Annotated in this window: 41 protein-coding genes (1 of these 41 running past the window's edge); 27 read left to right on the forward strand and 14 right to left on the reverse strand. The window is 56.1% G+C overall.

Annotated elements, in window-relative coordinates:
- Positions 1-1,873, reverse strand: a 1,873-nt coding sequence (locus QZ170_RS02435; RefSeq protein WP_297176551.1) for a TonB-dependent receptor plug domain-containing protein, incomplete at its 3' end; no start/stop codon positions are given.
- 16 nt (positions 1,874-1,889) lie between these two features.
- Positions 1,890-4,148, reverse strand: coding sequence for a TonB-dependent receptor (locus QZ170_RS02440; protein WP_297176554.1), 2,259 nt, complete (start codon positions 4,146-4,148; stop codon positions 1,890-1,892).
- 891 nt (positions 4,149-5,039) lie between these two features.
- On the opposite strand from QZ170_RS02440, the gene yihA reads away from it, so the two are divergent.
- The 8 genes from yihA to raiA all read left to right on the forward strand — a co-directional run bounded on the left by yihA (position 5,040) and on the right by raiA (position 14,613).
- On the forward strand, positions 5,040-5,636 hold the full coding sequence (yihA, locus tag QZ170_RS02445; RefSeq protein ID WP_297176557.1) for a ribosome biogenesis GTP-binding protein YihA/YsxC: 597 nt from the start codon (positions 5,040-5,042) through the stop codon (positions 5,634-5,636).
- Between the two features lie 10 nt (positions 5,637-5,646).
- The gene (gene galE / locus QZ170_RS02450; RefSeq protein WP_297176560.1) at positions 5,647-6,687 is read left to right on the forward strand and encodes a UDP-glucose 4-epimerase GalE; all 1,041 of its coding nucleotides are present in this window, start codon (positions 5,647-5,649) and stop codon (positions 6,685-6,687) included.
- 57 nt (positions 6,688-6,744) lie between these two features.
- On the forward strand, positions 6,745-8,787 hold the full coding sequence (gene metG / locus QZ170_RS02455) for a methionine--tRNA ligase (RefSeq protein WP_297176566.1): 2,043 nt from the start codon (positions 6,745-6,747) through the stop codon (positions 8,785-8,787).
- 12 nt (positions 8,788-8,799) lie between these two features.
- Positions 8,800-10,578, forward strand: a complete 1,779-nt coding sequence (locus QZ170_RS02460) for a 5'-nucleotidase C-terminal domain-containing protein (protein ID WP_297176568.1) — start codon at positions 8,800-8,802, stop codon at positions 10,576-10,578.
- A 52-nt stretch (positions 10,579-10,630) separates the two neighbouring features.
- The gene (locus QZ170_RS02465) at positions 10,631-11,413 is read left to right on the forward strand and encodes a 3'-5' exonuclease (protein WP_297176571.1); all 783 of its coding nucleotides are present in this window, start codon (positions 10,631-10,633) and stop codon (positions 11,411-11,413) included.
- Between the two features lie 285 nt (positions 11,414-11,698).
- A complete protein-coding gene (locus tag QZ170_RS02470) occupies positions 11,699-12,484 on the forward strand; it encodes a patatin-like phospholipase family protein (RefSeq protein WP_297176574.1) in 786 nt (261 codons plus the stop codon).
- Positions 12,484-14,166 carry an alpha-amylase family glycosyl hydrolase gene (locus QZ170_RS02475; protein ID WP_297176576.1) on the forward strand — a complete coding sequence of 561 codons (1,683 nt, stop codon included), beginning with the start codon at positions 12,484-12,486 and terminating at the stop codon, positions 14,164-14,166. Before QZ170_RS02470 ends, QZ170_RS02475 begins: the two co-directional genes overlap by 1 nt.
- Positions 14,167-14,325: 159 nt before the next feature.
- On the forward strand, positions 14,326-14,613 hold the full coding sequence (gene raiA / locus QZ170_RS02480) for a ribosome-associated translation inhibitor RaiA (RefSeq protein ID WP_297176579.1): 288 nt from the start codon (positions 14,326-14,328) through the stop codon (positions 14,611-14,613).
- Positions 14,614-14,702: 89 nt separating this feature from the next.
- Here the strand turns inward: raiA and QZ170_RS02485 are convergent, their stop codons facing one another.
- Together QZ170_RS02485 and QZ170_RS02490 are read right to left on the reverse strand one after the other, a co-directional pair.
- Positions 14,703-16,202: a glutamine synthetase family protein gene (locus QZ170_RS02485; protein ID WP_297176582.1), complete on the reverse strand. Its 1,500-nt coding sequence runs from the start codon at positions 16,200-16,202 to the stop codon at positions 14,703-14,705.
- Between the two features lie 53 nt (positions 16,203-16,255).
- On the reverse strand, positions 16,256-16,597 hold the full coding sequence (locus tag QZ170_RS02490; protein ID WP_297176585.1) for a DUF4298 domain-containing protein: 342 nt from the start codon (positions 16,595-16,597) through the stop codon (positions 16,256-16,258).
- Positions 16,598-17,178: 581 nt separating this feature from the next.
- Between QZ170_RS02490 and QZ170_RS02495 the strand changes: the two genes are divergently transcribed.
- The 11 genes from QZ170_RS02495 (at position 17,179) to QZ170_RS02545 (ending at position 26,962) form a co-directional block, all read left to right on the forward strand.
- A complete protein-coding gene (locus tag QZ170_RS02495; RefSeq protein WP_297176588.1) occupies positions 17,179-17,706 on the forward strand; it encodes a hypothetical protein in 528 nt (175 codons plus the stop codon).
- Between the two features lie 274 nt (positions 17,707-17,980).
- Positions 17,981-18,484 carry a hypothetical protein gene (locus tag QZ170_RS02500; protein WP_297176591.1) on the forward strand — a complete coding sequence of 168 codons (504 nt, stop codon included), beginning with the start codon at positions 17,981-17,983 and terminating at the stop codon, positions 18,482-18,484.
- Positions 18,485-18,686: 202 nt separating this feature from the next.
- Positions 18,687-19,295, forward strand: a complete 609-nt coding sequence (locus QZ170_RS02505) for a hypothetical protein (RefSeq protein ID WP_297176594.1) — start codon at positions 18,687-18,689, stop codon at positions 19,293-19,295.
- A 292-nt stretch (positions 19,296-19,587) separates the two neighbouring features.
- Positions 19,588-20,196, forward strand: a complete 609-nt coding sequence (locus QZ170_RS02510) for a hypothetical protein (RefSeq protein ID WP_297176597.1) — start codon at positions 19,588-19,590, stop codon at positions 20,194-20,196.
- Positions 20,197-20,210: 14 nt separating this feature from the next.
- Positions 20,211-21,083: a VanW family protein gene (locus tag QZ170_RS02515; RefSeq protein WP_297176600.1), complete on the forward strand. Its 873-nt coding sequence runs from the start codon at positions 20,211-20,213 to the stop codon at positions 21,081-21,083.
- A 106-nt stretch (positions 21,084-21,189) separates the two neighbouring features.
- Positions 21,190-21,735: a DUF177 domain-containing protein gene (locus tag QZ170_RS02520; protein ID WP_297176603.1), complete on the forward strand. Its 546-nt coding sequence runs from the start codon at positions 21,190-21,192 to the stop codon at positions 21,733-21,735.
- Between the two features lie 23 nt (positions 21,736-21,758).
- Positions 21,759-21,938, forward strand: a complete 180-nt coding sequence (rpmF, locus tag QZ170_RS02525; protein ID WP_297176606.1) for a 50S ribosomal protein L32 — start codon at positions 21,759-21,761, stop codon at positions 21,936-21,938.
- A gap of 136 nt (positions 21,939-22,074) precedes the next feature.
- Positions 22,075-23,076, forward strand: a complete 1,002-nt coding sequence (locus QZ170_RS02530; RefSeq protein ID WP_297176609.1) for a beta-ketoacyl-ACP synthase III — start codon at positions 22,075-22,077, stop codon at positions 23,074-23,076.
- An 89-nt stretch (positions 23,077-23,165) separates the two neighbouring features.
- Positions 23,166-24,071 carry a GTPase Era gene (gene era / locus QZ170_RS02535; RefSeq protein WP_297176612.1) on the forward strand — a complete coding sequence of 302 codons (906 nt, stop codon included), beginning with the start codon at positions 23,166-23,168 and terminating at the stop codon, positions 24,069-24,071.
- Positions 24,072-24,109: 38 nt separating this feature from the next.
- A complete protein-coding gene (gene der, locus QZ170_RS02540) occupies positions 24,110-25,420 on the forward strand; it encodes a ribosome biogenesis GTPase Der (RefSeq protein WP_297176615.1) in 1,311 nt (436 codons plus the stop codon).
- A gap of 54 nt (positions 25,421-25,474) precedes the next feature.
- Entirely contained in the window at positions 25,475-26,962 is a 1,488-nt protein-coding gene (locus QZ170_RS02545; protein ID WP_297176618.1) for a DUF1266 domain-containing protein, read from the forward strand.
- A 122-nt stretch (positions 26,963-27,084) separates the two neighbouring features.
- Here the strand turns inward: QZ170_RS02545 and QZ170_RS02550 are convergent, their stop codons facing one another.
- Entirely contained in the window at positions 27,085-28,212 is a 1,128-nt protein-coding gene (locus tag QZ170_RS02550; protein WP_297176621.1) for a hypothetical protein, read from the reverse strand.
- Positions 28,213-28,822: 610 nt separating this feature from the next.
- Between QZ170_RS02550 and QZ170_RS02555 the strand changes: the two genes are divergently transcribed.
- The 7 genes from QZ170_RS02555 to QZ170_RS02585 all read left to right on the forward strand — a co-directional run bounded on the left by QZ170_RS02555 (position 28,823) and on the right by QZ170_RS02585 (position 39,984).
- A complete protein-coding gene (locus tag QZ170_RS02555; RefSeq protein WP_297176624.1) occupies positions 28,823-29,035 on the forward strand; it encodes a hypothetical protein in 213 nt (70 codons plus the stop codon).
- A 153-nt stretch (positions 29,036-29,188) separates the two neighbouring features.
- The gene (locus tag QZ170_RS02560) at positions 29,189-30,085 is read left to right on the forward strand and encodes a GLPGLI family protein (RefSeq protein WP_297176627.1); all 897 of its coding nucleotides are present in this window, start codon (positions 29,189-29,191) and stop codon (positions 30,083-30,085) included.
- Between the two features lie 3 nt (positions 30,086-30,088).
- Positions 30,089-32,512: a hypothetical protein gene (locus QZ170_RS02565; RefSeq protein WP_297176630.1), complete on the forward strand. Its 2,424-nt coding sequence runs from the start codon at positions 30,089-30,091 to the stop codon at positions 32,510-32,512.
- Positions 32,481-32,702: a hypothetical protein gene (locus QZ170_RS02570; RefSeq protein WP_297176633.1), complete on the forward strand. Its 222-nt coding sequence runs from the start codon at positions 32,481-32,483 to the stop codon at positions 32,700-32,702. The genes QZ170_RS02565 and QZ170_RS02570 overlap by 32 nt, the downstream gene beginning before the upstream one ends.
- A 474-nt stretch (positions 32,703-33,176) precedes the next feature.
- Positions 33,177-35,306 (forward strand): glycoside hydrolase family 97 protein, encoded by a 2,130-nt coding sequence (locus QZ170_RS02575; protein ID WP_297176636.1) that lies wholly within the window; start codon positions 33,177-33,179, stop codon positions 35,304-35,306.
- Between the two features lie 93 nt (positions 35,307-35,399).
- Positions 35,400-38,390, forward strand: a complete 2,991-nt coding sequence (locus QZ170_RS02580) for a TonB-dependent receptor (RefSeq protein ID WP_297176639.1) — start codon at positions 35,400-35,402, stop codon at positions 38,388-38,390.
- Between the two features lie 13 nt (positions 38,391-38,403).
- Positions 38,404-39,984 (forward strand): RagB/SusD family nutrient uptake outer membrane protein, encoded by a 1,581-nt coding sequence (locus QZ170_RS02585; RefSeq protein ID WP_297176642.1) that lies wholly within the window; start codon positions 38,404-38,406, stop codon positions 39,982-39,984.
- Positions 39,985-40,120: 136 nt separating this feature from the next.
- Here the strand turns inward: QZ170_RS02585 and fmt are convergent, their stop codons facing one another.
- From fmt to QZ170_RS02625, 8 genes are all read right to left on the reverse strand, one after another.
- Positions 40,121-41,071: a methionyl-tRNA formyltransferase gene (gene fmt / locus QZ170_RS02590; RefSeq protein ID WP_297176645.1), complete on the reverse strand. Its 951-nt coding sequence runs from the start codon at positions 41,069-41,071 to the stop codon at positions 40,121-40,123.
- A 717-nt stretch (positions 41,072-41,788) separates the two neighbouring features.
- Positions 41,789-44,281, reverse strand: a complete 2,493-nt coding sequence (gene priA, locus QZ170_RS02595; RefSeq protein ID WP_297176648.1) for a primosomal protein N' — start codon at positions 44,279-44,281, stop codon at positions 41,789-41,791.
- Positions 44,282-44,609: 328 nt separating this feature from the next.
- On the reverse strand, positions 44,610-46,103 hold the full coding sequence (gene dacB, locus QZ170_RS02600) for a D-alanyl-D-alanine carboxypeptidase/D-alanyl-D-alanine-endopeptidase (protein WP_297176651.1): 1,494 nt from the start codon (positions 46,101-46,103) through the stop codon (positions 44,610-44,612).
- A 350-nt stretch (positions 46,104-46,453) separates the two neighbouring features.
- A complete protein-coding gene (locus QZ170_RS02605; protein ID WP_297176654.1) occupies positions 46,454-47,029 on the reverse strand; it encodes a 50S ribosomal protein L25/general stress protein Ctc in 576 nt (191 codons plus the stop codon).
- 571 nt (positions 47,030-47,600) lie between these two features.
- The gene (locus QZ170_RS02610; protein ID WP_297176656.1) at positions 47,601-50,117 is read right to left on the reverse strand and encodes a glycoside hydrolase N-terminal domain-containing protein; all 2,517 of its coding nucleotides are present in this window, start codon (positions 50,115-50,117) and stop codon (positions 47,601-47,603) included.
- Between the two features lie 47 nt (positions 50,118-50,164).
- Positions 50,165-52,516: a transglycosylase domain-containing protein gene (locus QZ170_RS02615; RefSeq protein ID WP_297176659.1), complete on the reverse strand. Its 2,352-nt coding sequence runs from the start codon at positions 52,514-52,516 to the stop codon at positions 50,165-50,167.
- 241 nt (positions 52,517-52,757) lie between these two features.
- On the reverse strand, positions 52,758-53,795 hold the full coding sequence (locus tag QZ170_RS02620; protein WP_297176662.1) for a proline-rich domain-containing protein: 1,038 nt from the start codon (positions 53,793-53,795) through the stop codon (positions 52,758-52,760).
- A 5-nt stretch (positions 53,796-53,800) separates the two neighbouring features.
- The gene (locus tag QZ170_RS02625; RefSeq protein WP_297176665.1) at positions 53,801-54,058 is read right to left on the reverse strand and encodes a hypothetical protein; all 258 of its coding nucleotides are present in this window, start codon (positions 54,056-54,058) and stop codon (positions 53,801-53,803) included.
- 662 nt (positions 54,059-54,720) lie between these two features.
- On the opposite strand from QZ170_RS02625, the gene rpsA reads away from it, so the two are divergent.
- On the forward strand, positions 54,721-56,514 hold the full coding sequence (rpsA, locus tag QZ170_RS02630; protein ID WP_297176668.1) for a 30S ribosomal protein S1: 1,794 nt from the start codon (positions 54,721-54,723) through the stop codon (positions 56,512-56,514).
- A 382-nt stretch (positions 56,515-56,896) separates the two neighbouring features.
- Here rpsA and QZ170_RS02635 read toward each other — a convergent pair whose 3' ends face one another.
- Positions 56,897-57,671, reverse strand: partial view of a DUF4465 domain-containing protein gene (locus QZ170_RS02635; protein WP_297176671.1) — the 3' portion only. 5,768 nt of this gene lie beyond the right edge of the window; the window shows 775 of its 6,543 coding nt (coding positions 5,769-6,543); its start codon lies beyond the right edge, outside the window; the stop codon is at positions 56,897-56,899.

Here is a 57,671-nt window from a genome sequence, read left to right on the forward strand (position 1 = left end):
ACTGCACACCGTAGCCCGTGAAGGGAGTATGCGAGCGATCGGCATAGCGGATCTCAGTGAAGCCAAAGACCTTGACGTCATGTACCCCTATATGGCGGTCATAGTCCAGAGCCAGACGCATGAGATAGCTCTTCAGACTCGTCTCATCCTTCTTAAGTATCCCCCCATGAGGCAGGGCAACCTCGGGGCGTCGCTCGGGATGCTCGGGGTCACGTAGCAGGTAGATGTTGGCCGCGGCTACCTCGGGAGTCTCCATAGCTCTGTAGGCAAGGACTTGGTTAGACTGCTCCGTGATCTCGTGGGTCATAGAGGTGTAAGCCTGTCGGGTGGAGACGAGGGCACGTGCCTCGAGATAGGGGCGTACCTTGTAGCTGGCTTCGGCTTGAGCCTTGAAGTCAAGTACCCCGATGTCCATGTGGTTGGAGCGGTACTCCTGATGGATGTTGAAGGGTGCCCAGTTGTTGCGGTATCGCTCCGAGGGTAGGAGCGTACGGCTCGTACCCAGAGCATAGCTAAAGGGGTTGATGTCGAAGTCTCGCTCGAAGACCCCGAGCGTAGTATTCTTACGTTGGGGTAGGGTACCAGGCGCCTTTTGCGAGCGGATGTTCCCCTGAGCAGATAGGGTGACCTGTAGGCGATCTCCGAGATAGAAAGTATTCTTGAGGTTGGCGGTGATGCGCTGCACCCGGTCGGCTACTGTCCAGCCTCCGTCATAGAAGAAGCCCAGCGAGGCATAGGTGGCACTGCTCCGTCCCCCGGCACTGAAGCTCACGGTGTGGCTCGTCGTAGGGGTTAGGCGAAAGAGCTCTCTGAACCAGTCGGTATTGGCTCGCTCGTGCTGCTCTAGGAAGGCTCTACGTGCCTCAGGAGTATTCTCCAGCCTATAAGTCCCCGTCTCAGGATTGTATTCGGAGAGTGCTCTATTGAGTAGATAGTATACCCCACCACGACGTCCATAGAGACTGCTAGCGAGGCTGAAGTAGCCCTTCTGTCTCATCTCCTCGTAGACCCCCATTGTCTCCTGTGAGTTCAATAGGTCATACTGGCTATAGCTAGGCCGGAGGCGCATGGTATTCTCCGTAGCATAGCTTACCCTCAGGGGGGTATCCCTACGCCCTGACTTAGTCGTCACGACGATCACCCCGTTCAGCGCTCGTGCTCCGTATATCGAGGTCGCAGAGGCATCCTTCAGTACCTGTATGTCCTGTATGTCGGAGGCATTGAGCCCCGATACGGCAGAGCTGATGAGGGTCGCTGCATCTCCCGAAGCTAGCTGATCGAGGCTAAGGTGTACGAGGTCCTCATAGACCGCTCCGTCGATGACCCAGAGGGGCTGTACATTACCTAGTATGGATGCCCCACCTCGGATATTGATACGAGGTGCAGCACCGAATGTACCCGAGATGCTCTGGATGGATAGACCTGGGACTCGTCCCTCTAGCATACGAGAGATATCCTGTGTCCCCTCTAGGTGTATGTCCTTCATCTTCACGGACGAGGCCGCACCGGTGTAGACTCGGTTACGGATCTTCTGATAGCCCGTCACCACGACCTCCTCCATGAGCTTGTTGTCCTCCTCGAGGGTAATGGTGAGACGTTCGCTAGTGATCTTCACCTTCCTTGCCTGCATACCCACACTGGTGAATAGCAGGATATCTCCCATACGGGCTGTGATACCAAACTTCCCTTCGCTGTCCGTGAGCGTCCCCTGCGTTGTCCCCACGAGTCGTACGGTGACACCGACTAAGGCTTCGCCACGGCTACTACGTACGATACCTGTGATCCGGCTCGCTTGCTGTGCCAGCGCACTGAGGGGAAGGGCAAGGAGGAAGAGGAGGCAGAGGCGTATGATATGTCTGAGTGATTGCTTCATGTCTTGCTAGGAGGCGTTAGAGGTTAATACGTACTCCGCCATAGATGCCGAAGGGGTGACCAGGTCTGAGGCCTGAGGGATGACGGGAGACGAGGTAGACCTTGTTCGTGAGGTTTACCGCATTGAGCGTCAGGGTGAGGTAGCGGTTGATGCGCGCCTTGAGTGATGCGTCTAGGATGGTATGGCTAGGGATGAGATGTGCCTTGGCGATACGTCCCTGCCCTGGGGTAGTACGCATGTCTGAGTTGTAGCGGATACTGAGATTAGCCTCCAGCCACTTGTACTCTAGCCCCAGCTGGGCATTCACTGCATGTCGGAAGATATAGGGTAGTTCATCCCCTGCGAAGACTTCCCCCCAAGCGGAGGAATAGAATTCGTTCTTCATCTGTGTATCTGTCAGGGTATAGCTGACCTGCACTGGTAGGCGTACCTCCCAGCTCTTAGGCAGGGGTTGCCAAGAGGCTAAGAACTCAAACCCCTGGACACGTGCTGCTCCTACCGTGAACTGGTCTAGTGTGCCTTGTCCACCTGCGGCAGCGAGGTCACTGCCGAGCATGTTGGAGTAGTCGTTGTAATAGCCAATAGCCTCTACCTTCAGATCCTCTGTAGTGAGACGTAGACCAGCCTCTAGGTTGATACTTTTCTCGGGCTTCTGCTTGTAGTAGGTCATCACGCTTGGGGGAGCAAAGCCCTGATGAACACCTGCAAATATCGAGAGCGGGCGAAGGATCCTATAATTGATCCCTAGGCTAGGCAGTAGTGCGGTAGCGTGGTTACTTCCCTCGATGCGTAGGTGGCCAGTACGTCTAGGGTCTTGGGTCGTGTAGTCTCGCTTATACAGCTCTACATCCTCCAGACGAAGCCCAGCGGTGATGGTCCATCCTGCCCGTGTCCACTTCCCAAGGAGATAGGAAGCGAAGGCATGGGCTGTCGTGATACGATTGCTCTGTGAGCCGGGGAGCCCTGCTCGGAATAGGCTCATCTTCCCACCCTCGATAGAATAGCTATCGTCGTGCTGGAAGCGGTCTTCTACGTCGGCATGATAGCGGGCACCTGCCTCCAGCTGGAGGTAGCTCGATAGGAAGGGTAGGCGGTACTCCACCTTCGTCTGTATCCCACGTGAATGGTAGGAGCGCTGGTTTGCTCTCACTAGGAGGGCCTCACCGAGTCGGTTGGCGGCACCGGTGAGGAGTTCTAGGTAGCGAGCGTTGGTCTCGGGGTCGGCTAGTACCTCCTCGATGCTACGCTTCTCCCCCTTTTGGTCGCCGACACGTACGTCACTCAGCTTGTACCAGTTGCGCCAGAAGTAATTGTAGTAGGCGCTCGTCGTCACCTTGAGTCCTCCATCGAGGTCGATCAGGTGAGTGAGGGCACTCTGCATGTGTCGTGTACTCATGTGGTCCATCTGGGCGCCCCGATAGCGATAGTAGGGGCGTGAGGCGAAGTCCTGCTCACTCAGCCCCACATAGCTCTCATCGGAGTGCTCGTTGGCGAAGCCCAGCTTCAGCTCTAGGGCTTGGCGGATCGTGGCCTCCTCGTCTGTGTGTAGGCGGAGCTTCCCCACGACATCGTTACGGTAGAAGCCCGTGCGCTCGTTGGGTTCGTCCTTCTTAAAGCCCTTTGACTGATAGCGAAGGTATTCGATGAGGTAGCCGAGATGCTTGTGGTCGTTCCCTACATGGGCATAGCTATTGAAGGTGCCGTAGCTCCCATAGGAGGTCCGCAGGCCGGCCTGGAAGCTCTTGGGGATTGGGGTCGAGACCATATTCACCGCTCCCCCCGTAGTGAAGGGGCCGTACTGCACCTGACTACTCCCCTTCAGTACCTCTATGGCGTACATGCGAGCAGCGTTGGGGAAGTAATAGGCGGCAGGGGCAGCATAGGGAGCTGGAGCAGCTAGGATCCCATCCTCCATCAGTGAGATACGTTCACTACGCTCGGCCTTTGTTCCTCGTAGACTGATATTGGGGCGCAGGCCATACCCGTCCTCTTCGTAGATGTTTACACCTGGTACGGCACGTAGCATGCGGCTAATATCTGTGTAGCCGAACTTCGCTAGTTCCTTGGGCGAAAGGTAATAAGCCGAACCGGTGCGGTTACGTGCCTCGAACTTGCTCCCCAGCATCTGCCGTGCGTAGACCACGACCTCACTGAGGCGCCGGGTGGAGTCCCTCATCTCCCGCAGACTATCTACTGGGAGCTCCTGCGCCCCGGCTCCGAGGCTCAGCGTACCGAGGCTTAGTGTAAATGCTAGTCGCCTAGCTGTATGGTACATATTGGATGAATAAGTATTATCTCCTCCGTCACCCGAGGCACACCCTAGCCTAGACCCCATCAGGGTCAGACCGGACACGATATATATTGTCTACATATGGTGAAGGGGAGCAGTCCGCGAGCAACCTAGGTAATTCGCCCGCAAAGATATATCATATCTAGTCCCTACAAAATACCTATAAATGGGTATTTTATACCTCCTTCCTCCCCTTGCCTTCTCCCCTTTCCTCCCTTACACTTTCTCTTCCCTCCACACCTCTTACTGCGCCAATCTCTAGGTAGCGCATAGGACAGCCCCCGGGGGATCGCTCCCTCGCGCGCGTACCTATTGTATATAGTGTATGGGGGCGGGGGGCGAGTGTGGAGGTTGGTGTGGGCGGTAGGGACGAGCCCCCGAGGAGGGGAGGGAGACGCCACCCTCTAGTGTAATACCCTCTGTATCAGACGCGCCTAGTGGACAAAAACGCTCTTACCGAGAGCCCATCGGCGCTCTCGGTAAGAGCGTCCTCATCACCTTACATAGGTGATGGAAACGTTCATTATAGGAGCGCCGATGCGCTCTCGGTAAGAGCGTCTTCGTCACCTTACATAGGTGATGAAGGTATTCTTTATAGGAGTGCAGACACGCACTAGGCCAGGAGGGATCTGCGTACTTAGGATGCCCGACATTAGCCCCCCAGGAAGCCCTAGGTGCTCGGGGCGAAGAGCGTCCCCGACCTAGTAGACCGAGGTAGCCTACCCCTAGGGCTTGAGTGAGATAGCTCGGGGGAGGGGAGAGGAGGGTGGCCTTTCCCAAGGTAGGGCGCTGATTTCCGTCCCGTCTACGGCTATATGTTGGCAATGCCGTATCTTTGTCTTGTAAAATAGCTTCGTATAACAAAGGATAGTCACGATGGTCATCACCTCTGCAGAGTTCATCATCAGCAATAGTCGGGTAGAGAAGTGCCCGACCACAGGGCTACCCGAATATGCCTTCATCGGCAGATCCAATGTGGGGAAGTCCTCCCTGATCAATATGCTCACCGGGCGTAAAGGCCTAGCGATGACGTCGCAGAAGCCCGGTAAGACACAGCTCATCAACCACTTCCTTATCAATAGAGACTGGTACCTCGTAGACCTTCCCGGCTATGGCTATGCTCGTCTCAGCAGAGATGGTCGAGATGGGCTACGTCGTATGATCGAGGACTATATCCTCGAGCGTACCGAGCTCGTATGCCTCTTCGTGCTCCTAGATAGTCGTCTGGAGCCCCAGAGGATAGACCTCGAGTTCATCGAATGGCTAGGTGAGGAGGGCATTCCCTTTGCTCTCGTCTTCACCAAGGCGGACAAGCTCTCCCGGGGTAAGCTCGCTGCCAATATCGCAGCCTACAAGGAGCGTCTCCTACAGCAGTGGGAGGAGCTTCCACCCCTCTTCATCACCTCCGCCGAGGCACGGCTGGGACGAGACGAACTCCTCTCCTATATAGACGGAATAAATAAATCACTATAAACCACACCACATGTCCACCAAAGGTACAATCCTCGTCACGGGTGGGACGGGCTACATCGGCTCCCACACCACCGTCGAGCTCATCCAGGCCGGCTATCAGGTCGTCAGCCTGGACAACCTCTCCAACTCCAATATCCATGTCCTCGATGGTATCGAGGCTATCACGGGTACACGCCCCACATTCTATCAGGTAGACTGCAATGATGAGTCAGCCATAGAGGAGATCTTCACCCGTCACCCCGACATCCAGGGAGTCATCCACTTTGCCGCTAGCAAGGCGGTCGGAGAATCCGTACAGAAGCCCCTGCTCTACTACCGCAACAACCTCCTATCCCTCATCGTCCTCCTAGAGGCCATGCAGCGCCATGGTACCCGAGGGATCGTATTCTCCTCCTCCTGTACCGTCTATGGTCAGCCCGAGGTACTCCCCGTGACAGAGGATGCCCCCGTACAGGAGGCCCTATCCCCATACGGCAATACCAAGCAGATCAACGAAGAGATCCTACGTGATGTCGTCTATGCTGGAGCCCCCTACAAGGTCATCCGCCTGCGCTACTTCAACCCTATAGGTGCACACCCCTCAGCTCTTATCGGGGAGCTCCCACTAGGTGTCCCTCAGAACCTCATCCCCTACCTTACGCAGACTGCTGCCGGTATTCGTCAGGAGCTAAGCGTATTTGGTGACGACTACAATACCCCTGATGGCTCGTGCATCCGTGACTACATCAACGTCGTCGATCTCGCCCGAGCCCACGTCCTCGCCGTAGACCGTATCCTAGATGAGGCGAAGCAGAGTCCCGCACTCGAGACCTTCAATATCGGTACTGGCCGTGGTGTGAGTGTCCTAGAGCTCATCCGTACCTTCGAGGAGGTAACGGGTGTCCCCGTCCCCCACAAGATCGTCGGGCGTCGTGAGGGCGACATCGTGCAGGTATGGGCTGATCCTTCCCTAGCGAATAACGTCCTAGGCTGGCAGGCCAAAGAGAGCCTCGCTGATACCCTTCGCTCCGCTTGGGCTTGGCAGGTACGGCTGAAAGAGCAACAGAAGTAACCCTATAGGTCGGGGGGCACATCTGTGCCCTCCGACCTATCACCTATTTAGCTATCGATGCAGAAGAACTATAAGAGAACACTCATCACGGCCGCCCTGCCCTATGCCAATGGGCCAGTGCATATCGGCCACCTCGCTGGGGTATACATCCCGGCAGACATCTACGCTCGCTACCTGAGGCTCAAGGGGCAGGAGGTGCTCTTCGTCTGCGGGAGCGATGAGCACGGTGTGCCCATCGCCATCCGTGCGCAGAAGGAGGGAGTCACCCCGCAGGATATAGTAGACCGCTACCACACCATTATCCGGGACTCCTTCGCTCGCTTCGGTATGACCTTCGACATCTATAGCCGTACGACGAGCCCTACCCATCGGGAGCATGCCTCGGCCTTCTTCCGTACCCTCTATGACAAGGGAGCCTTCATCGAGGAGGAGACGGAGCAGTACTACGACCCCGAGGCACGGCAGTTCCTCGCCGACCGCTACATCGTAGGTACGTGCCCTAGATGTCAGAATGAGCATGCCTACGGAGACCAGTGTGAGAGCTGTGGCTCGACCCTCAACCCCACCGACCTCATCCACCCCCACAGCGCCATCTCTGGCGCTACGCCTATCCTCAAGAAGACGAAGCACTGGTACCTACCCCTAGACCAGTACGAACCCTTCCTGCGCGAGTGGATCCTCGAGCAGCACAAGGAGTGGAAGAGCAATGTCTACGGGCAGTGCCGTAGCTGGCTCGACGGGGGGCTCCAGCCTAGAGCTGTGAGCAGAGACCTTGACTGGGGAATACCAGTCCCTGTCGAAGGTGCCGAGGGCAAGGTCCTCTATGTATGGTTCGATGCCCCGATCGGGTATATCTCCAATACCAAGGAGCTCCTACCTGACAGCTGGGAGACCTGGTGGAAGGACGAGGATACCCGTCTGCTGCACTTCATCGGCAAGGACAATATCGTCTTCCACTGCATTGTCTTCCCAGCGATGCTCCGGGCTGAGGGCTCCTACATCCTCCCCGAGAACGTGCCCGCCAACGAGTTCCTGAACCTAGAGGGGAACAAGATCTCCACCAGCAGAAACTGGGCCGTCTGGCTCAATGAGTACCTCGACGAGCTACCTGATAAGCAGGATGTCCTGCGCTATGTCCTCACAGCCAATGCCCCCGAGACGAAGGACAACGACTTCACGTGGAAGGACTATCAAGCACGAAACAACAACGAGCTCGTAGCCGTCTTCGGCAACTTCGTCAATCGTGCCCTCGTGCTGACCTCGAAGTACTTCGACGGTCATGTGCCTGCCCTCGGGTCGCTGACCGACCTAGACCGGGAGACCCTCTCGGAGCTAAGCTCAGTGCGTGGAGCGATCGAGCGAGAGCTTGACTCCTTCCACTTCAGAGAGGCGCTCAAGGAAGCGATGAACCTCGCCCGACTCGGCAACAAGTACCTAGCCGATACCGAGCCGTGGAAGCTGGCCAAGACAGACCTTCCCCGTGTGGCGACGATCCTCAACATCTCCCTACAGATCACTGCCAACCTCACCATCGCCTTCGCCCCCTTCCTCCCGATGAGCAGTGAGCGTCTCTGCCAGATGCTCCTGATCGACCTCCCCAGCTGGGATGACCTAGGACGTGCGGATCTACTCCCTGTGGGGCATACCCTAGGAGAGCCCCATCTGCTCTTCGAGAAGATCGAGGATGAGGTCATCGAGGCTCAGGTGCAGAAGCTCCTAGAGACGAAGGCACAGAATGAGGCCGCCGAGGCTAAGACCCCTCCAGTGGCTGACCCGATCGCCTTCGAGGACTTCCAGAAGCTCGACATCCGTGTCGGCACCGTGCTGGAGTGCACCAAGGTGCCGAAGGCGGACAAGCTCCTGCAGTTCCGCCTCGATGATGGACTCGGGGGACGGACGATCATCTCTGGCCTAGCCGAGCACTATGCTCCCGAGGAGCTCGTCGGCAAGCAGGTCTGCTTCATCGCCAACCTCCCTCCCCGCAAGCTACGTGGCATAGAGAGCGAGGGGATGATCCTCTCGGCGCTAGATGCAGAGACGGGCAGGCTCCGTGTCATCACTCCCGAGCAAGGGGTCACCCCAGGGAGTGAAGTTAAGTAACCCATACTGAATATGAACTGTACCCTCACAGGTAGCATGCTCACCCCACGGCTGTGGGTGAGCATGCTACTCTTCTTTTGTCTCCCCGCACTCCTAGGGGCTCAGTCCCCCAGAGCTCGGCTCACAGAGCACCGCCTGCGTATCATCCACACTACGGATATACACGGCAATATCTACCCCTACGACTTCCTGAATGTACAGGCTGGCTCGGGGAGCATGTCTCGCCTATCCACGGTGATGAAGCAGGTGCGGCGGACAGACCCTCAGACCCTGCTCCTCGATGCCGGTGACCTACTACAGGGAGAGCCTCCTGCCTACTACTACAACTATGTGGATACCCTCACCCCTCACCTCGTAGCCTCGGCGATGAACTACCTACGCTACGATGCCGTAGCGATGGGCAACCACGATATCGAGCCCGGGCATAGCGTCTTCGACCGATGGGGACGACTCTGCAAGTTCCCTCTACTCGGCGCCAATATCATCTCGGATAAGACGGGTAAGCCCTATTTCAAGCCTTACCAGACCTTCCACCGCTCTGGACTGAAGGTCGCCGTCCTCGGCTTCACCACTCCTGCGATCCCACAGTGGGTACCTCGCCATCTATGGGAGGGCTTACACTTCGAGGACATCATCGCCTCGGCCAAGGTCTGGATCCCCCTGATACGGGAGCGAGAGCGTCCCGATCTGCTCGTCGTACTCATGCACTCAGGTCTGGAGAATGACAACCCAGACTATCTGGAGAATGCAGGGCGTGCCCTCGGCGAGGGTGTCCCCGGCATCGACCTCCTACTCATCGGGCATGACCATCGCAAGGAGCTAGAGTGGCTCCACCCACGTGGTACGGCAGACTCGGTGCTCCTGATCAATCCTGCCAACCACCTGGATCGAGTATCCGACATCCAGATCACCGTCAAGAAGCGAGGTGGGGTAGTGGTCTCCAAGGAGCTCCGCCCGACCTTTATCTCCCTAGAGGGTGTCGAGCCCGACCCAGCCTTCCTCGCCCGCTTTGCTCCCGAGAGAAAGGCTGTCGAGGCTTACCTCGGTAGCGAAGTAGGTACGCTGGAGGCTCCCGTAGTAGGTCAGGAGGCTGTCTTCGGCTCTTCGGCCTACATGGACGTGATCCATAGGATGCAGCTGGAGGCTGTAGGGGCAGAGATCTCTTTCGCTGCGCCACTGAAGCTCTCCGCCGTGCTCCCCGCAGGGAAGGTCTATGTACGTGACCTATTCAAGTTCTGTCCCTTCTCCAACTTCATCTACGCCATGTCCCTCACGGGACACGAGATACGTGGTTACCTCGAGCACTCATACGCTGGCTGGACGGGCGGAATGACCTCCCCCGAGGATCAGCTCATACGTCTGCGCCCCGGAGCGAAGGAGGGCGACAAGTACAAGACCGCCGTCCCCCCCTACAACTATAGCTCTGCCCAAGGCATAGACTACCTGGTCGATCTCACCAAGCCCGAGGGGAGTAGGGTGACGATCCTCCGCCTAACGGGGCACTCTGAGCCCTTTGACCTCGACCGCACCTACCGGGTAGCCGTGAACTCCTATCGTGCCGGAGGGGCTGGTGGGATGCTGACCAAGGGGGCAGGCATAGCTAAGGAGGATTTACCCAAGAGAATTGTCGGAGCGACCTCCCACGATCAGGTCTACTATCTAGCGGACTTCTTCCGTAAGCGGGGCTCGGTGCGTCCCACTGACCCTAGGAACTGGCAGTTTGTCCCCGACAGCCTCGCCCGTCCTGGAGCTGAACACTCCCGCTCGTTCCTCTTCCCTCGGCAGAGGTAATCCCTCTGGCCCCCCTGCCCCGATCCCTCACCTCCGTCTCCCTCGCTGACCTATGCCGCTCTCACTCCTTGGGTGTATCCTCCTCGCCCTTATGCTGGGCTGGGCGCTCTACCTCCTCTATGAGATGCGTCGGCGTAGGGAGCTCCTGAGGGAGACGGAGGTGTCGTGTCCGCCGAGTCCTCGGCACTCGGGGAAGATCGACGTAGATCGCTCCCTGCTCTTTCGCCCTACTGCCTCAGAGGGGGGGACTCCCTACTGGCTCGTCTTTGATACGGAGACCTTTGACCTCATCCTCGACGAAGATCCCACGGAGGGATACGATGATCGTCCGATCGCCCTCTCCTGGCAGCTGCTGGACGAGCATGGGGTGATGCTCCTAGAGGAGAGCTATCTACTGACCCGTACGGAGCACTTATCCCCCGAGGCCACTGCCCTGCATGGGGTGACGGACGAAGACCTAAGGATGCGAGCGAGGACACCCCGAGACGTCTACCAGCTCTTCCTCAGGGATCTCTCTCGGGCACAGGTAGTCGTCGCACACCACTTAGCCTTCCACCGGGGAATACTTGCTACGGATATGCAGCGTGAGGGGCTGGGGGCAGAGCCACTGCTCTCTGCGCGTAGCCTCTGCACGATGGAGTGGGGGCGGGGGCTGGGCTTCAAGCGTAGTGCCTCGGGACAGGCACTCTATCCTCGCCTCACGGAGCTCTTCGGACAGCTCTACTTCGCTCGCCCTTCGCTCTCGGTACGCTATACGAGTAAGACACTTCGTGATGTGCGTCTCTGCGCTGCCGTGCTACGCCGTCATCCCCTGCTCGCTGCCCCTGAGCAGTAGGGCGGGGATACTTTTTTCTCTACTTCTCTATCTTTGCTCCTCGGCTAGGGAGGGAAAGAGGGGCATATACTTGATCTCTCCATAGGATGATCCTCGGGAAATACCCATACCGCCAGGAGAAGTCCCCTCTAGGACCTTGGGGTGAGTACCCCCAGATCCTTCGGAGGTCTCTCCCGAGGGCTAGGGTATACGACTACACGGAGCCTCGATAGAGGCATCGTGAACTGCCCTACCCAGAGGCCAAGGCAATACATAAGGAGAAATAACTACAAAACATAAAGGAGTATGACTGCAACATACAAGCTAGGACTAGCGCTCAGCGGCGGTAGTGTCAAGGGCTTTGCCCATCTCGGTGTGCTCAAGTACCTAGAGGAGGTGGGGCTGAAGCCCGAGATCCTCGCCGGTACTAGTGCAGGCGCCCTCGTGGGGGCATTCTATGCCTGTGGCTATAGTATCGAGGAGGTCTTTGAGCTCCTCTCCCGCAATGGCTTCATGAAGATGACGACCTTGACGATACGAGGTGGGGGACTCTTCAGTGCTACGAACTTCCACCGACACCTCAAGCGTAACCTCCGCTACAAGAAGCTCGAGGATCTCCCCCTCCCCATGAGGGTCGTGGCTACCGACCTAGACGCTGGGGGACAGCACGTCTTCACCGAGGGGCGACTAGCGGATATTGTCCTAGCCTCGTGTAGCGTCCCTATCCTCTTCACCCCCGTAGAGATCGATGGTCATACGTATGTAGACGGGGGGATCTTCCGTAACTTCCCCGTGACGATCATCCGTGAGGACTGTGAGCAGATCATCGGGGTGAACCTAGGGCCAGTCTCTAGCGAGGAGGTCGAGCACACGATCACCTCTATCGCTAACCGTGCCTGGGAGCTAGTCTTCCGCCAGAATACTGTCCCCGATAGGGAGGCCTGCGACTACCTGCTGGAGACGATGGAGGTCACACGCTATAGCATGTTTGAGGTGAGCGCAGCCTCCACCCTCATGACGATAGGATACGAGCTGGCTCAGCGAGAGCTCGCCCCACTAGCTGCCCAGCATACCCCCAAAGAAAAAGAATAATGAACCCCAATAAGATCGTTATCTACTCCGTCCTACCCCGTCTGTGGGGAAACAAGACCCAGGACCTCAAGGTCGGTGGGACACTTCGCGAGAATGGCTCGGGGAAGCTCTCCGACTTCACCCCCGAGGCGCTCAGCTATATCCGTAGCCTAGGTGCTACGCACGTCTGGTATATCGGCCTGCTAGAGCACGCCACCAAGACCGACTACAGCGCCTATGGCATCCAGCCCGATCACCCCGATACGGTCAAGGGGCAGGCTGGCTCGCCCTATGCCGTGAAGGACTACTACGATGTCTGCCCAGACCTAGCGGATGACCCACGGCGACGGTTCGAGGAGCTCAAGGCACTCATCGAGCGCACACACGAGGCGGGGCTCAGGGTGCTGATGGACTTCGTGCCGAACCACGTAGCCCGCTCCTACCACTCCGATGCTAGGCCTGATGGTGTCGAGGATCTAGGACAGGGGGATGATCCGAGTCAAGCCTTCTCACCGAGGAATAACTTCTATTATCTCCCCGGGGAGTCCCTTCGTCTCCCCCATATGAGCCCCGATACCCCGCCCTACGAAGAGACGCCAGCCCGGGCGACGGGCAACGACTGCTTCACTGCCACTCCTAGTGTCAACGACTGGTACGAGACGGTCAAGCTCTGCTATGGAGTAGACTATCTCGGTGGGGGAGCCCTATATGCAGACCCTATCCCCGATACGTGGCTGAAGATGCGGGATATCCTCCGCTACTGGGCTGAGTATGGCGTTGATGGCTTCCGCTGTGATATGGCAGAGCTCGTGCCCGAGGCTTTCTGGTGCTGGTGTATCGCCTCACTTCGGAGCGAGTATCCACAGCTGTACTTCCTGGCCGAGGTCTACCAGCCACATCGCTATGAGGCGTACCTAGAGGCAGGCTTCGATGCGCTGTATGACAAGGTCGGGGTCTACGATAGACTCGTGCAGATCGGTCAGGGAAGGATCCCTGCCACCCCTGAGTTCACCTGGATACGGGATGCTACGGGGGCTCGTCAGCGACAGATGTGCTACTTCATGGAGAACCACGATGAGCAGCGTCTGGCCTCCTCGACGGTCTTCGGGGATGCTCATCAGGGCTTCCTCGCCTCGGCGAGCGCTGCCCTTAGTGGGTGTAATCCTTGGCTCCTCTACTTCGGTCAAGAGCTAGGCGAGACGGGGATGCAGTCCGAGGGTTTCAGTGGCTGTGACGGACGGACGACGATCTTTGACTATTGGGCTCTGGATCGCCTACAGCGTCTCCAGCAGGGTGACTATACGGGGCAGTACCTGAGCGAGCAGGAGCAGCTACTCCTAGGGCTCTACCAGAGGCTTGGGGAAATGATGAGTCTCCCTGTGGTGCAGGAGGGGGAATACTTCGGACTTATCCCCACGGATGTGGATAGGGCGGATCAGGTGCTGAGCTATGTGCGCTACTGGGGCGAGGAGCTCCTCCTGGTCGTCGTGAACTTCTCCGATAGGTCGGGGGAAGTAGCCCTTCCCCTACCCGAGGAGCTCTTTGGGGCTCTCGGGGTAGAGCCTGGCGAGGCTGTGTATAGAGCGGTGGATAAGCTCACCGGGGAGCAACAGCTCCTCACGCTCACACCCTGGGCACCGCTTCGCCTAGAGCTAGAGGGGCATGGACTTCGTCTGCTACACCTCGTCGCTCTGGGGGCATAGAGGGCGGGAGAGCTGGGTGGAATGAAGTTGCTGTATTAGATCTTTTTCCCTACCTTTGAGGTGGAGGTCGCCGCGCTTCCTAGCCAGCCTCCTCCATCAGTACATTCTAAGTGTCTCACCGCTCCCCTCACTAGGGGGGAACACAAACAACTAAGAACTATGGACATCAGAATTCAAGCCCTCCACTTTGAAGCTACCACACAGCTCAAGGAGTTCATCCAGAAAAAGCTAGGGAAGCTCAACCGCTTCGCTGATGACATCCAGAGTGCGGAGGTCATCCTGAAGGTAACGAAGCCTGAAGTATCTAATAATAAGGAAGCCTCCATCAAGCTCAAGGTAAGTGGCCCCGACTTCTACGTAGAGAAGATAGGTAACTCCTTCGAGGAGTCCATCGACCTTTGTATAGATGTCCTCAAACGCAAGCTAGAGAAGCATAAGGCTGTCTAGTCCAAGCGTATCCTCCCCACCCCCTAGGGGTAAAACGAAGCCCCCCAAGTGCCATCTGGCACTTGGGGGGCTTCTGTGTATGAGGTAGACTAGCAGTAGAAGAAGCGCTCAACGAGCTCCTTGAGGAAGACAGGGTCTGCCTGCGCCTTGTCTCGTAAGTCTCCGTCCTGGAAGCTACGTAGATGGCGGATCACGCCATCGATGGTCAGCGGATCAAAGACTCCGAGAGCCTCATAGACAGCACGATCCTGCTCCAGACGATCGGCCGAAGCAATACAGGAGGCGGGGAGGCTGTCGAGGTGGGCGAGCTTGTCGGCGAACTCACTCTTGTGGATGTTCATCGAGACGTAAGTCTTCTTGGCGAGCTCTAGGGCATCAGGCAGCTCGAAGCCATGGCGAGCAGCAGTAGTGATACCAGCCAGCAGCAGATAGATATTCGCTGATCCGTCTGGAGCACGGAACTCGATGGTCTGCTTGCCCGTGTAGCGCTTATCCTGTGGCTTCTCTAGGGGATTGACTAGGCTACACATATCGACCTTGGCACTCCAGCCGAGGGGTACACGTACCAGAGCGGAGCGGTTGCGGTCACCCCAGCATACAGTGGTAGGAGCCTCCTGGTGAGGTACTAGGCGGAGGTAGGAGGTTGGGTTCGTGTTGCCAAAGGCTGTGAGGGAGGAGGCGAGGCTCATCATACCCGCTACGGCCTTGCGTGCGATGTCAGTCAGAGAGCCGTCGGCATTGACATAGCAGTTGTTCCCCTCGTGATCGACGATCTTGGTGTGCACGTGCATCCCACTACCAGCCTTCCCTACGATGATCTTAGGAGCAAAGGTTACGTTGAGCCCCATGCGCCAGCCTAGCTCGAAGAGGATCCACTTACCGAGCTGTAGGTCCTGTGCCGCACGCTCTACTGGGATGGGCAGGAATTCGATCTCGTTCTGCTCATAGTTGTACTCCTCGGTACTAAAGTTCCCCACCTCTCCATGAGCATACTTGATGTGTCCACCACACTCGGCGATGAGTCGGATAGCCTGTGTGCGGAATTCGATCTGCTTGCTGAAGGGAGACATCTCATGGTAGCCTCGCTGGTCAACGGCTGCGTAGTGCTCTTCCTTGGGGCTGATGACGTAGTACTCGAGCTCACCCATAGCGTAGAACTCTAGTCCGCCCGTGACCTCACGGAAGGCCTTAGCTGCACGATGCAGGATCTGGTCCGGAGCCGAGGAGAGGGGCTGACCATCCTTGTCCATGTAGGCGCAGAAGAAGCTGATGGTAGGCTCCTGAGTGAAGGGATCCATGAAGGCCGATGAGAACTGAGGTACGACGTACAGGTCAGAGGAGCCGGCCTCCATGACTCCGGGGAAGAGGCTCGAGCCGTCTACACGCTCCCCAGAGGAGAGTACCTCGTCTAGATAGTCCAGATCTTGGATGATGAAGTTAAGCTCCTTGAGGTGTCCATCGCCACCTGTGTAGCGGAAGTTCACAGCATGGATGTCTTGATCCACGATATACTTGATGATGTCCGCCTTGGTGAAGGCCTCAGGCTGCTTCCCTATAGCTCGTGCGATAGGGTTTAGGATGTACTCCATAGTTTGTTGTGAATAGTTTGATTGGTATGTACAGTTTGTCTTTGGGGGCAGGGCTAGTTGGGGATAGGGGGCAGGCTGTTCGATCGGGGGACGTCTCTCATGTGTCGCTCTAGTTCACGAGTCATCTCTAGGAGCCCGTGTAGCTGGGTCAGTAGGTCAAAGACTGCATCCTCGCTGAGTACCCCACAGGGCAGATCCGCGGGGAGCTCATTGCGGTCGCTCCGCTCCTTGTCTACGAACCAATCGGGAGAGCTGTAATAGGTGATGAGCTCCTCTAGCTGAGGGGTGGCCGCCTGCATCGCACTGAGGAGACGCTCGCCCTCATTGCCGAGGGCGATCCACTGCTCAAGCGCTGCTTCCATGAGGCGTATCCGCTCGATGTGTCCTGCTTTCATATTCCTAACTAGTCTAACCTTGTGGCAAATATACAGATTAAATACCAAGTAACCGCTACCTGAGCGGGTATTTCTCGGCATATTGTCGGGAGCCACCTCTCGCCCCCCTCGTCTTCTCTCTGTATATGAGCGGTCTAGCTCCTATCTGGAGATACCTATGAGGGCGTCAAAGAGAGCCTTACCCCCTTGTGTAGGCCTTATCGCTACCTGCGCCATCACCTATCATAGGTGGTAGGTATCACCTATGATAGGTGGAGGTCGTCACCTATGATAGGTGACGGTGACGATGTCACCGAGGCCGTTACGCTCCCCATCCCGTAGCAGGTATAGCTCTATCATGTAGCAGGTATAGTCTGAGTATAAGTAGCTCGCCTCTCTATTAAAGTGTATCAGTGAAAGTTCGCTACCTTTGTAGACACGACCTCGTTTATGAACGCTAAATAATCTATCAGGAAGCAATGAAACGGCTCAGTCTCGTAGGTATCCTATGCTCTATCCTAGCCCTCATGAGGCTCGTCTCTTGTAACGACTCCTCACTCCCCCAGGATATCCTCGGAGAGTGGGTGGCTGATCCTAAGATCTTGAAGAACCTAGAATGGATGGGAGGGGAACAAACGACGGTTTATGCCCTTGACTGGACGTTTGGTAGCGGGAATCGAGGTTGGATCAAGGCGGGGAAAACGCTCACTTTGCGGGAGGAGGGAGATGAAGCGTACCTAAACGTATCTATCGTCACTCCGATTATATACAACGTCCATGATGGTGGCCTTTCCTTCAGGTTAGATAAGGATTCTATCCAGGTCGAGATCCTTGAATGCCTTATCAACGGAGAGAATTATAAAGATGTAGTTGCCCAGAGTGTTAAGGGGGAAGGTAAAGCTACCCTCCAAAGTGCCTGCGATACAGTGACGGAGCAGCTAAAAGAGTTAGTAAAGGAAGATATTCGCAGGCAGATCACCCCTATGGATGATATCCCCTCCGATACCCCTATGGAGGTTATCTATAGTTATGACGCTAGGGTGAAGGACGATATCCTGACACTCAAGCAAGGGGGAAGAATCGCCCTCACCTTCCAGCGCAAGAAGCCCCAGGGGGCTACAGCACCCTAGGGGCACCTACCGGCGAGGGGGCGCACCAGCCAGCCCCTCGCCTAGTGGGAAGCACTCGGCACCCCTCGCCCCCCTTCGCGGGGGCAACACTACCTCCTCACCGGAGAATAACTATACACTCTACGAACAATAAATAAGCTATCTGGAAGCAATGAAGCGACTAAGCCTTGTAAGTATCCTATGTTTTCTCCTAGCCCTTGTGGGGCTCAGCTCTTGTGGTGAATCCACACTTCGCAAGGATATCCTCGGGGAGTGGGTAGGTGATCCTAAGATCTTGAAGAACCTAGAATGGATGGGAGGAGGACAAACGAAGGTTTACTCCTTGGACTGGACATTTGGTGGCGGGAGCCGAGGTTGGATCAAGGTTGGGAAAACGCTCACTTTGCGGGAGGAGGAAGAGGTGGTGTACCTACGTGTAGCTATCGAGGTTCCGATTATCTACAATGTCTATGGTGATGGGCTTTCCTTCAGGTTTGATAAGGATTCTGTCCAAGTCGAGATCCTTGAATGTCTTATCAACGGCAAGAATTATAAAGATGTAGTTGCCCGGGATGTTGAGGGGGAAGGTGAAGCTGCCCTCCAAAGTGCCTACAATACAGTAACGGAGCAGCTAAAAGAGCTAGTAAGGGAAGACGTCCGCAGACAGATCGATACCCCTCTGGAGATCACCTATAACTATGACGCCAGGGTGAAGGACGATATCCTGACGCTCAAGCGAGGGGGAAATACCCCCCTCACCTTCCAGCGCAAGAAGTCCCCGGGGGCTACAGCACCCTAGGGCACCTGCCGACGTGGGAGCCACCCCGGCCAGCCCCTCGCCTCGGGGGGGTACTCGGCGCACCCCGCTCCCCCCAAGCAAGTACAACGCTCTCTCCTCATGGGTATCCTTCGTAGCCCCTTCGCTCCACGGAGCGTCTACACAGGAGATCCCTACGGGAGAATAACTATACGCACTACGAACACTAAACTACTAGAGAACAATGAAACGACTCAGTCTTGCAAGCATCCTATGCTTGCTCCTAGCCCTCGTAGGGCTCAGCTCTTGTAACGACTCCTCACTCCGCAAGGAGATCCTCGGGGAGTGGGTAGGTGACCCTAGCACCCTAAAGGCGCTAGAGAAGATGACAGATGGGGAGGCTAAGTTCCATTCCTTTGACTTCACTTTCAGCGATGAGACAAAGGGCGTCCTCAACTTTGAGTACACCGTCAGCACCAAGGTGGATGGAGAGGAGATGACCCTGCGCCTTGCCTTTGTAGCACCAATCACCTACAAGATACTTGGGGGGAGACTTACCTTCAAGTTCGATCAGGCTGCTACTCGGGCAGAGATTCTCGAATACCTAATCAATGGCAAGGAATGCATCGAGGTGCTCCGTGAAGCAGCCGAGGGCAAAGAAGAGCAGTTCATCCAAGATACCTACGAGAAAATGAAGAGGGAGATGGAAGAGAGTGTCAAGGAGGGTATGCTCGAAGGCTTTGTGGAAGCTGGAGGTGAAGCCTTCGGTAATGACCTCAAGGTGAAGGACGGCATCATGACGATGAAGGATGAGGATCAAGTACTTCTCTCTTTCCACCGCAAAAAGTCCTAGCTGCTACGACTTCATCGAGATACCTACTGATAGCGGATAGACCCTACAGGCTAGCCCCTCATCCTAAGAGGGATGAGGCGACGTCGCAGGTAGGGGTGTCGTAGCCTTAGCCCCTAAGGCTGAGAGGCCCACCTCTGTGCTATGCTTCGTAGGTCTCGTCCCACTATGAGAGAGGCTCTGTCTCCCTCACGGGGTGTCCTTCGTAGACCCTTCGCTCGCTGGAGGATCTATAGATATACCCCTACAGGAGGACAAGGATACACGCTACGAACACTAAAACTACTAGAGCACAATGAAACGACTTAGTCTCGCAGGCATCCTATGCTTGCTCCTAGCCCTTGTGGGGCTAGGCTCGTGCAACGACTCCTCGCTCCGCAAGGATATCCTCGGGGAGTGGGTGGGGGATCCCAGCACCCTAAAGGCGCTAGAGCGGATCACAAATGGGCGGGTAAAGTTCCATTCCTATAACTTCGTATTCAACGATGAGAAACAGGGCGTCCTCAACCTAGAGTACACCATGACCTCAAAGATGGATGGTATGGTGATCGACCTACGCCTTGCCTTTGCCGAACCTCTTACCTACAGCATACTCGGCGGGAGACTTTCCTTCACACTCGATCAGGCTGCTGCCCGAGTCGAGCTCCTCGAATACCTCATCAATGGTAAGGCATGCCTCGATCTCCTCCGAGAGGAGGCCAAGGATAAAGATGAACAGGCTATCCAAGAGGCCTACGAAAAGATCAAGAAGGAGATGGAGGAGAGTGTCAAGGAGGGTATGCGTGAGAGCTTCGGGGCATCTGCTTTCGAAGACCTCGGTAATGACATCAAGGTGAAGGACGGCGTCTTGAGTATGAGGGCTACTGATGGCGCGCTCCTCTCCTTCCATCACAAAAAGTCTTAGAGACACGATCACATATGGACTACATCGACCAACCACTCATCCGGGGAGACCTAAGGCGACGTCTCGGGCGGGAGTACTATATCCTCCGACGCAAGGTGGAGGACCTCGCCTCGGGGGCACGCTGGGCACGTCTGGCACCGCCACAGGAGAAGCTCTACCCCCTCATGGAGCATCATTCGCTGATCCTTCGCCCACTGAAGGATGTGGATATGTACCTGCAGGAGAATAAGCGTACCAATCTTCGTCTAGCGATCGCTCACCTAGACGGGATGCGTATCTGCCCCGGAGAGACTTGCTCGGTATGGCGTAGCGTCGGGCGCACCTCTAAGGCTAAGGGCTATCTGGAGGGCTTGGTGCTGCATCAGGGGCAGATCCGCAAGGGGATCGGAGGGGGGCTTTGTCAGCTAGGTAACTTGCTCTTTTGGCTCGTGGCACATAGCCCGCTTACCATCACGGAGCGTCACCGCCACACCTTCGACGTCTTCCCCGATGTCCACCGCTCGGTACCCTTCGGGGCGGGAGCGACCCTCTCCTATAACTATATAGACTTCCGCTTTCGCAACGACACGGATCAGCCCTTCTACCTCGAGCTCTGGATGGACGATACCTACCTCTGGGGTCGTCTGAGTACCGAGGGGGAGCACCTCTGTCGCTATCGAGTAGAGGAGCGAGACCATCGGGTGGTCCAGCAGATGTGGGGTGGCTACACACGCCACAATAGGATCGTGCGCATCACCACCTATCCCGATGGGATGGAGCGGGAGCAGCTCCTAGTAGAGAACCACGCGATCATGATGTACAGCCCGATCCTCAGCCCGCCCTATGGGGTAGAGGTGCCTACGACCTCAGCGGGGACGGAGACGGGGGAGCCGGAGGGAGTGCATTGAAGAGATCTTAACGACTTTAGCTTAAGACCCTATACTTATCTTGTAGGTATGGGGTCTTTTGTGTATCTTTGCGAAGATTTTTACGCTACCAGCAAGAGTATATCCGATGCATACCGACCAGTATAAGCTCAATCTAAGGACACTCACGGCCGGGGATCACGAGTATTCATGGCTCCTGGACGATAGATACTTCCAGAGTATTGACGCTAATGGTATCACGGGCGGTAGGGTGGAGGTACACCTAGACCTTCGCCGTACGGGAGATGTCTTTAGCCTCGCCTTCAGCTACGATGGGGTGGTAGAGACGACCTGTGACCGGTGCCTAGATCCCCTAGAGATAGAGGTGGCTACGGATAGAGAGCTCGTCGTGAAGTTTGGACAAGAGTATCTGGAGGAGAGCGACGAGATCCTCGTCGTCGCCGAGCAGGATGGCGTACTGGATCTGGAGTGGCTGATGTATGAGGATATCGTCCTGTCGCTCCCCGTGCAGCGTCTGCATGAGGATGGGCAGTGCGATGATGCGATGCTACAGATCATCCACCGAGTAGAGCCCGCAGAGCTCGTAGAGGGGAGCGAGGGTGAGACTATCACCCGAGATGAGGATGGGATAGATGAGCGCTGGGCAGCCCTCAAGGCGTTAAAGAGAGATTAGTAATTCAAAACAAAAATAGATTTATGGCACATCCTAAAAGAAGACAGTCCAAGACACGTACCGCTAAGCGTCGTACCCACGACAAGGCAGCTATGCCTACGCTTGCTAAGTGCGCTAATTGCGGCGCATGGCACATCTACCACACCGTCTGTGGTGAGTGTGGCTACTACCGTGGCAAGCTAGCTCTGGAGCAGGCACAGTAGTACGTAGTCTGACAGACGAAGAGAGCCCCAAAGAGACCTTTGGGGCTTTTTTCGTATCTTCGTACCCGATATTTTTACAGACGCGAAGGGGCTTCAAGCTCTTCGATACAAAAGAAGTATATCAGAAATAAAAACTATGAGTGTCATCAACGCAGCTATTACGGCTGTAGGAGGTTATCTCCCCGAAGATAAGCTGACTAATGCCGACCTCGAGAAGATGGTCGATACGAATGATGAGTGGATCATGACCCGTGTAGGGATACGCGAACGCCGTATCCTGAAGGACCCCACCAAGGGGGCTTCGTATCTGGGTATCCAGGCGGTCAAGGATCTCTTCCAGCGTAATAACATCGATCCAGCGACGATCGATGGTATTATCCTCGCCACTAATACCCCTGACTACCACTTCCCCACGACCTCCTCGATCGTAGCCCATGAGACTGGCTGTGTGAATGCCTTCACCTTCGACCTTCAGTCTGCCTGCCCTAGCTTCATCTACGCCCTAGAGGCTGGAGCGAACTATATCCGCTCGGGCCGCTACAAGCGTGTGCTCGTCGTATCTGCGGAGAAGATGTCGGCCGTCACGGACTATACAGACCGAGCTACTTGCCCTCTCTTCGGTGATGGTGCAGGCTGTGTCCTGCTTGAGCCCACCGAGGAGCACATGGGAGTGCTGGATGCTTACTTCCGTACCGATGGGGTAGGGAAGAGCAACCTCATCATGAAGGCCGGCGGCTCGGCTTGTCCTCCCTCGCACGAGACCGTAGATGCACGGATGCACTACGTCTATCAGGAGGGTGCTGCAGTCTTCAAGCAGGCTGTCAAGGGGATGTCCGCCAGCTGCCACCTCGTGATGGAGCGCAATGGTCTTAGCTACGACGATATCGCCTGGGTAGTACCTCATCAAGCCAACCTTCGTATCATCGATGCCGTAGCACGTGAGATGCAGGTGCCTATGGATCGTGTGATGATCAATATCGAGTACCGAGGCAACACCAGCTCGGCTACTATTCCTATCTGCCTGTGGGAATTTGAGAAGCAGCTCCACAAGGGCGATAATCTCATCCTCACTTCCTTCGGGGCAGGCTTCACTTGGGGTGCTGTCTACGTCAAGTGGGCTTACGATCCTAAGAACTAAGTTACTCTCTAGGAGACCTTGCCTGTCCCCCACTGTGTGCGGGCAGGCAAGGTCTCTCTTTTCTATCCTACCCCTCACTTAGCACTCGGATGAGCGAAGTATCACCAAGTCCCCAGCACCGCTCGGGCTTCGTCAATATCGTAGGCAATCCCAATGTCGGGAAGTCTACCCTGATGAACCTCCTCGTGGGAGAGCGTGTCTCCATCATCACCTCCAAGGCTCAGACCACACGACACCGCATCATGGGGATCGTCAATACCCCTGAGCTACAGATCGTATATAGCGATACGCCCGGTGTGCTACGTCCGAACTACAAGCTCCAGGAGAGTATGCTGGAGTTCTCCGAGTCTGCCCTAGGCGACGCTGATGTCCTGCTCTATGTCACCGACACGGTGGAGACAGCGGACAAGAATGAGTTCTTCCTAGAGCGTGTACGAGGGGTGAAGTGCCCTCTGATCCTCATCATCAACAAGGTCGATCTCACGACTCAGGAGGCTCTGGTCTCCCTCGTTGATCGCTGGCATGAGGAGCTACCTAATGCAGAGATCATCCCTCTATCGGCACTCAATAACTTCAATGTAGAGCCTCTGCGTCGTCGCATTGAGTCGCTTATTCCTCCCTCTCCTCCTTACTTTGATAAGGATGCTTTGACCGATCGTCCTGCACGCTTCTTCGTGACAGAGATCATCCGAGAGAAGGTGCTCCTCTACTACCAGAAGGAGATCCCCTACTCGGTGGAGGTCGTAGTAGAGTCCTTCAAGGAAGAAGACGATCGTATCCACATCCAGGCGCTCATCATCGCCGAGCGTGACAGCCAAAAGGGGATCATCATCGGGCATAAGGGCGCTGCTCTGAAGAAGGTAGGCACGATGGCCCGCCGAGATATGGAGCGTTTCTTTGAGAAGAAGATCTTCCTCGAGATCTTTGTCAAGGTCGAGAAGGACTGGCGCAATAGAGACAACCTCCTACGTGCCTATGGCTACCGCCTAGACTAGAAGTGTAGCTACACCCCAATAATACGAACAACAGCATTATGAGTCATCTAGTAGCAATCGTCGGACGTCCCAATGTGGGCAAGTCCACCCTCTTCAATCGCCTGACCCAGACCCGTGGGGCTATAGTCAGTGAGGAGGCAGGCACGACACGTGACAGGCAGTATGGCAAGGTCTCTTGGCTCGACCGAGAATTCTCTGTAGTGGATACAGGGGGCTGGGTCGTCGGTAGTGAGGATGTCTTCGAGGGCGAGATCAATAAGCAGGTCGAGATCGCTATGGAGGAGGCCGATGTCATCCTCTTCGTCGTAGACGTGGAGAATGGTATCACCGACCTCGATGATGAGGTGGCTGCCAAGCTCCGTAGATCCAAGAAGCCCGTCCTACTCGTCGCCAACAAGGCTGACAACTACGCTCAGCACTACGAGGCTGCCGAGTTCTACGCCTTCGGTCTCGGTGATCCTATGCCCATCTCTGCTATCAGTGGTAGTGGTACGGGTGACCTCCTAGATGCCATCATCAAGGAGCTCCCCGAGGGTACCTTCGTCGATGAACCACTAGATGCTCCACGTATCGCCATTGTGGGACGCCCCAATGCAGGTAAGTCCTCCCTCGTCAATGCCTTCATTGGAGAGGAACGCAACATAGTGACCAACGTCGCTGGTACGACACGTGACTCCATCTACACGCACTACACGAAGTTCGGGATGAACTTCTACCTCGTCGATACCGCAGGTATCCGCAAGCGTGGCAAGGTGAACGAAGACCTAGAGTACTACTCCGTCATTCGCTCTATCCGAGCTATCGAGAGTGCAGATGTCTGTGTCCTCATGCTCGATGCCACACGTGGGATAGAGAGCCAGGACCTCAATATATTCTCCATCATCCAGAAGAATAGCAAGGGGCTCATCGTCTGTGTCAATAAGTGGGATCTCGTAGAGGACAAGAGTACGCAGGTCATCAAGACCTTTGAGCGTGCTATCCGAGAGCGTCTAGCCCCCTTCACCGACTTCCCCATCATCTTCATCTCAGCACTGACGAAGCAGCGTATCTTCAAGGTACTGGAGGAGGTACAGCAGGTCTACGAGCGTCGTAGCAAGCGTATCCCTACGCATCAGCTCAACGAGGTCATGCTGCCCATCATCGAGGCTACTCCGCCCCCTGCTACCAAGGGTAAGTACATCAAGATCAAGTACGTCATGCAGCTCCCCACTGCCGTGCCTAGCTTTGCCTTCTTTGCCAACCTCCCGCAGTGGGTCAAGGAGCCCTACAAACGTTTCCTCGAGAACCAGATACGAGCACACTGGGACTTCTCCGGTACGCCTATCAATATCTTCATCAGAGAGAAGTAGCCCTCGTGGCTATTTCTCTCTTCTCGTTTATCCTCTAACCCTACTTACATCGACATGCAAAGCAAATACACACTCCTAGCTAGTGCCTACTGTGCCCTATCTATCCATCGGGCTAAGGTCTCCAAGGATATCCTTCGCTTCACCCTGCTAGAGACGAACCTCTACTTCTCGGTTAAGAACCGTGAGGAGCTAGCTGCTATCCTGAAGAAGAACTATGATATACGCAATCAGGATACCCTCATGGAGATGCTACAGAGTCTCGAGGAGGATAGCTATATCTATTACCCTGCAGCGCAGATCCTCTTCGCCATGTACCTCCAGTATGGGGATAGCCTGACCGACGAGGCTGTCCAGGCTTGGGCGCTAGAGCACTATGGCTCGTCGGTGGTCATTCGCCAGACGATAGAGCGCTTCCACGAGGGTGTGGTACCCGTCCTCTCCGATCGCCCTGATGCCACACCGCTCGTCGTGAGAGTCGGCAACAAGCTCCGTGAGCTCCTCTCGGATAAAAGTCGCCTAGGCAAGCGTCACCTTGCTTTCTTTGCTAAGCACCGGGCACTACTGGAGGCCACGGATGGGCTCTTTGTCCTGGGCTTCGACTACTCTCGTATGGTCGAGATCATTACCTCCTCGGGGGATCTAGGCTATATCGACGAGGAGCTCCTAGGTGAGCTCCTAGAGCACGTCGGGGGGCATGCAGAGCGGGTCTTTGGCTCTTGGGTTACCTTCTGGGCAAGTGCCGTCGCAGGTAAGCTCTGGTCTGTGGAGGAGCAGGCGGTCAAGGGGGATACTATCATTTCGGGTAATGAATATCTGAGCTCGGTCTATGGGCTCGTGACCTCACCTGCGCATCCCCTGACCTCCTTTGGGCTGTGGGAGGATAGTGATATGGAGGCTCTTCGCACCCTGCTCCTGCCCTATGTGGATCTACAGGCAGAGGCAAAGCTCGATGAGGAGGCGAGAGCTAGTGTGGAGCTTCGTAATCGCTACTTCCGCAAGAATGGCTTTGACCCAGAGATCGAGGGGCGAGCCCTACTCCTAGCTGCCGAGCTGGTCGGTCATCCGCTCGTTCGCTTAGGACTCAACTACTATATCGGCGAGGATCCCGTGGTGCGGGAGATCATCTTCCCTCTGGACGATGGGGGCGATACAGGGATCTTTTGGTATAGGGTGCATAAGTGGGCTCGTAGGGTCGGGCTTACCTTCGAGGCAGACGAGATCCCCTTCATGTATGCAGCCCGTCATATCTTCACCAATAAGCGGATCTACCGCATCCGACGTCGTGCGCTCTTCTTCTCCCGACTAGAGCAGATCGAGTGGCGGGAAGCTACCTTTAGTTTCCGCGCTTCGGGTGCAGGGCTCATCGAGTGTAAGCTCGGGGGGCGCAAGTTTGCTGATCTTACCTTCCAGCCCGAGCATATCGGCACGACTAAGCTCGGGGAGCTTCTCGTCATGTCCCAAGAGGAGATCGATACAGCACTCGCCGACGACCTCGCAGCACTGCGTACCCTCTTTGACGGCCTTATCGCAAAGCTCTCCTAGCGACTTTTATAACTAGACAATAAAGGACTAAGCCCCCTGAGCCTCTCGTAGGCTCAGGGGGCTTAGTCTTTTCTGATGCTTGGGGCTCTATCCCCTGTGGTGTCGGGGGACGATCCCTTAGGTTACTTCAGCTTCGCTACGTGGGGTACTTCGGTGAAGGTGCCTCCGTAGTCGCAGGTGAGGGTGTAGAGACTTGTCGTGTGGGGGAAGATGAGTGTCCCGCTAACTCGATACTTGTCGCCGCCGAGGGCATCGACACGGAGCTTGCTCCCCTCGAGGAGCTTGGGTAGGAGTGGGTTGCCAAAGAACTCCCTCTTCTCCCCTTCCTTGATGAAGCTGATGGCCCATCCTAGTTCCTTGGCCTGCTCCTTTGTGTTCTCTACGGTGAGGGGGATCTCTGTGCCGAGGAGGTTCTCTGGCAGACGTATGTAGAGAGCTTCGGTGAGCTTCTCGTAGTCGGCATCGTTGGGAGCTGCGGGTAGGAGCAGGAGCTCGGTGAGCTTCTTGCTCTTGGCGAGCTTGGAGACGAAGGCGGTCTTGACGTGGGTGGCGTCATAGGCCAGCTTCTGGGGCTCTACCAGCTTGTATTCCCTCAGGTCATCGAAGGGGAGGAAGCCTTGTCCCCCGACAGCGCAGCTACCTAGGTAGTTGAGGTCTATGGTGTGGGTCTTCCCTGTGGCATCGTCATAGACGAGGTGTAGCTTGACCTTGAAGGTGTTGATCCACTCGTTCTCGACCGTGAGTGTGAGGGTACTTCCCTTCTTGGCACGGCTCTCACCATTTTTCCCGAAGGTCTTCTCCTTAGATGAGGCATCCTCACGTAGCTGTATAGTCCAGGGGCTGGTGGTGGGGTCGGCAGGAGCGAGGTCGATCTCTTGCCCCTTGAGGGTCCGAGGGATAGAGATATAGAGGTACTCGGGCTGCTCTTGTAGGTGTCCTGAGCCTACGGTGGGCTCTGCTGGGAGGAAGCCGAGGCTGTAGGGGGGATTGATCCCAAATCGTAGGTTGAAGAAGGCGGCGAGCTTGATCTTCTTCACGACGCCGTCGGTGATGATGCTGTTAGCTCGTAGGGCTTCCTCTTCGCGCTTCTTCCGTGCTTCTTCCTCTTGTTGCTTGCGAAGCTGCTCCTGACGTGCTCGGTCGAGGTCCTCGTTCGTCTTGCTTCGGCAGGAGGTGAATGTGAGGCCTGCGGTGAGGATAAGAGCGAGGACGAGGAGTGCAGGCACTCGGGGAGACAGATGTGATTTCATTCTGTAACTATAGTATTGGGGTAAATGGGGGAGTGTCTCTCCTCCTGGGGCGCAAAGGTACTTAATCCCTAGCAAAGCCCCCCGCCCGTCCTGCCCGTAGCGTCATCAGCTGGAGGCATGTGGAGTGGGTATCCATACACTCCTAACAGTCTCTTTATCAGTCATCCCGAGAGGAACAAAACGCTCTTACCGAGAGCACACTCACGCTCTCGGTATGAACGCCCTAATCACCTTACATAGGTGACGAGACCGCTCTTACCGAGAGCGCAAGAGCGAACATTATATGAACGTCCTCGTCACCTATGTAAGGTGATGAGAGGCTCGCTACTGGGAGCTCTTTTGAGCCAATGCTGAGCCTCCTATACTTCGTTCGAGATGAGGGGCTTACCATAGATATAGAGAGGTGTCTCTGGCTGCTCCATTACTCGTTGTCTATCGATAGCCTTTTATCTCTGGTCTTGTATACCTATACGGTGGAGTGTGCGGAGGTACAACGTGATGTGCCGTATTTGCTTTTCCCGATACTTTCTTTTATGTTTGTGGAAGATGGACGAAGCGAGCCCGTCATCGTAACACTAACAACTACAACTTGAGAGAATAAATTCTCAGCATGACACGCTTCCTACTACTAGGAAGTGTCTCTTGCTTCATAGCAAAAGCAAAGCTCGTCAAGATTACTGCCCCTCATGGCACGGTCACTTGGACTGACACAGACCTGTATGAAGGGTCTAACGAGGACAAGTATTGGGCTCTTATAGAGCTGGCTCTAATGCTGGAGAAGCAGGATTGTCAAAAAGAAGCTGGGGGAATAGAGGTGATGTAGTCTCTACCACACCGATATATACCTAGATTAGGTATCCCCTGCCTTCGGATAGTCAAGGCTACCTACTAACAGTAGATTCTAAAGGGGGAGGATAATTTGCAAGATGGTTGTCCTCCCTCTTCATTTAACCTTACATACGCACTACTAAACTATATGAGACCGACACGAAGTATAAGGAGTCTGGTGTACATACTCACCAGCCTCATCGCTCTACTCCCCCTAGGGGCGCAGAATGGGACGTTGAGCACCTCACAGGATCTACTGCAGCAGATCTACGGGTCGAGGAAGCTCACGGAGTCCGATACGCTCAAGAAGCAAGTCTTGGAGCCCTCGCAGTGCAAGGTCCTCTACGAGCTCCGCTACCACCCTATCTCGGGGTCGGCAGAGCGGGAGATCACGTGGCTCCATGTGCTCCACGTGGGGAGCCACTACCAGAGCTTCGGCACCTATGGGGAGTTCCTCGCTGACTCTATCTGGGATGCCTCGCTCAGGGCGAAGCGTAGTCATACGGAGTTCTACCCAGAGTTCGTCGAAGCGATGCGGCAGAATAAGGGGATGGGAAAGATCATCCTCGATCAGGAGCGAGGGACGCTGGAGCACCACGACAAGGTACTCACAGACTACTACAGCTACATAGAGCCGATCCCACAGATGCAGTGGACACTGCTCGAGGGAGATACCCTCATCGCTGGATACGCCTGTCGTCGGGCTACGACCCACTTCCGTGGACGAGACTACACAGCCTGGTACTGCGACTCTATTCCCCTATCATATGGCCCCTACAAGTTCCATGGGCTACCGGGGCTCATCCTCTGTCTATACGATAGCCTCGGAGACTATAGCTACAGACTCGTAGGCCTCCAGAGGGTATCTGAGCCTATCTACCGACGGACGAGAGGGAATACCTTCACCGTCAAGCGAGAGCAGTTGCTTAAGCTCAAGAAGGATCTCGCCGAGCACCCCGAGAGCTATAGGTCCCCAGTGCTGGGCGATCGTACTGCTCCGCTACAGAGTACCCCAATCCGCTACAATCCGATCGAGCGGGAGTAGGCTATGGCTAGGCAGCGCATCTGGCTCCTCGCCCTCTGGGTGTGTGCCCTCGTCTGGTTCGCTGAGGCGAGGACGCACGCCCAGAGCTCAGGGCGTCAGCTGACCCTACGTGTCCTCAGCGCAGAGGATGGACGAGCCATCACAGGGGTCATCTGCTCCGTGTGGGATAGTGTACACCGACGGACGGGGTTCGCTCAGACAGATCGTGAGGGACGTGCTACCCTGACCCTTCGCCCCAGTGATCATACCCTGACCCTCGTCCTGATGGGCTATCGGAAGCGCGAGCTCCTCCTCTCTAGCCCTGAGCTATCCGTAGCTCAGCCGACCCTGAGGCTGGAGGTCGAGGAGGTCAAGCTCCGGGAGGTCTACGTCCGAGCGGCCCCGATCACCCCTCGGGGCGATACCCTGAGCTATCGGATCAAGACCTTCGCTGGGGCTCAGGATCGGTATATCGAGGATGTACTGAGGAAGCTCCCTGGGATAGAGGTCGGGACGAATGGACAGATTAGGTACCAGGGTAAAGCCATCGATAAGTTCTACATCGAGGGGCAGGACCCGCTGGGGGCGAACTACAACCAAGCCAGTCGTAACCTCCCCGCCGATGCCGTCGATCGGGTCGAGGTCATCGAGCACAACCAGCACAAGCGTATCCTACAGGGCAAGGTCGTCGGGGAGCAAGCTGCACTAAACATACGTCTGAATAAGAAGGCTCTCTTCCGCCCCTTCGGAGAGCTGATGGGGGGCACGGGGCTTGAGCCTCCACTCTGGACTGGCAAGGCCTTCCTCATGCAGGTCGCCCCGAGCAATCAACTCATCACCAACCTCAGAGGGAACAACATCGGGCAGGAGCTCGCCACAGACTTCGTCGAGCATACCTCTCCCTACCCAGAGGAGGACTATCAGCCCCTACCCCACACGATCCTCAGTACCTCGGGGAATACTCCTCCGCTCAGTGAGGGGCGCTATCTCCGCAATCGGGCACTTAGCTGGGGGGTAAATGATCTACAGCGGGTCGGGCAGTACGGGAGTCTTCGCCTCAATGTCCTAGGCTATCATGACCGTACGAGGGGCGAGTCCACGCAGGCCATCCGCTATCTAGGTGCCTCGCCCTACGACCTTCACGAGACCTCGGGCCTCGTAGCCAAGCCCAACTACTACCGGGCAGCACTACACTATGAGCACAATGCACCGGGACTCTTCCTGCTGGCTGATATACTCTACAGCACGCAGGGGAAGACTAGCCGGGAGGAGCTCCTCTCCAATAGCAAGGTTTACCAGCTGACCCTACGCCAGCGTCCTCAGTGGCTACAAGCTAGTCTTCAGGGGAATGTGAGCCTAGGGGGCACGCTCATCAGCCTGAAGTCCTCCACCCGAGGCTATACGGCGGGCGAACGGCTCTCGGGCTGGCAACGAGATCCCGCAGGGATAGAGACAGCCCTCACTACGAGACGAAGGGTGAGCCAGTTCGCTACTACCAATAGTGCCCAGATGGGCTTTGCCCTGGGGCGGGTCAATCTACAGACGGGCCTTCTGGCTCGGGCTACCTATAATAGCTATGGAGTGCATGAGCTCCTCTCCCCGAGCGACAATAGCTATAGCCAGCTCACCGTGGGGCTCAATAGTTCCCTGAGCTACAGCTCGCCTGGGGTCAATGTCTCGCTCTCTTGTCCCCTATACTATCAGGCTGACCGGCTCCGGCTAGGGCGCCAGCTGGATCACCGAGCCTACCTACACCTTGCTCCTAGTCTCTCCCTTCGGCTCCCGCTCTCGCAGTATAGCACGCTACTCCTCTCGGGGGGCTATCAGTCCCAGCCCGATATAGATGACTACTACAGCGCAGGGGTGATCCGTCGTGGTTATCGCTCCTATACCCAGAGCCTACAGCAGCTCTACTATCGTCATGAACTGAATGGAGCTGCCCGCTTGACCTACCGCAATCCCCTCGAGCTGTTCTTTGCCTATGTACGGCTTAGTTACCGGCAGGCGGCTCATAGCTATCTACGTGATATACGTCTCCGCCCCGAGCAGACCCTGAGTATCCCCATAGATACAGCCTATAGACACCAGAGCTATTCGGTGCAGGGGGTACTAGATAAGGCTATCCCACACTGGGCACTTACCCTACGTGCCGAGCTCGGGTATACGCATAATAGGCACCTCACAGCGCTGGCAGAGCGTATATACGCTGTACGCAGTGATAATCTTCTCTCCATGCTCACCCTGCGCTGGAGTAGGATCCCAGCCCTCTCAGCGAGCTACTCTGTAGGCCTTGGTAGCCTCTGGTATCACCGCTCGGGTATGGAGCCCCATCCTAGTCTCCGCCTAGAGCAGGAGCTGAAGCTGGTAGGGACGCTGAGCAAGCTCTTTAGCCTCTCCGCCCTCCTCCAGCATAACTATGGGAGAGGAGGGGACAGGGCGGGGCTATAGGCATACCCTCTTCTGTGATGTCCAGGCTGACTGGGTCGTGAGCAAGCGTGTCAGGCTAGCGGGGAGCCTAACGAACCTCTGGAATGAGAGAGTCTATAGCCTCACGAGTATCTCTACCACACAGATCGAGCACTATACCCTCCCATTACGTCCACGGGAGTTTGTCCTCTCATGTACGATCCGGCTATAGCTCCTAATACCATATTATATACAGACTCGGGATATTAGGCCTAGCCAAGCGATTGTAGGATGGGGGAGGATCTAGGTACCTTCCGCTCCTCTTTTTTTCTGAATTCTATGTAGGTGGGTAGCCTGTCCTCCTCCCATGATATCTCCAGAGAAGGGGAGGGGAGTGCTGCGCTGGGTCTAAGTCGCTCGTTCGGAGATGTTTGCTCTGTGGGTATGTCGTGGCCTTCCTCTGGGAAAGGAGGGGGGGTAGTAATGATTTAATTTATCTTGAGTGGGGTATAATGGTGACTTTTTGATGCAAGCGTAGAAATAAAGTCAGGCTTCCTTAAATTATTTAATAAATGCACTTTATTTCCAGGCGTTTAATTGTTATATTTGCACAGCCTAAGATGGCTCATAAGGTATATTCCTCAAAAGGCAGAGCCCAGGCATTAAGGTAGGTAAAACAATAGTAATCACTAATATTTAGGAATAAATGAAGCTAGCAAAGCATTGGATCGCAGCTGGTGCCCTGCTCTTGGCCTCCAGCTGGAGTGCCTTGGCACAGACGATCAGCTCACCCAAGGGAGGGCTACAGCTCCACTTCGCGCTGACAAACGAGGGGGTACCGACGTACCGCTTGTCCTTCGCTAATGGGGAGGAGATCATCCGACAGAGCCGCCTAGGTCTGGAGATGACTGATGGGAAGAAGTCCTTCGATAAGGATCTGGAGGTCACGGCGACGAAGGAGTCTACCTTCGATGAGACGTGGACACCCGTATGGGGCGAAGTGAAGCAGATCCGCAACCACTATAATGAACTCCTCGTAGAACTCAAGAAGAAGTCCAACGGCGATCCTATCGCTATCCGCTTCCGTCTCTTCGACGACGGGCTGGGCTTCCGCTACGAATTCCCCGGGGGGAAGGATCGTAACTTCTATGTGGTCAAGCGTGAGCTCTCGGAGTTCGCCATGACGGGAGACCACAAGGCACACTGGATCCCTGGCGACTACGACACCGAAGAGTACGACTACCAGCATAGTCGCCTCTCGGAGATCCGTGGACTCTTCGACAAGGCCTTTACGGAGAACTGCTCACAGAAGGCCTTCTCCAAGACGGGGGTGCAGACACCGCTGATGCTCAAGACAGACAAGGGTGTGTACATCAACCTCCACGAGGCTGCCCTCATTGACTTCCCTGCGATTAACCTCGATCTGGATGACAAGAATATGGTCTTCCACGTAGAGCTTACCCCTGACCCTCAGGGCAATCGTGGGCACATCGAGGCTCCCTTCAACACCCCTTGGCGTACAGTTATCGTCAGCCGTGATGCTCGAGATATCCTAGCCTCCAAGCTTACTTATAACCTCAATGAGCCCTGCGCCTACGAGACCACCGACTGGATCAAGCCTATTAAGTATGTAGGGGTCTGGTGGGAGATGATCACGGGCAAGAGCACCTGGGCCTACACCGATGACCTGCCCTATGTGAAGATCGGTAAGACCGACTACTCCAAGGTAAAGCCTAACGGCAAGCACGCAGCTAACACCCAGCACGTCAAGGAGTACATCGACTTTGCCGCCAAGCACGGCTTCGATGCTGTCCTCGTCGAGGGGTGGAACATCGGCTGGGAAGATTGGTTTGATCACAGCAAGGATCGTGTCTTTGACTTTGTCACCCCTTACCCTGACTTCAATGTCGCCGAGCTCCGTGACTATGCCAAGAGCAAGGGCGTGAAGATCATCATGCACCACGAGACCTCCAGCTCGGTCACGAACTATGAGCGTCACATGGAGAAGGCCTACAAGTTCATGGTCGATAACGGCTACTCCGCCGTCAAGAGTGGCTATGTGGGTAATATCATCCCTCGTGGCGAGTACCACTACGGCCAAAGCATGGTCAATCACTACCTCCACGCTGTCAAGGAGGCTGCTAAGCACAAGATCTCGGTCAATGCACACGAGGCTGTCCACATGACCGGTCTTAGCCGTACCTACCCCAACCTCATCGCACAGGAGTCGGCACGTGGACAGGAGTATCAGGCCTTCGGGGGCAACAAGCCCAACCACCTGACTGTCCTGCCCTTCACCCGCCTCATCGGTGGCCCGATGGACTATACCCCTGGTATCTTCCAGATGGACATCAGCAAGTACAACCCCGATAACAATTCCCACGTCAATACGACCATCTGTAACCAGCTCGCCTGCTACGTCACGATGTACAGCCCGCTGCAGATGGCTGCCGACCTCCCCGAGGTGTATGAGAAGCACATGGATGCCTTCCAGTTCATCAAGGATGTCGCAGTAGACTGGGACGACACGAAGATCATCGAGGCTGAACCAGGTGAGTACATCACGATCGCTCGTAAGGCGAAGAACTCCGACAACTGGTTCGTCGGTAACGTCGCTGGCTACGAAGGTCACAAGACGAACCTCACCCTCGACTTCCTCGACGCAGGTAAGACCTACATCGCTACGATCTACGCAGACGGCAAGAACGCTAACTACAAGACCAACCCCGAGGTGTACACCATCCGCAAGGTGAAGGTCAAGAAGGGGAGCAAGCTCAGCCTACAGTCTGCTCCTGGTGGTGGCTTCGCCATCTCCATCCTACCCGCTAGCAAGTAAACTATAGCCTTGGGCTACCCCGATAGGTAGAGCATCTTGCCCGCCTTGGCTGGGTAGCCCAATCCATTATTCACTATAAACAGAGTACGTAAAATGAGTAAGATTTTACGCCTTATCACCCTCTGCTTTGCCCTCGTTGCCTTGGCTCTGCCTGCATGGGCTCAGGAGATCCAGGTCAAGGGTCAGGTCGTCGATGATAAGGGAGAAGAGATCGTGGGTGCTGCTGTCAAGGTCAAGGAGACCTCGCAGGGGATCATCACGGATATTAACGGGAACTTCGTCGTTAAGGCGCCGAAGAATGGCCACCTTATCATCTCCTTCCTAGGTTATAACCCACAGACCATTAGCCTAGCTATCGCACAGCTTCCCCTGAAGGTTGTGCTCACCGAGAACGCTAAGTCACTCAAGGAGGTCGTCGTCGTCGGCTACGGCTCCATGCAGAAGAAGGACCTCACGGGGTCGATCAGCTCGATTAACGAGAAGAACTTCCAGAAGGGTGCTATCTCCACCGCTAGTGACCTCCTCGTCGGGAAGGTCGCTGGGGTACAGATCACCCCTGACGGCTCGCCCGGTGCTGGTGGTCGTATCCGCATCCGTGGGGGGGCTTCGCTCAATGCGAGTAACGACCCACTAATAGTCATCGATGGGGTGCCCATCGAGAATAGTGCTGTCTCGGGTGCTCCTAGCATCCTGAGCTCGCTTAACCCCCAGGACATCGCTTCCATGAACGTCCTGAAGGATGCCTCAGCTACCGCTATCTACGGCTCTCGTGCCTCCAACGGGGTCATCATGATCACTACCAAGCGTGGTAAGGTCGGACAGAAGACTCAGATAGCTGTATCTGTACAGAACTCCCTCTCTCAGGCTGCTCGCTATGTGAACGTCCTCTCGGCTAACGAATACCGTGCCCTCATCCAGCGCATCTCTCCTTCCTCCGTCGGCAATCTAGGCTCTGCCAATACCGACTGGCAGCGTGAGATCTACCAGCTAGCCTATGGTGGGGACTACAACCTCAGCATCAGTGGCGCCACAGGGAAGCTCCCCTATCGTGTCTCTGCGGGCTTCTACCATCAGGAGGGGGTCCTCAAGACGGATAAGATGAACCGCTTCAGTGGGGATATTAGCCTCAACCCTCGTCTCCTAGACAACCACCTCTCCATCGACGCAAGTGTCAAGCTCTCGGCTACACACAACCGCTTCGCTAACAAGGATGCTATCGGTGCAGCTGTACAGTTTGATCCCACCCGTCCTGTCCGTGATAACGATCCTAAGTTTGCCCCCTACGGAGGCTACTGGACACAGCTAGATGGGGGCAACCTGCATAAGCTCGCTCCTAAGAACCCTGTCGCTCTCCTAGAGCAGAAGGATGACGTCAGCGATGTCTTCCGCACCATCAGCAACCTCAAGCTCGACTACAAGGTTCACTTCCTCCCCGATCTTAAGCTGAATATGAACCTTGGCTACGACTATGCTTCGGGTCGAGGGCATGTGATTGTCCCCGAGAACTCCTCCCTCGAGTGGCAACGCTTCACCCTCAAGACCACTGGTCAGCCCGATGTGCTCAAGAGCGGTAAGAACAATACCTACGAGCAGCAGAAGCGCAGCTTGCTCTTCGACTTCTACGCCAACTATGCCAAGGAGCTACAGAGCCTCCGCAGTCGCATAGACGTCATGGCTGGGTACTCCTACCAAGACTGGAAGACGAACGTGCACAACATGCCTGACTACACCTACGACAAGACGATCGTCTCTAAGCCTGTCTTCGAGTACGACTACCCACAGAATACGCTGGTATCCTTCTACGGACGTCTCAACTATAGCCTCCTAGACCGCTACCTCTTCACCGCTACGGTACGTGCCGACGGCTCTTCACGCTTCAGCAAGGAGAACCGCTGGGGGATCTTCCCCGCCCTTGCCTTCGCTTGGCGTATCAAGGAAGAGTCCTTCCTCAAGAATGTCTCTTGGATCGATGACCTCAAGCTACGTCTAGGCTACGGCGTCACGGGGCAGCAGGACGGTATCGGGAACTACAACTACCTCGCCTTCTACTCCCTCAGCACCAACACCAACCGCTATCAGCTAGGCAATACCTTCTACAACATGATGCGTCCTATTGCCTATGATGAGAACATCCACTGGGAGCAGACCGCTACCTACAACGTCGGGCTAGACTATTCCTTCATCAAGGGACGTCTCTCCGGTACTCTGGACTTCTACGAGAAGCATACGACCGACCTGCTCAACGAGATCCCAACGCCTGCAGGGGCCAACTTCTCGAACCGTATCCTCACCAACGTCGGTAACATTACCAGTAAGGGCTTTGAGCTCGCTATCAGTGCTACTCCTGTACAGACAGACCGTCTGACCTGGGATGTAAGCTATAATATTAGCTCCAATAGCACGCGTATCACCAAGCTCAATGCTGTCGATGTCCCCGGCTACCAGGGCGTACCTACCGGTGGTGTCACTGGGGGGACGGGGACCACGGTGCAGATCCACTCCGTAGGCTATGCTCCTGGCACCTTCTTCGTCTACAAGCAGAAGTACGACGCTGCGGGCAAGCCTCTGGAAGGACAGTACGAAGACCTCAACAAGGATGGTGTCATCAACGAACAGGACAAGTATCGTGCGCATAACCCCGAGCCTAAGGTACTCATGGGGCTATCTACCACGCTGACCTTCGACCGCTGGAGCCTATCGACCTCCCTACGTGCTAGCCTAGGTAACTACATCTACGACAATGTATCTTCCCTCATGGCTACCCATCAGGCAGTGCTGAACTCTGGGGGGTACTTCCGTAACACGACCCCTGAGATCAACAAGTCGAACTTCCAGAACAACAACGACAAGCAGTTCATCTCCGACTACTACCTCCACAAGGCTTCCTTCCTGAAGATGGATAACCTTACCCTCGGCTATGACTTCGGTCGTATCCTCGGCAAGGCGTCGCTGAGGGCTTCGGCTACGGTGCAGAATGTCTTCTCCCTCTCCCCCTACAAGGGGCTAGATCCAGAGCGAGCTATTGACTTCAGCCTCTATCCCATCCCTCGCACCTATTCACTCAATCTCTCCCTCACTCTCTAACCCCTAGCTCATCATGAGTATGAATAAGAAGATGCTCCGAGGTACACTTACCCTCGGGCTCCTAGGAGTACTAGGACTTAGCTCCTGCACGAAGGACTTAGACCGCTTCCCCACCAACGGGGATACCGCCCCACGTGTCTACGGCTCTCCAGAGAAGACCCTTCAGGCCTTCGCCAAGGTTTATGGTGCTTTTGCCCTCACTGGGAATGGGGGGGATAATAAGAAAGATAGTAATGGTGCTGATATTGAAGGTATAGATGAGGGGACGAGTGACTTCCTTCGTGGTCTCTTCAACCTCCAGGAGCTACCCACCGAGAGCGGTATATGCGCCTGGGGGGATGGCGGTGTGCCTGACCTGCATGCGATCTCTTGGTCGGCCTCGAACCCTATTATCAGAGGCTTCTACTATCGCTCGATCTATCAGATCAAGCTCGCCTCAGAGTTCCTCAAGAACACTGCCGACAAGTCCAGTGACGCTACGATCAAGACCTACCGTGCCGAGGCTCGCTTCCTGCGTGCCTATCAGTACTGGGTGCTGATGGATCTCTTTGGTAATCCTCCCTTCATCGACGAATCGACTCCTACGGGGAAGGTCTACCCTCGCCAGATCTCACGCTCCGAGCTATTCAGCTACGTAGAGAGCGAGCTGAAGGCGATCGAGAGTGACCTCATGGAGCCTAAGGCTAACGAGTATGGTCGTGCAGACAAGGCTGCGGCCTGGGCACTGCTCTCCCGCCTCTACCTCAATGCCGAGGTCTACACGGGCACTGAGCGGTATGCTGATGCAGCTACCTATGCCGAGCGAGTCATCGCCTCGAACAAGTACTCCCTGCACCCCAAGTACGAGAACCTCTTCCTCGCAGACAACAACCTGAACAACCCCGAGACGCTCCTCTCCATCAACTACGATGGGACGAACTCGCAGAACTGGGGGGGGATGACCTTCCTCGTCAATAGCTCTACCTCGGCAGATGCCAAGGCGGCTACGGGTAAGAATATGGGCGTCGGTGGCGGCTGGGCTGGTAATCGTGCCACCAAGGCCCTCCTGGATCTCTTTGGCTCGAATGCCACCACGGATACTCGCTGTCTGATGAATGCCACTACGCCAGTGATCACGGACGTCAAGACCTTCACCCAGGGGGTCTACGTCTATAAGTTCCGCAATGTCACCAGCGCCGGTGCCAACGGTAGCAATAGTGACCACTGCGACACGGACTTCCCGCTCTTCCGTCTCTCGGAGCTGTATCTCAACTATGCTGAGGCTGCTATCCGTGGCAAGGCAGATGCTACAAAGGGACTCCAGTACCTCAACCTCGTCCGCACCCGTGCCTATGGCAACGCTACGGGCAACTACTCCGCTCTACCTAGCCTAGATGAGCTACTCAATGAGCGTGGCCGTGAGTTCTACTGGGAGGCGCAGCGCCGTACCGATCTGATCCGCTTCGGCAAGTTCACCTCTGCGACCTACCTCTGGCCGTGGAAGGGGGATGTCGCTGCTGGTAAGGGCCTCGAAGCCTATCGCACCCTCTATCCGATCCCCTCGGATGACCTGCAGGCTAACCCAGAGAAGCTCCGTCAGAACCCCGGCTACTAGCCCTCATTCATCCCTCTAAATAGCTTATCGCCCCTACCATCCTCGTGATGGTAGGGGCGATAAGTCTTTTCATGCCCTCGTGTCGTACCGTACGGGCGGGGTAGCCCGCTATCGTGGCAGGTAGGCAGTGTGTGCTTTAGCGCAGTCCGTTGAGGTAGGCTGCGGCGGGCATAGCCTTCTTGCCAGGGGGCTGTAGCGTCTTGATCTCGAGGAGTCCATCGAGGGTCGCCACAGCGAGCCTTCCCTTGGGGAGCAGTACGAGGGTACCAGCGGGTGGTGCTGGTGTCCCCTCGGGATAGGGTAGGGGGGCACTCTCTAGGATCTTGAAGGCGGTGGGGGGATGCCCCTCGAAGGTAAGCGTTGCCCAAGCAGCTGGGTAGGGGCTAAGGCCTCGAATCTGATTGTGCAGGGCATTCGTCGGACGATCCCAGTGAAGCTCGGTATTCTCCTTCGTGAGCTTGGGGGCAGGAGTAGGGGCTTCGTCTACGGAGCTCTGCGAGATGCCCTCGGGCTCTTTGTCCTGTAGGAAGAGGTCCACGGTCTTCACTAGGGTCTCTGCGCCTACGTGCATGAGGGTGTCGTGGATCTTACCCACGTTGTCCTCGGGTGCTATGGGGAGACGAGCCTGCAGTAGGAGGTCACCCGTGTCAAGCTCGTGACGGAGGCGGAAGGTCGTGACTCCCGTCTCCTGATCCCCGTTGATAATCGCCCAGTGGATGGGGGCTGCCCCACGGTAGCGGGGCAGGAGCGAGCCATGTAGGTTGATCGTACCGAAGCGAGGTAGGCTCCAGACGATCTCGGGGAGCATTCGGAAGGCCACCACTACCCCGAGGTCGGGGGCGAGCTCACGTAGGCGTTGGATGAAGGCTTCGTCACGCAGACGCTCGGGCTGTAGTACCTCCAGACCTACCTCTCGAGCGTAGGTCTTGATGCTACTCTCCCGGAGCTTATGTCCCCGTCCTGCGGGCTTGTCGGGCATAGTGACGACGGCCACGACGTTGTAGCCCTGCTCGACGAGGGCTTGGAGGGAGGGCAGGGCGAAGTCTGCCGTAGCAAGGTATAGGATGCGAAGTAGTTCTTTATTCATCTAGTCAATAAAATGTCTATATGGGTCTAGCAAAGGTACTAAGAAGCAGGCAGAGTACCACCTCTACCAGCAGGTGTTGCAGGACCAACACATGGAATGACTATAGTGCGAGGATAGAGTAGTCGAGGAGCATATACCCAGGATAGAAGCATCTGCATACTAAGTATATAAGCCCCCATTGTGTACCTGCTACTTAGGAGGAGCGAGTATACACGTGTGTACACTACCTCGCTCTAAGTATATCCTCGGTAGTGCTCTCGTGCATGTGTCCCTCGGGGGCTAACGCCTAGGTACTCTAGGAATACGGCTAAGGCTCCCGGATATGAACTAATATCCCCAAAGAGCCAGAGACTGGAGTGTACGAAAGAGATCAAGCCTCGCCCCTAGCTAGCGTGGGGAGAGGGACTGAATGGGGATCCCCTTAGCTCTGTACCCCTCCTGCAACATGCTCTGTATCAGTCCTACCGAGAGGACAAAAACGAACATACCTAGAGCCCTCCTGCGCTCTAGGTAAGAACGCCCTCGTCACCTTACATAGGTGACGAGGGCGTTCATTATAGGAGCGTAAGAGGGCTCTCGGTATGTTCGTTTTGGGGATGGTATAATGCGCTCAATAGCCGAGGCCTAATGGCTCGGATAAGGTCTATGTATCCGTGGGGGGGGCGGGAGTGGCGAAGAGCCTTTAGCCCGACACTTCCCCGCTTCTAGAGCCTCCCGCTAAAGAGGATCTACGTCGATCGTAATGCTGACCCGACGGCTCTCCGGCAGGGTCGTGTGGAGCTGTGCCTGTGCCGAGGCGAAGGCTACCCGCTCAGCCTGGTAGGAGGTGGTGAAGGGACGACGAACGAGGATACGCTGTATGTAGAGCCCATCCACACGGCCTACGTGTGGGGTCAGGGCTTCGCTTACCTCCTCTTGGGGTAATAGAGCCCTTAGGTAGAGGGATAGGTGAAGGCCTACCTGAGCTACGAGGCGGGCATCCTTGCCCTTGAGGTAGATATAGGTCATACGCCATAGGGGAGGGTAGTGTAGGGCTTCACGTTCCTCCAGCGTCTGATGGATGAAGCTCTCGTAGTTCCCCTGGGCTAGGATCTGTAGGAAGAGGTTCTCGGGGTCATTCGTCTGGACGAGGCACTCTGGCTGTGCGCCTCCCTGCTCGGCACCTCGTAGGCGGAGCTGGTAGAGCAGCTGGTAGGCTCGCTCATAGGAGCGGAAGTCCGGGTAGCCGAGTAGTGCATCTAGCTGTACGACACCGATGAGGCCGACTTCGCCCCATACGGACTGCCCCTTGATGAGCTGTGTCCCGATGAGGATCTCGGTGCCCTCTGCCTCTAGTCGTGCCTGGAGCTCCGCCTGCTTCCTACGGGAGGAGAGGGAGTCGCTATCGATACGTACCACAGCATGATCGGGGAAGAGACGCTGTACCTCCTCCTCCACACGCTCTATCCCGTAGCCGACCTCACGTAGGGCGGGCTTTACCCCACTCTTGGTCTCCACCTCTGTCGCTCCACAGATTGGGCAAGCAGGGGGGGGAGGCTCGCTGTGCCCGCAGTAGTGACAGATGAGTAGTGAGCGGGACTGATGGTAGGTCAGGCTGACGTCGCAGTGTGGGCATAGGAGGCGCGAGCCGCAGGCTCCACAGAGCAGGTAGGGTGCGTAGCCCCGTCTATTCTGTAGCAGGAGGGCGGTCTTCCCCTGGCTGAGGACGGCCTTGATCCGATCATAGAGGTACGGGGAGAGGGCATAGCCGTAGGGCATAGCCTTGCTTTGGCGGAGCCCCTTGAGGTCGATCGTCTGTATTGGGACGAGGGCAGGTGGGGCTGTCGGTGTCGCTCCCTCTTCGTTCAGTAGGGCATACTTACCACGTAGAGCGTGGAAGACGACTTCGGCAGAGGGCGTACACGAGGCCAGCAGCACACGAGCTCCCCGCTGATGTGCCCTCCATAGGGCGACGTCACGAGCGTGGAAGAGTGGGGCGGTGCTCTGCTGCTTGTAGAGGTACTCCTGCTCCTCATCGATGACGATGAGACTGAGCCTAGGTAGGGGGAGGAAGACCGCAGTGCGTGTCCCGACCACTAGGGCGGGTGTCTCTAGGGTGGTGAGCCTACGATAGGTCTCCACACGTAGGGGCTCACCGAGGAGACTATGGTAGGGGTAATAGCCCCCCGGCAGGAGACGTGAGAGACGGCTTAGGAAGGAGAAGCTCGAGGGGGTTAGGGTGACTGTCGGGGTGAGGAAGAGTACTTGTCCCCCCTCCCCTAGGGTCTGATGTACCTGACGTAGTAGGTAGTCCTCCTTGGCGTGGGTGCTCTGTCCCCAGTAGAGGCTGACGGGATGCTCGAGCTTCGATACGGGGGGGAGGGCTGGGAGCTCTGCGGGATTACCTAGCTCTATTCGGCTCTTGGGCTGCTCCAGCTGCTCTAGGATGCCCTTGTCTATGAGGGCTCTGAGAGGTGCACTGCCCTGAGGGTGATGCTCCAGCAGGAGACTACGAGGAAGAGGCTCGGAGAGGGGTAGGTTACGCTCCTCGAGGAGGCGGGCGAACGTCCCCAGGAGCTCTGCCTGTCTCGGTGCTCTACTGAGCGTGGCATAGGTCTGGCTGAGTGCCTCGTCGTCCTGCTGGAGGTGTGGGGCTAAGCGTAGGACACGTATGAGTCTAGGTCGGTAGGTCTGCTGGAGTAGCTCCTCCGTGAGGAGTGCTCCGAGCGAGACGAGGTGGGCGATAGGACGGACGAGCCTTCGCCCGAGGATCTTCTCCAGCCGATCTACGGCGAGGCCTTCGCCCCCTAGCTCTCTGAGGGTGTCGAGGATCTGGAACTCAAGGGGGCTAAGAGGCTCTGTCGTCACAAAGTCGGGTGCGAGGCGAAGGATCGTCTGGCTCTCGGGAAGTAAGCCCGCAGGTAGCGCCATACGGAGCACCGAGCCTAGGGGGCAACAGTAGTAGTAGCTCACCCAGTCCCACAGACGTAGTTGCTCTTCGCTGACGAGGGGGCTAGCGTCGAGGACTTGGTCGATAGGCTTGTACCTCCGACCCTCCTCTCCCTCGCTTAGCCTGCGGATGACCCCCGTATAGTATCGCTTGGCACCGAAGGGGACAGCCACCCGACATCCTGCGCCTACCTCGGGGTAGGAAGCGTGCAGGTCGGGGGGGAGCTCGTAGGAGAAGGAGCCTTCGACGGCAAGGGGGATGATGACTTCGGCGATGAGCATATTGCGATGGGGTGGATAGCTTACCCTCTAGGTGGATAGCGTCGCCCTTCCACAGGAGAATATGTGGATACCTCGGTGGAGAGGTCGTGGATACCTCGGGGAGGGCGATGGGGACAGCTCGGGGAGCGTGATGGAGATGCCTCTACAAAGGTAATGAAGATGCCCCAGACGAGTCGTGGACGGAACTCACTCAGCGATAGCCCTTAGAGCCTCCCAGAGGGGGTGGGGAGGAGCGCCCCCGAGGGGATACCCTAGTCTCTCCCCCCCGAGACGAGAGGCGTAGGGGAGGGAGATGGGAGCGAGGAGAGTAGCCCCCTCGGGGAGCAAGCTATCTGGAGCGTCTGGAGCGTTTGGCCTTGCGAGCGGAGGACTTGGAGTGCTTCTTGCCCTTCTTCTGGTGCTTGGGGGGAGGGGGCGGGCTGACGAAGAGTTCGCTGACGAAGTGACCGAAGGCGAGCTTAGCCTCTGCACTATTGCGCAGGTTATTGGCCATGAAGACGAGACTGTACCACTTATCTCCCCACTGGAGGTAGCCTGCATAGCCCCGTACACCACGTATAGATCCGCTCTTGACATAGGCTCTGACGTCGGGGTGGATCTGTATCTTGCGTACCGTACCCGCTACCCCGACCTCGGGGAGCGAAGCGAGGAAGGGGGCACGTAGTCTATCATCCTCCCAGAGCGCATGGAGCATCTTGCTGAGCGTCTGCGCCGTGATACGTCCATGGGGACTTAGCCCCGATCCATCGTAGGGGGTGAACTGCGAGGCCGTCAGCTGGAGTCGCTGGCGCCAGTAGTTGCGCACCGAGACGGGCAGAGAGCCCCTGCGCTGGGTGCTGTCGTTGAGGTGATAGGCGAAGGCCTCGGCATAGATGTTTGCACTCCGATGGTTGGTAATCCGGATGAGGGTATCGGCTCTGAGTGAAGAGTACACCCCGAGGCGACTGATCCCTATCTGGGCGTTCGTCTGTAGCGGGCTCGGGGTGGTGCGCACCTCTATCCCCCACTGCTTGAGCCCCTCTCGGAGCCAGAGTGTAAGGAAGCGAGGCGGATCGACCAGTGGCATGCGTCGGTGATGTGCGTGTAGAGCTGAGCGAGCAAGCCCCGAGAGCAGGAGGCTATCCCCCCCGGCACTCACCCCGAGGTCTAGGTGCATCCTTCGCCCCGTCTCCACCTCGACAGCCGTCGGGAGGCTGAGCGAAGCGATATTGGTCTCAGCTAGCAGGCTATCCCGAGTGCTCCGTAGATAGACGTCGGCGTAGTTGTCGGCGATATTGAAGCCCGAGGCGGGTGCACCATAGTACTCATTGAGGTCTTCGTCTGGCCAGTACTCCCCGTAGGTCGGGGTGGGGAAGCCCCGTAGATCTAGGACGACTCCCCCCGTGATCAGACGGATCCCCCAGCGGTGTAGGAGCTCGGCGATCTCCCGGATGAACCTCTGGCGATCATCGATATAGTGCGAGGCTAGCGAAGGGTCGCCCGAGGCTCCGATCACGAGCTCCCCCTGCAGCGTGTCCCCGAGGAGTATCCCACGAATACCGATGGAGGTCTGGAAGCGGTAGTTTCGCCCTCTGAGGGCGAGGAATGCCCCTGTCGTCGGGATCTTCATGAGCGAAGCCGGGCAGAAGGGGTCTTCTGTCCGATAGCTGATGATAGGTGTATGGGTAGAGAGATCCGTGAGTAGGACGGTGACACGGGCATGTTGCTTCTGCTCTAGCTTCTTGAGGTGACCGAAGGCTTCGGGGAAGGGCTGTGCCTCGATCTGTGTGCGGGGTAGTAGGATGAGCAGTAGCGTGATGAGTAATATACGTGATGTGGGCATAGTGGTATAGTGGTCTGCCCGTCGGAGGGGATATATCTACCCGACAGAGGCAGTGAGAGGAGTAATAAAGCTATTCGGCAGTCAGTGAGTAAAGGGCAGGAGAAGAAAGATAAGTAGGGGCACCCCCTATGTAGGTTCGTCTCACATCCCCACTAGGGAGGTGTGTGGTAGACCCTCAGGTGGCGTCGGGAGCTTCCCCTGGCGAAGGGAGGGGGAGAGCTCCCATCGCCCCAGTGGGCTCGCTTACCTCGGGAAGAGAGGTTGGCCTGCGGGGCGAGGTAAAGGAGAGAGGCCGTCCCAAGCCTAAGCTAGAGACGGCCTCTTCGTTGGGATAGATCTGAGTAGGCGACTTACTTACCGCTCTTAGCCATAGCACCACGTGCAGCACGTGTGAGCTTGACGGCGCATACTACAGCGTTCTTGGCGTTGATGATCTCGAGCCCATCGAAGTGTAGGGCACCGACCTGGATCGTCTTCCCTAGGCCGAGCTCTGTGACGTCGATGAAGAGCTGCTCGGGGATCTCGGTGTAGGGAGCACGTACCTTGAGCTTACGCATCTCTAGGCTGAGCTTACCCCCAGCCTTTACCCCCTCGGCGTGACCCGTCAGCACGACAGGTACCTCCATGACGATGGGCTTGCTAGGCTCTACCTGTAGGAAGTCTAGGTGTAGGATACGATCTGATACGGGGTGGAACTGTAGATCCTTGAGGACAGCCTTGACCTGCTTGCCCCCGATGGTGAGATCGATAGCGAAGATGTCTGGCGAATAGACGAGGTTACGTACGCTCTCCTGACTTACGGTGAAGTGTACGACTTCGTTACCTCCGTAGAGGACGGCGGGGATATTGTCCCCTTGGCGAAGGCTCTTAGCGGCCTTCTTGCCTAGCTCCGTGCGGAGCTGGCCTTCGAGTTGGAAAGTCTTCATTCCTTGTTTCTAATAGTTGTGTTACTCAAAATTAGTGTCATCTAATTTCCCATCACACGAGACCTCGCACCAGAGGTACAAGGGCATACTCGCCCGAGAGACAATCGTCAAACGCCGACAAAGATAATTAAAAACTTTTAGAGTGCTTTCCTACAGCTACATCTGAGGTGTAAGTAGGGGCTCATCCGCCTTTGCCTCAGGGGCGATCAAGGGGATGAGTTTCGGTAACGTAAGGGCTTGGTACGTAGGCTCGGGGAAGGCTATATGCACAGAGCGGGAGGCGCTTCCCCGAGGTAGATAAGGGGGGATGTGCTGTGGTCGGCATAGGCTACCGATGAGAGGAGCACAGACAGCTCAAAGGGGAGAGAAAGGGAAGATAATCCGAAGCTGTAATACAAGGTGCAGGAGGCTCTATCCATCATCTGCACAATAAATCCGAAGCAAATAGACTGCTCGCCCCAGAGGGACTAAGCCGGGAAATAAACCCGTGGGGTAGGAGGCACTAGAGCCTACTCGCTACCGCCGAAGTAGAGACCCCATCTAGCTACGAGTGCTAGAGGATGCGGGGGAGCTATCTGCGGGATAGGACGAGACGGTCGCCTGGCTGCATGAGGGGGAGGTGGATACGACCATCCTCTGTCAGCGCCTTGACATCGAGGAGACGTCCGTTGAGGCGAAGCTTGTAGTCCTTGAGCTCCTTAGGCAGGGTGAGGATATGTCTGTAGGTAGCATGTGCTACGAGGGTGAGCCGTGTGAGCTTGCCCGGACGTGACTGATCCCAAGCGAGGGAGCAGGTAGCATTGCCTACGACCTTGAGCCCAGAGATCATCCCCTCCTTCCATGCCTTCGGTAGGGCGGGTAGCGGGGTGATACTGCCAGTCTCGCTCTGTAGAAGCATCTCCATAATACCCGAAGATCCCCCGAAGTTACCGTCGATCTGGAAGGGTGGGTGTGAGCTAAAGAGGTTGTTGTTTGACCCACTGCCATAGGGCTTACCCGTCTTGGGGTCAAGGGCATCTACTGGGCGCAGGAGCATGTTCAGGACTTCGTAGGCCTTCTCGGCATCTCCTAGGCGAGCACGGAAGTTGATCTTCCAGGCCATCGACCAGCTGGTACTGCTCGCGCCACGTGCGTCTAGGCTCTTGCGTGCTGCAGCGATGAGCTCTGGAGTACGCTCCCTAGTGATCTCATTGCCGGGGAAGAGTCCATAGAGGTGCGAGACATGTCGATGGTGAGGGTCTACCTCCTTGTAGTTCTCCAGCCACTCCATGATACGTCCATCAGGGCCAATAGTCGTAGGCTTGATCTGGGGGAGGAGCTGGGCAAGAGTGTCAGCGAAGGCTTGCTCTCCGAGGATACGGGCCGAGGCGATCGTATTGGTAAAGAGCTCTCGGATGATCTGGTTGTCCATCGTAGAGCCTGCACAGACGGCTACAGTAGAGCCGTCGGGAGCGATGAATTGGTTCTCGGGCGAGGTTGTCGGCGCATTGACGAGGTAGCCGTTGTTGGGGTCCTTGACGAGGGTAGACTGGAAGAATTGGGCAGCCCCCTTGATGATCGGATACACACGCTCTAGGTATGCCCTATCCTGAGTATAGAGGTAGTGATTGTAGAGGTGCTGGCAGAGCCAAGCGGCACCTGTATTGGTAGCGCCCCAGCTGGGGTGCTCACCAGGGGCGGTGAAGCCCCATACGTTCCCGAGGACGTGTGTGACCCAGCCCCTGCCCTTGTAGAAGGTCTGGGCGGTTTGGAGCCCCGAGGGGCCCAGCCCCTCGACCCATGAGGTGAGGGGCTGGACAGACTCGGAGAGATTACCCTTCTCGCTTGGCCAGTGGTTCATCTGGAGGTTGATGTTCAGATGGTAGTCACTGTTCCAAGGAGCCTGGACGAGGTTCGTCCATAGGCCCTGGAGGTTGGGAGGGAGAGCACCTGGACGGGTGCTGGAGAGGAGTAGATAGCGACCGAACTGCATGTAGAGGCTTGCGAGGTTGGGGTCAGCAGCGGGGTTCTTGTGGTAGGCTGCCAGACGCTGGTCGATGGGGAGTCCCTCGGCCATACTACCTGCGTTGCCGATACGCATCTGTACGCGTGTCATAGACTCTGCGAAGGCTTGACGGTGATCACACTCCAGAGCAGCGGGGCTAGTCCCTGCGGCTGTCATGATCTGGTCGATGCCTTCCTCTACGAGGGAGAGCTGAGGATTGTAGTAGTTGGTGTTATGGGCGATGAGTATTTGGATGACTGGAGCATCTACGATGAGTAGCTCGTTGCCCCGGGCGATGAGCTTACCACCGTGTAGGAGGAGGGGCTTTGCGACGATCGCATAGCTTAGCCCTTGTCCGCCTCGGCCGTTAGGCAGCGAGCCAGAGAGGGTGATGAAGCCATCACGGATGGAGCTGTAGCCGTTCTCTGGGCGGCTCATGCTCAGGCGTAGGGTGTCCTGACGTGCAGCGGGGGTCTGGTTGTAGATGTTGATGACATTGACATCGCTGACGTAGGAGCTGTAGAGTGTCTTTAGGCGGAAGGGCTTGCCAGCGACCTCGATGATTTCTTTGCTCTCACCGTGGTTGAGGTCTAGGCTGCGCTTGTAGCTGGAGCAGGGGATGTAGTGACTCCAGTCTAGGTGGAGGAAGCCTCCTACCTCGTAGCTCCCATAGGGGGTCTTAGCACCGTTGCCTTGGCCGCTGCCCTTACCTCCGCAGACGAAGGTCTTGTAGATAAGGTTTTCAGCCTCCTTGTGCTTACCGGCAAAGAGCAGTTCGCGGATCTCGGAGAGGTACTTGGAGGCCTCGGGGTTGAGGGCTTCGGCATCCTTGCTACCGCTCCACATAGAGCTTTCGTTGAGCGTGATCTTCTGGTGCGTCAGGCCACCATCGCTGAGCATGCCGAGGCGGCCATTCCCTAGGGGAAGCTCCTCCATCATGTTCTTGGCTGGGCGGTCGAAGTAGTAGGTTAGTTCAGGGATGGGCACGAAGCTCCCTGAGGTCGACTCTTCGGGTGTGGGACCCGAGCTCTGGGCGTGTGCGGGACTCGTGGAGGCAAGGAGCACGGCGAGACCGGCACAGGCAATAAACTGTGTCTTGATCATAAGTTAGATGTATAGAATTAAACGAAGGACCCTCGGTGTACCCTTGATCAGGGGGTACTCGGGGGGGTATCTGTGATGTTTTCTGGTTCGCCCTCGAAGATCTCTACAGCCTCCACGTCTCCTGCGTCAGAGCAGGGGGAGAAGCCCACGGGGGTCTTGAAGGTTGCGTCTTTTCTGTAGCCTAGTTTACTGTCAGAGTATACTTTCTTGATGAACTTGCCGAAGACAGGTAGGGCGGCGGCTGCCCCCTGCCCGAAGGCCATGGTATTGAAGCGCACGCTACGCTCTTCGCCTCCTATCCAGCATCCTGCCACGATGTCTGGGGTGAAGCCCATGAACCACGTATCGCTATTGCGCTGTGTCGTCCCCGTCTTACCGCCCAGAGGCATCTGGAGCCCAAAGGCTGCCGAGCGCAGGCGTCCCCCAGTACCGCCATTGACGACGTTCTGGAGCATGTAGAGCATCTTGTTGGCAGCGTCGGTGGTGAGCACCTCGGTCATCTGTGGGGCGAAGGTCGCCACGATGTTGCCGTGCATGTCCTCGATCTGTGTGACGAAGATCGGGTCTATGCGTACCCCATCATTGACGAAGGTTGTGTAGCCCGAGACCATCTCTCCGACGGTAGCCTCGGGGGTACCGAGAGACATAGCCATCGTAGCCTCGATAGGGCCTCGGAGGCCGTAGCTCTCTAGGAGTCGCTTGAAGGTGATCGGGGAGGTGCGACTCATCAGCTCGGCGGTCACCCAGTTATCGGAGTTCTGTAGCCCCCACTGGATGGAGACCATCTCGCCGATACGACGGCTATTGGAGTTACGGGGTGTCCACGTCTGACCATTGTCCAGACGGTAGGTCTGCTGTACGTGTAGGATCTCGTCACAGGGCGAGGCTCCGTCCACCATAGCCAGCGAGTAGAGGTAGGGCTTGATGATCGAGCCCGTCTGGCGTCGTCCATCGGAGACCATATCGTACTGGAACTGTCCGAAGTTGATGTCCCCCACATAGGCCAATACATGACCGTTATGTGGGTCCATCGCCATGAAGCCTGAGCGCAGGATCCCCTTCATGTAGCGGATCGAATCCATCGGGGTCATGATCGTGTCACGCATACCACGCCACGACCATACCTGCATCTTAGTCTTCTTGTGGAACTGTGCCTTGATCTCGGCCTCGGAAAGTCCGTCCTCCTTGCTTAGGCGCCAGCGCTCACTCTGGCGCATCGCACGGCTGAGGATCGCCTCGCGCTGTTCCTTGGAGATAGAGGAGCTGAAGGGATCACCCCCACGACTCTTGCGCTCGCGGTCGAAGGCGGGCTGTAGATACCCCCCGACATGCTCCTCGATAGCCTCCTCGGCATAGCGCTGCATATCTGGGACGATCGTCGTGTAGATCTTCAGCCCATCGGTGTAGATGTTGTAGGGGGAGCCGTCTGGCTTGTGGTTTTTGTTGCACCATCCGTAGAGGGGGTTGGTCTCCCACTGGATGCTGTCGTCCCGATAGCGGTCGTACTGCCAGGAGGCGTAGTCGCTGGGGTCGGGCTTACCGGCCATCATGATCTTGCGCAGGTGCTCACGGAAGTAGGGTGCGGTGCCCTGCTTGTGATCCATCTTGTGGAAGGAGGTGCGGATCGGGAGCTTGGAGAGTGAGTCCACCTCACGCTCAGAGAGGTAGCCAGCCTTCTCCATCTGCTGGAAGACGGTGTTGCGTCGCTCCAGGGGCAGGGGGCTATTCCTACGGAGTATGGGGTTGTAGACCGAGGGGTTCTTACACATCCCCACGAGCACGGCAGCCTCCTCGACATTGAGCTCGGCGGGAGTCTTACCGAAGTAGGTATAGGCAGCCGACTTGATCCCTACGGCATTGTAGAGGAAGTCGAATTGGTTGAGGTACATGGAGATGATCTCCTCCTTCGTGTAGTACCGTTCTAGCTTCGCAGCGATGACCCACTCCACGGGCTTCTTCATCATACGGGTGAAGAAATTGGAGCTAGGGGGCGAATAGAGCATCTTGGCGAGCTGCTGGGTGATGGTACTCCCGCCGCCCCCGCTCTTCTGCTGGAGGATCCCTGTCTTCACGACAGCACGTGCCAGCCCACGGAAGTCGATCCCTGAGTGGCTATCGAAGCGTACATCTTCGGTGGCGACTAGGGCTTTGATGAGGTTTGGGGAGATGTCTTTATATTCAACGAATACACGATTGGTACCGCTGTGAGCAAAGGAGCCAATGATCTCACCGTTGGCGGCGATGAGCTGTGAGGCATACTTGTCGATGGGGTTCTGTAGCTGCTCAATAGGGGGGAGGTAACCGATCCACCCACGTGAGATAGCAAAGAGCCCACCGAATATAGCGAGCCAGACGAGGGCAAACCCGCCCCAGAGGCACGCCTTGATCTTATTATTCATTCTACCTATGATCATACATTCTCCTCCTTGGTGCTTGAGGAGCGTACCTGCTCTCCGCCCACGGTGCTATGCCCTAGATCGGATGAGGTACACATTATATATACTACAAAGGTATGAACTTTTAGTTACTCGCAATACAAATTCCTCTGATGGCCTCATCGCAAAGGGCAGAGGGTGCACGCTCTCTGTTCAGAGAACGTGCACCCTTGCTTTATCCTCACCTATGATTATCCCTTATTGCTTAGACTTTTGGTGGAGCCTCTGGCTTATCTGTATGTGGGGGTACCTCAGGCTTGCTTGGACGAGATGGAGGATCTACAGGAGTAGGTTTTTTCTCGTTCTTGGATGAGTCTTCAGGAGTTTTGGGTCTAGGAGGTGGCCCAACTTGTTTGTCTCGATCCTGGTGTGGTGGACGCTCAGCCTTCCCTTTGAGAGGGGGGCGTCCATGACTAGATCCTATGTGAAAGGGCGGTTTCTGTAGCTTACAGTGACCCGCGTCTGCGTATTTTTGAATAGCACGGACGATGTGTTCTATCCAATCCGAACTGGGAGCCACTCCAAGTCCAATGCCATACAGTGTGAGTTGCATGGCAACGTCCCTTTGGCATGGAGTCATCTGCTTGACAGCCTCACTCCATATCATACGGTCTCCAGGGGACATCTTAAGCCCCATGGAGCGTTTGATTACTTCGATCTCTCTCTCATCACAGATTTTGATGATGGTTCTACGTAGTACCCTCATAATCTCCATCTTTGCGAGTATCTCGGCTTGTACAGGCTTTGAGTATGAGGAAAAAACGTCTGAGGCCTGATAGGAGGCAATATGTTTTAACAGAAGATTCTCATCAGGGGCGAAAGCTATCTCCGAGAGGTCGAAGAGAGAGTCTTTGACAGATTGCGGGTACACGAGTACTCCATGGGGAGCTTTTTCCCCTTCGAAGTACATTGTCTGTAGAGTAAGTAATTTGGCTACTTGCTCGGCTTCTTTATCTAGGCTATCCCTGGATATGCTAGATTTAGAGGAGGGTGTTAGAGCTCGTGTCTCATATTCTTCAAAGGTGCTACAGTGGATGATGTGGCGACTTAGTACGCTTATGAGGTCTTTACTGCGCTCTTGTGGATCCTGCACGACGCTGTCTATGGTGGATCCTGTGTGCCTTGAACTCATATCCTCCAAATTCTGCTTACCACAAGAAAATATGCAGAGGAGAGTGAAGAGACAAAAAGTAAGTCTCTGCGTGATGTATAGGGTGCTTTCCCTATGTGGCTTATGTTTCATATTGATTAGTCTCTTTTCTTGGTGAGCGTGAGAATAAGTATTATCACGACGTCTGGAAGAGGGAGTATTGCCCAGAACCAGCACCAAAAGGGTGTAAATAGCTTATTATAAAAGCTAGAGAAGGATTCTCCCGCTTCCATCGCGAGGTAGGCACGATAGAGCGCGAAGAGAAGGAAGATGATGGCGAGGACTCCCGCTAGCCAGTTGTAGACTCGGAGGGTCTTGAGTAGGTAGAGTCTTGTTTGCCTCAGTGGAATAGCCATGTCTTGGGAGAAATTAGGGACGGGGATTGTAGGTGAGGATGGGGGCACCTGTGCTACGGGCTCCCTTGTGCTTTGAGATCTTTGTGTTTCTTCCTTATGTCTGTACTTACTCTTTTAGGTGAGTAGTCTAGTCTTAGAGGCATGGTGTCTTGGTCTGTAGCCTAATGCTGTGGGGAGACCTCACACTACGCCCTTCACCCGCAAAGGTATTGATAAATCCGAGATGGACAATCCCATTCGCTAGGTGTCACGCTACGGGGATCCTTTGGCTCGACTAGCCAGTTGTCAGGAGAGCACATATAGGGAGGGACGTGGGGCGATGTCCTCATACCCTTAGCTAAGCCTACGATAGACCGGTAGATAGTGTACACGTGTGTACACACTAGTGTACCTACTGTGTACACTCCGATGTACACGCGTGTATACAAGAGTGTACAAGCGTGTACACTCCTGACGCTCCTGCCGAGAGCCTACCCCGGGGAGGTACTGTAGGCTAGGGTGAGCCCTCGGGTATATATAGGTATGCTGTAGCGTTTTTTCGTATCTTTGTCATCGACTTTTGTAGGAGAGCATCGCTTGATGTCCGCTTATTTAGGTCAGCAAGTCATGCGTACCTCTCCTATCGAGAGACGCTCGTGTGTAATTCATAGTAAGTTTAACAAATGGAAAATTTAAAAGAGATCAAGCCCATCGCAGACTTCAACTGGGATGAGTTTGAGCAGGGAGAAGCCGTTGCTTCTGCTTCACGCAAGGAGCAGGAAGCCGCCTACGACAACACGCTGAACAACGTCAAGGATCAGGAGGTCGTCATAGGTACAGTCACCGAGATCAACAAGCGTGATGTCCTCGTAGACATTGGCTTCAAGAGCTCTGGTCGTATCTCCGCTTCGGAGTTCCGCTACAACCCTGAGCTAAAGGTCGGGGATAAGGTAGAGGTCTTCATCGAGTCTCAGGAAGATAAGAAGGGTCAGCTCGTCCTATCTCACCGTCAGGCTCGTGTAGCACGCTCTTGGGATCGTATCAACGAAGCCCTGGAGAAGGACGAAGTGGTACGAGGCTACGTCAAGTGCCGTACGAAGGGTGGTATGATCGTCGATATCTTCGGTATCGAAGCCTTCCTCCCTGGATCTCAGATAGACGTCCGTCCTATCCGTGACTACGATGCGTACGTGGATAAGACGATGGAGTTCAAGATCGTCAAGATCAACCAGGACTTCAAGAACGTCGTCGTATCACATAAGGTACTCATCGAAGCCGAGCTCGAAGCCCAGAAGGCAGAGATCATCGGTAAGCTCGAGAAGGGTCAGGTACTCGAAGGGGTGGTCAAGAACATCACTTCCTACGGAGCCTTCATCGACCTCGGTGGTATCGATGGTCTTGTACACATCACCGACCTCTCCTGGGGTCGTGTCTCACACCCCAGCGAGGTGGTATCACTCGATCAGACGCTCAACGTCGTTATCCTTGAGTTCGACGAAGCTAAGAAGCGTATCGCTCTTGGCCTCAAGCAGCTCCAGCCACATCCATGGGATAGCCTAGACCCCAACCTCAAGGTAGGTGACAAGGTCAAGGGTAAGGTCGTCGTCCTGGCTGACTACGGTGCCTTCATCGAAGTCGCTCCTGGCGTCGAAGGGCTTGTCCATATCTCCGAAATGAGCTGGACACAGCACGTACGCTCCGCTCAGGATATCCTGAAGGTAGGAGACGAGGTAGAGGCTGTCATCCTCTCGCTAGACCGCGAAGAGCGTAAGATGAGCCTTGGCCTGAAGCAGCTCAAGGAAGATCCATGGGAAAACATCGACAAGCGTTTCCCCATTGGCTCTCGCCACACTGCCAAGGTGCGTAACTTCACGAACTTCGGTGTCTTCGTAGAGATTGAGGAGGGTATCGATGGGCTAGTCCACATCTCTGACCTCTCCTGGACGAAGAAGATCAAGCACCCCAACGAGTTCACCGAAGTAGGCGCTCCCCTTGAGATCGTCGTCCTCGAGATCGACAAGGAGAACCGTCGCCTCAGCCTAGGCCACAAGCAGGTAGAGGAGAACCCCTGGAACCACCTAGAGGCTGACTACCGTGTAGGTAGCATCCACGAGGGTACCATCAGCGAGTTCATCGACAAGGGTGCTATCGTCTCCCTCCCTGAGGGTATCGAAGCCTTCGCTACGCCTAAGCACCTCGTGAAGGCTGATGGCACACAGGCTACTAAGGGTGAGACACTCCCCTTCAAGGTCATTGAGTTCAATAAGGACGCTCGCCGCATCATCGTCTCACACAGCCGTACCTTCGAAGACGAAGCAAAGGCCGAGGCTCGTGCTAGCGAACGTGCAGAGCGTGGTGAGCGTCAGGCTCGTCAGCAGGATGCCGCTGCCGCTGTAGCTGCTACCAATGCTGCTACGGAAAAGGCTACCCTCGGTGACCTCGATGCCCTCGCAGCACTGAAGGAAAAGCTCTCCTAAGCGCTATACCCACATAACGAAAGGGGATCGCCCCACAGAGCCTAGGCTCTGTGGGGCGATCTGCATTATAGGCCATGTGCTAGCGCTATGGGATAGGTGGGATAGGTGCAAAGTCTAATAGGTCTAATAAGTCTAATGGGTCTAATAGGAGAGCGAAGAAGGACTAGCCGTACTGGGAGCGGTGAGCTAGCCGTGTCGGGGGCGGTGAGCTAGCCGAGTGAGAGGCTGGGTGGAGGGGCTTTTAGGTGGCGGGGAGGATAGAATTAGCTGAGTCGCTGGGACGGGAGGACGAGAAAGGGTAACCCCTCGGGAGGTACACCGACTAGGTCGGTGGTCTCCCGAGGGGTTGCCCTTTGTAGATCGGTGGAGAGGCTTGGCGAGCTTACTTCTTGATGAAGCGCTGGCTAGAGCCTCCCGCACGTACGACGTAGATGCCTGGTGTGTAGGCGCTGACGTTGATACGATCCCCACGGCGGTAGTTGGCATTGCGATAGAGACATTCACCCGCGATGGAGAAGATCTCTACACGACCTGCCGTGGTGAGCGTGATGTAGTCCACAGCTGGGCTGGGGAGTACACGTAGGTCGGTGATGTTCGCCGTGTCATCGGTGACTGGAGGTTCGCCCACGGTCAGTGGGATGCGTAGGTAGACGGCGGCACCACGGCTTATGGCCTTGACGAGGAGGCTCGTCTCACCCTTTGCCTTGGTAGTCACCTCGAGCTTGCCTTCCTTCACAACAGCTGTAGCTAGAGAGGCGTTGGGTGCCTCGAGGAGGGTGTAGGTGACCGTCGCACCTGCCTTCTTAGGTAGGGTCGTTGAGGAGAAGATCTTAGCGAGCTCCAGAGCCTGCGTAGTAGCAGGGCGGATGGTGACCTGTGCTGCCTGTTCCTCGATGATCTTACCCCCTATGTTGTCTAGGATGAAGTAGAAGGGGATCGTCGAGCCAAACTGATTGGCACGTGTACCCATAGCCGTGAAACGGATCGAGGATACCTCGCCAAGGGCGGAGAGGTCCAGCCACTGCCACGTGTCGATGACGTAGTGATCGGCAGGGTTCTCACTGCGATAGTCGGCGAGGTAGAAGTCTACCTTCTTGGTCTCGTCGTCGTTGGAGATCGCTGTGATCTTGTAGTAGTCTCCCTTCTTGAAGGGCGTA

It is taken from the genome of uncultured Porphyromonas sp. (assembly GCF_905372525.1).
Lineage (GTDB): Bacteria > Bacteroidota > Bacteroidia > Bacteroidales > Porphyromonadaceae > Porphyromonas.

Coding starts and splice junctions, on each gene's coding strand:
- QZ170_RS02625 (WP_297176665.1), bottom strand. CDS start 54,058: ATGGCTATTCCACTGAGGCAAACAAGACTCTACCTACTCAAGACCCTC.
- QZ170_RS02515 (WP_297176600.1), top strand. CDS start 20,211: ATGGACTACATCGACCAACCACTCATCCGGGGAGACCTAAGGCGACGT.
- yihA (WP_297176557.1), top strand. CDS start 5,040: ATGGTCATCACCTCTGCAGAGTTCATCATCAGCAATAGTCGGGTAGAG.
- priA (WP_297176648.1), bottom strand. CDS start 44,281: ATGCTCATCGCCGAAGTCATCATCCCCCTTGCCGTCGAAGGCTCCTTC.
- QZ170_RS02485 (WP_297176582.1), bottom strand. CDS start 16,202: ATGGAGTACATCCTAAACCCTATCGCACGAGCTATAGGGAAGCAGCCT.
- rpsA (WP_297176668.1), top strand. CDS start 54,721: ATGGAAAATTTAAAAGAGATCAAGCCCATCGCAGACTTCAACTGGGAT.
- dacB (WP_297176651.1), bottom strand. CDS start 46,103: ATGCCCACATCACGTATATTACTCATCACGCTACTGCTCATCCTACTA.
- QZ170_RS02610 (WP_297176656.1), bottom strand. CDS start 50,117: ATGATCAAGACACAGTTTATTGCCTGTGCCGGTCTCGCCGTGCTCCTT.
- QZ170_RS02520 (WP_297176603.1), top strand. CDS start 21,190: ATGCATACCGACCAGTATAAGCTCAATCTAAGGACACTCACGGCCGGG.
- QZ170_RS02580 (WP_297176639.1), top strand. CDS start 35,400: ATGAGTAAGATTTTACGCCTTATCACCCTCTGCTTTGCCCTCGTTGCC.
- QZ170_RS02505 (WP_297176594.1), top strand. CDS start 18,687: ATGAAACGACTCAGTCTTGCAAGCATCCTATGCTTGCTCCTAGCCCTC.
- QZ170_RS02475 (WP_297176576.1), top strand. CDS start 12,484: ATGAACCCCAATAAGATCGTTATCTACTCCGTCCTACCCCGTCTGTGG.
- QZ170_RS02565 (WP_297176630.1), top strand. CDS start 30,089: ATGGCTAGGCAGCGCATCTGGCTCCTCGCCCTCTGGGTGTGTGCCCTC.
- QZ170_RS02550 (WP_297176621.1), bottom strand. CDS start 28,212: ATGAAATCACATCTGTCTCCCCGAGTGCCTGCACTCCTCGTCCTCGCT.
- QZ170_RS02605 (WP_297176654.1), bottom strand. CDS start 47,029: ATGAAGACTTTCCAACTCGAAGGCCAGCTCCGCACGGAGCTAGGCAAG.
- QZ170_RS02460 (WP_297176568.1), top strand. CDS start 8,800: ATGAACTGTACCCTCACAGGTAGCATGCTCACCCCACGGCTGTGGGTG.
- QZ170_RS02490 (WP_297176585.1), bottom strand. CDS start 16,597: ATGAAAGCAGGACACATCGAGCGGATACGCCTCATGGAAGCAGCGCTT.
- galE (WP_297176560.1), top strand. CDS start 5,647: ATGTCCACCAAAGGTACAATCCTCGTCACGGGTGGGACGGGCTACATC.
- rpmF (WP_297176606.1), top strand. CDS start 21,759: ATGGCACATCCTAAAAGAAGACAGTCCAAGACACGTACCGCTAAGCGT.
- fmt (WP_297176645.1), bottom strand. CDS start 41,071: ATGAATAAAGAACTACTTCGCATCCTATACCTTGCTACGGCAGACTTC.
- raiA (WP_297176579.1), top strand. CDS start 14,326: ATGGACATCAGAATTCAAGCCCTCCACTTTGAAGCTACCACACAGCTC.
- QZ170_RS02545 (WP_297176618.1), top strand. CDS start 25,475: ATGCAAAGCAAATACACACTCCTAGCTAGTGCCTACTGTGCCCTATCT.
- QZ170_RS02560 (WP_297176627.1), top strand. CDS start 29,189: ATGAGACCGACACGAAGTATAAGGAGTCTGGTGTACATACTCACCAGC.
- QZ170_RS02530 (WP_297176609.1), top strand. CDS start 22,075: ATGAGTGTCATCAACGCAGCTATTACGGCTGTAGGAGGTTATCTCCCC.
- metG (WP_297176566.1), top strand. CDS start 6,745: ATGCAGAAGAACTATAAGAGAACACTCATCACGGCCGCCCTGCCCTAT.
- QZ170_RS02620 (WP_297176662.1), bottom strand. CDS start 53,795: ATGAAACATAAGCCACATAGGGAAAGCACCCTATACATCACGCAGAGA.
- QZ170_RS02510 (WP_297176597.1), top strand. CDS start 19,588: ATGAAACGACTTAGTCTCGCAGGCATCCTATGCTTGCTCCTAGCCCTT.
- QZ170_RS02440 (WP_297176554.1), bottom strand. CDS start 4,148: ATGTACCATACAGCTAGGCGACTAGCATTTACACTAAGCCTCGGTACG.
- QZ170_RS02555 (WP_297176624.1), top strand. CDS start 28,823: ATGACACGCTTCCTACTACTAGGAAGTGTCTCTTGCTTCATAGCAAAA.
- QZ170_RS02615 (WP_297176659.1), bottom strand. CDS start 52,516: ATGAATAATAAGATCAAGGCGTGCCTCTGGGGCGGGTTTGCCCTCGTC.
- der (WP_297176615.1), top strand. CDS start 24,110: ATGAGTCATCTAGTAGCAATCGTCGGACGTCCCAATGTGGGCAAGTCC.
- QZ170_RS02575 (WP_297176636.1), top strand. CDS start 33,177: ATGAAGCTAGCAAAGCATTGGATCGCAGCTGGTGCCCTGCTCTTGGCC.
- QZ170_RS02570 (WP_297176633.1), top strand. CDS start 32,481: ATGGGAGAGGAGGGGACAGGGCGGGGCTATAGGCATACCCTCTTCTGT.
- QZ170_RS02465 (WP_297176571.1), top strand. CDS start 10,631: ATGCCGCTCTCACTCCTTGGGTGTATCCTCCTCGCCCTTATGCTGGGC.
- era (WP_297176612.1), top strand. CDS start 23,166: ATGAGCGAAGTATCACCAAGTCCCCAGCACCGCTCGGGCTTCGTCAAT.
- QZ170_RS02470 (WP_297176574.1), top strand. CDS start 11,699: ATGACTGCAACATACAAGCTAGGACTAGCGCTCAGCGGCGGTAGTGTC.
- QZ170_RS02585 (WP_297176642.1), top strand. CDS start 38,404: ATGAGTATGAATAAGAAGATGCTCCGAGGTACACTTACCCTCGGGCTC.